Here is a 40,408-nt window from a genome sequence, read left to right on the forward strand (position 1 = left end):
GAACAGGCGGGGGCGCCGGAGGCCGGGGTGCCCGAGGCCGGGGTGCCGGGGGTGGCTCCTTCGGAAAGGGTCATGCGCCCGCCCCCGCCTGTTCCTTGCGGCCGTCCGGCCGCGCGGCACCGGGCTCCGGGCGTCCGGCCCCGCGCTTTGGCAGGAAGAGCGCGACCACGGCCGCGCCGACCAGGGCCGAGGCGCTGGCGCCGAGGACGGTGACATGCATGGCGTGGACGAAGGCGTCGTGCGCGGGGCCGACGAGCGCCTGCCCCTGCGGGCCGAGCTTCGCGGCGGCGGTCAGGGTGGCCTCGACGGACTCTCCCGCCGCGTGCCGTGCCTCGTCCGTCAGGCCGGGCAGGGCGTCGATCCGGTCGGAGATGCCCGCGCGGTAGGTGGCGGACAGGACGGAGCCGAGCACGGCGATGCCGAGGGCGCCGCCGACCTGCCGGAAGGTGTTGTTCACGGCGGAGCCCGAGCCCGCCCGCTCGCGCGGCAGCGACTGCATGATCGAGACGGTGGCGGGCGGCATGATGTGCGCCATGGACGCGCCCTGGAAGAACAGCAGCACCTCCAGCACCCACACCGGGGTGTCCCGGTCCAGCAGCAGAAAACCGGCCATCGTCGCGGCGACCATCACCATGCCGCCCGTGCACACGATGCGCACGCCGAGCTTGTCGACGACACGGCGGACGCGCACGGCGAAGAACATGTGGGCGGCCGCGAGCGGCAGCATCAGCAGCCCGCTCTGCAGCGGGGTGAAGCCGCGCACGCTCTGCGTGTAGAAGACGGTCATGAACGTCACGCCCATCAGCGCGAAGAAGACCAGCGCGATGGAGGAGACGGCGGCGGAGAAGGCCGGCTTGCGGAACCAGCGCACGTCGAGCGAGGGGTGGTCCGAGCGCCGCTCGTGCAGGACGAAGAGGACGAGGACGAGCAGGCCCGCGCCGGCCGTGCCGTAGACCTCCGGATCACCGAAGTCGGCCAGCTGACCGCCCTTGATGATGCCGTAGACCAGCAGGACCAGGCCCACGACCGAGAGCGCCACGCCGACCGGGTCCAGGCGCCCGGGCCGCGGGTCCTTGGAGTCGGGGACGAGCACGGACATCGCGATCAGGGCGGTGATCACGATGGGGACGTTGACGAGGAAGACCGAGCCCCACCAGAAGTGGTCGAGGAGGACGCCTCCGGTGATCGGCCCTATGGCCACGGCCAGGCCCACGGCGCCCGCCCAGATGCCGATGGCCTTGGGCTGCTCGTCGCGCTCGAAGACGTTCACGATGATCGCGAGGGTCGCGGGCATCACGAACGCGCCGCCGAAGCCCATGACCGCGCGGAAGGCGATGAGCTCGGTGGGCGAGCCGGAGAAGGCGGAGAGCACGGAGCCGGCGCCGAAGACGACCATGCCGAAGAGCAGGACCTTCTTGCGGCCGAGGCGGTCGCCCAGCAGGCCGGCGGTGAACAGGATCCCCGCGAAGACCAGCGTGTAGGAGTTGATGGCCCACTCCAGCTCGCTCTGGGTGGCGCCGAGGCCGACGGGCGCGGGGGTGGCGATCGTCTTCATCGCCACGTTCAGGATCGAGTTGTCCAGCACCACGATGAGCAGGCTGAACAGCAGCACGGCCAGGATCGCCCAGCGTCTGCGGTGGACCGCCTCCGGGACCTTGCGGGGCGGGGCGGCGCCCGGGGCGCCGGAGGGAGCGGGTGTCATGCCCGCAAGCCTAGATCCGTTCCGATACGAACCCGTCTCGTATTGGAAAACCTTTACTCCGCTCCGACGAACAGGTGTGCGTGGGGGTCCCTTCCCCGCCCGGAGCGGGCGTGTCAGCATGGAGGGGATCCGGGGACGCCGTCAGGGCGCCTCGAGACGACATCAACAGGAGCACACCGCCATGACGACGACGCCTGCCTCGAACAGTCCCGACAGCAGCCGCGACCCCAAGGCGCTGTACGGGGGCAAGGGCTCCCGGCGCATCACCGTCCGCGACATCGCCGCCGCCAAGGCGCGCGGCGAGAAGTGGCCCATGCTCACCGCGTACGACGCGATGACCGCCTCCGTCTTCGACGAGGCCGGCATCCCCGTGCTGCTCGTCGGCGACTCGATGGGCAACTGCCACCTCGGCTACGAGTCCACCGTGCCCGTCACCATGGACGAGATCGCCGTCCTCTCCGCCGCCGTCGTGCGCGGCACCAAGCGCGCCCTGATCGTCGCCGACCTGCCCTTCGGCTCCTACCAGGAGGGCCCGGTCCAGGCCCTGCGCAACGCCACGCGGCTGATCAAGGAGACCGGCGCGAGCGCGGTCAAGCTGGAGGGCGGCGAGCGGTCCGCCGAGCAGATCAAGCTGCTGGTCGACGCCGGCATCCCGGTGATGGCCCATGTCGGCCTCACCCCGCAGTCGGTCAACGCCTTCGGCGGCTATCCCGTGCAGGGCCGCGGCGAGGAGGCCGCGGCGCAGCTGATGCGCGACGCCAAGGCCGTGCAGGACGCGGGCGCCTTCTCCGTCGTCCTGGAGCTCGTCCCGGCCGAGCTGGCCGCCGAGGTCACCCGCACCCTGCACATCCCGACCGTCGGCATCGGCGCGGGCGCCGAGTGCGACGCGCAGGTCCTCGTGTGGACGGACATGGCCGGCATGACGCCCGGCCGCCTGCCGCGCTTCGTCAAGCAGTACGCGCAACTGCGGGAGGTCCTCGGCGGGGCGGCGCGCGCCTTCGCGGAGGACGTCGTCGACGGCGCCTACCCGGCCGAGGAGCACGCCTTCCACTAGCCGGCCCCCCTGCCGCCGGCGGCCATCTCCGCCGCAACGGCGCCCAGCCCCGATGCCGCCGCCCGGCGGTGCCAAGCCGCCCCGCAGGCCGGTCCGGCACCGCCGGTCTTCGCCGCGTGGGTCGATCGCCGTTGCGGCGGCGAGAAGTATGGGCGGGCGCCCCGCCTGGTCCGGCGGCCGTGATCGCCCGCGGGCCGGTTCGGTACAGCCGGTCTGGGCCGGCGGCCATCTCCGCCGCAACGGCGCTCAGCCACGATGTTGCCGCTCGGCGGTGCCGAGCCGCCCTGCAGGCCGGTCCGGTACCGCCGGGCTCCGCCGCGTGGGTTGATCGCCGTCGCGGCGGAGGGGAGTGCGCGCGTGCACCCCTCCGCCGCAGCGGTGCTTAGCCCTGACGGTGCCGTCCGGCTCCGCGGCGCGGGGCGATCGCCGTTGCGGCGGGCGTGTGCGCGGTCTGTCGCCGACAAGGGGCCGACAGTACGGACAGGGGCGCCGGGCGCCCCTGTCGGTGCGCTGTCGGTGCCTTGTCAGTGGGCGCTGGCACCGTGGTGGGCATGACGCGAAACGACACCACTCGGGGGGCGGGCAGCGGCGGGAACGCCGTAGAAGTCCGTGGCCTCGTCAAACACTTCGGCGACACCAAGGCGCTCAACGGCGTCGACCTCGACGTGCGCGAGGGCACCGTCCTCGGCGTGCTCGGGCCCAACGGCGCCGGCAAGACCACGCTCGTGCGCTGCCTGTCCACGCTGCTCCGGCCGGACGCGGGCACCGCCCGCGTCGCGGGGTACGACGTCGTGGCCCAGCCCCGGCAGCTGCGCCGGGTGATCGGCCTGACCGGCCAGTACGCCTCGGTGGACGAGAAGCTGTCCGGCTTCGAGAACCTGTACATGATCGGCCGGCTGCTGGACCTCTCCCGCAAGGACGCCCGCCGCCGCGGCGAGGAGATGCTGGAGCGCTTCTCCCTCACCGAGGCCGCCAAGCGCCCCGCCGGGCAGTACTCGGGCGGCATGCGCCGCCGCCTGGACCTCGCCGCCTCCATGATCGGCCGCCCGGCCGTGCTCTACCTGGACGAGCCCACCACCGGCCTCGACCCCCGCACCCGCAACGAGGTGTGGGAGGAGGTCCAGAGGATGGTCGCCGAAGGCACCACCGTCCTCCTCACCACGCAGTACATGGAGGAGGCCGAGCAGCTCGCCCACGAGCTCACCGTCATCGACCGCGGCCAGGTCATCGCGGGCGGCCGGGTGGACGAGCTCAAGGCGAAGGTCGGCGGCCGCACCCTGCAGATCCGCCCGGTGGACCGCGGCGAGCTGCACCGCATGGTCGGCGCGCTGGCCCAGGCCCAGCTCGACGGGATCGCCGGCGCCACCGCCGACGAGGCCGAGGGCGTCGTCAACGTCCCCATCATCAGCGACGAGCAGCTGACGGCCGTCGTCGCGCTGCTGGGCTCGCGCGGCTTCGCGATCTCGGACATCTCCACCCACCTGCCGAGCCTCGACGAGGTCTTCCTCGCCGTCACCGGCCAGAAGGCGTCCGTCCCCCGGCAGGACGGCGCCGACACCGACGCACTCCAGGAGGTCGCCGCATGAGCGCGGCTACGGTCAGCGCGCCCGCGGCGGCGCCCGCCCGCGAGGGCCGCATCGGCCTGCGGGCCAACCTGCGGCACATCGGCGCCCTCGCGCGCCGCAACATGCTGCAGATCAAGGCGGACCCGGAGTCGATGTTCGACGCCGTGATCATGCCGATCATCTTCATCCTGCTCTTCACCTACGTCTTCGGCGGCTCCATGGCCGGCAAGGGCCACGAGCAGGAGTACCTCAACTACCTGGTGCCCGGCCTGATGGCCATGCAGGGCATGAACATCGCCATGGCCGTCGGCGCCGGCGTCAACGACGACTTCAAGAAGGGGGTGATGGACCGCTTCCGCACCATGCCGATAGCCCGGTCCTCCGTCCTCGTCGCGAAGATCGTGGTCGAGGTCGGCCGGATGCTGATCGCCACCACCATCCTGCTCGGCATGGCCTTCGCCCTCGGCATGTCCATCACGACCTCGCCGCTGCACCTGCTGGCCGCGGTCGCCCTGTCCATGGTCTTCGGCGCCTCGCTGATGTGGATCTTCATTCTGCTGGGCCTGACCCTGAAGACCTCGCAGGCCGTCCAGGGCATCGCGATGCTCATTCTGATGCCGCTGCAGTTCGGCAGCTCGATCTTCGCGCCGACCGCGAACATGCCCGGCTGGCTGGAGGGCTTCACCAAGTACAACCCCCTGTCCAACCTCGCCGACGCCGCACGGCACCTGATGCGCGGCGGGCCCGTGGCCCACTCGGTGTGGATGACGCTGGCCTGGGCCGCCGCCATCACCCTCGTGACCGCACCGCTGGCCGTCTCGAAGTTCCGCAAGAAGACCTGAGCCGGGTCCGTGGCGGCTTCGTCGTACGCGTCATACGAGGGCGGCGGCCTCCTCCAGGGTGAGGCCGCCGCCCTCGGCGTACGCGCGCTCGTACGCGGCGTCGCCCAGCGCCTCCCGCGCCCCGGCCGCCGTGCGCTCGTACACCTCGCGCTCCACCGACGCCGCCGGGAAGTCGGGCGGGCGCAGGCCCTCGGCCGCGCCGAGCAGCCGGGCCGCGAGCAGCGCGTGCTTCTCGCCGGACGGCCCGCCGGCCAGCTCGGCGTGGGCGAAGGCGGCGAACATCAGGTGCGTCATCGGAAGCTGCGGCACCGCCAGCGTCGACAGCGGGTCGCCGGCCATCGACAGGGCCTTGCGCAGCCGCGGCAAGGCGTCCGCCGGGCGGCCCTCCAGCGTGTCCAGCCAGGCCATCTGACCGCACATCAGGGCCTCGAACATCACCACCGAGCGGATGCCGAAGTCCCTCACCAGCTCCTCGAAGATCTGCCGGGCCTCGGCCGTGCGCCCGGTGCGGGCGATCCGCACGCCGAGCTGCAGCTTGCCGAAGACCGCGGCGTCCGTATTGCCCTGCTCCGCCTCCGCGATGGCGTCGCGGAGCATCTTCTCGCCCTCCTCGTCGCCGACCGTCCCCGCCTCGACCAGCGCCCCGGCCAGCCGGGCGCGGAGCGCCGGCAGCTGCCCGGTCGAGCCGAGCTCGCGGACCTGCTCGACGGCCTCCCGGTAGTCCTCGGCCGCCAGGCCGAACTGGCCGCGCCGCTCGTGCACCTCGCCCAGGCCCGTCAGCCCCTCCGCCACGCCCCAGGAGTCCCCGAGCCGCCGGAAGATCTCCACGCTCTCCTGCGCGTCCGCGGTGGCCTGGTCCAGCCCGCCGGGGTGGTCGTTGAATATCTTGGAGCGCAGCTGCAGCGCGTGGCCGAGCTCCCACGCGTACCCCAGCTCGCGGCAGCGCGCGACGATCGTGTCCAGGGTCCGGTAGAGCGCCTCGAAATCGCCGGTCATGACGATGGCGAAGAAGACGATGTAGCCCGGCACGCGGCAGGTCTGCGGCGGCCCGTCGGCGTAGGCCGCGGTGATGGCGCGCAGTCTGCTCTGCGTCTCCGGCGACCGGATCAGCGCCATGTCCGTGATGCTGACCAGCCGTGTCAGGTGGACCCCGCGCCGCGCCTCCGCCAGCACCTCGGGCGGCATCGGCGGCGGCTGCTCGGTGCACGAGACGTACAGCGGCGGGGCGGGGGTGACCGGCTCGGCGAACGGGTCGGGGCCCATCGCGCCCACCACCTCCGCCCAGTGCGCGGCGTCCGCGCGGTGCTCCCTGAGCTGCCAGAACCAGCCGAGGGACAGCACCAGGCACAGCGCTTCCTGCTCCTGACGCGCCGCGACGGCGCGCCGCAGGGCCGTGCGCAGGTTGTCGTGCTCCAGCTCCAGCCGCTCCAGCCAGACGCCCTGCGCGGGCCCGCGCAGCAGCGGGTCCGCGGTGCGGGCCAGCTCGCGGTAGGCCACCAGGTGGCGGTGTTCGGTGCCCGCCCGCTCGCCTGCCTCGTCCAGCCGCTCGGCGGCGTACTCCCCGACGGTCTCCAGCAGCCGGTAGCGCATCTCGCCGCCCACCGCGGGCTCGGCGACCACGAGGGACTTGTCGACGAGCGAGCCGAGCAGGGCGGCGACGTCGAGGGCCTCGACGGCCTCGGCGGCCTCGGCGGCATGCGCGGCGGGCGCGTCCGGGCCGTCGGAGCACACCTCTTCGGCCGCCGCCAGGTCACAGCCGCCGGAGAAGACCGACAGGCGGCGCAGCACCGCCCTCTCGGGGGCGTCGAGCAGGTCCCACGACCAGTCGACGACCGCGCGCAGCGTCTGCTGGCGCGGCAGCACGGTGCGGCTGCCGGAGGTCAGCAGCCGGAAGCGGTCGTCCAGGCGGTCGGCGAGCCCGCGCGGGCTGAGCATCCGCAGCCGGGCGGCGGCGAGTTCGATGGCGAGGGGCAGGCCGTCGAGGCGCGTGCAGATCTCGGCACACGCCTCCGGGTCGTCCTCGATGCGGAAGCCGGGGCGGGCCGCGGCGCCCCGGTCGGCGAGCAGCCGCAGGGCGACCGTGTCGGGCAGCGGCTCCACGGGCCGCACCGCCTCGCCCGGCACGCCGAGCGGCTCGCGGCTGGTGGCGAGCACCGTGACGCCCGGGCAGTGGGCGAGGAGCGTCTCGGCGAGGCGGGCCGCGGCGTCGACCACGTGCTCGCAGTTGTCGAGGACGAGCAGCATGCGGCGGGGCGCGCAGTGCTCGGCGAGCCGCACCAGCGGGTCGGTCGCGGAGGCGTCGCTCGCGGCCCGCAGCCCGTCGGCGGTGGTCCGCACCACGGTCTCGCGGCCGCCGAGCGCGGTCAGCACCGCCTCGGGCACGGTGGCCGGATCGTCGACGGGCGCGAGCTCGGCGAACCACACGCCGTCGCTCCAGCCCCCGCCGTCCGCGGCCGCCGCCTCGGCCGCCTCCAGGGACAGCCGCGTCTTCCCGGCGCCCCCGGGCCCGAGCAGCGTCACCAGCCGGTGGGCGCGCAGGTCACCGCCGATGGCGGTGATGTCGTCCTCCCGCCCCACGAAGGAGGTGAGCCGCGCGCGCAGGTTCCCGGGCGTCCGCTCGTGCGGCGCCACCGCGCCGTCCGGCCCGGCGCGGGTTCCCGGCGGGTACGGCGTGTGCTGCGGCCGTGCCGTGGCGGGCGTGCCGGCGGTCGCGGGCCCCTGCGGGTTCAGGAGCTCCGCGTGGAGGGTGCGCAGCTCCGGGCCCGGGTCCGTGCCGAGGCGGGCGGAGAGGTCGTGCGCGATCTCCGCGTACGCGGCGAGGGCCTCCGCCGGGCGCCCCGCCGCCCGCAGGGCGCGCAGCCGCACGGCGTGCAGGGGCTCGTCCAGCGGATGCTCCTCGCACAGCGCGGCGAGCTCCGGAAGGATCTGTTCCGCCCGGCCCAGGGCCACCGCCGCGGCCAGCTGGGTGCGGCGGGCATCCAGGCGGCGCGCCTCGTAGCGGACGGCGAGCGCCGCCCGGTCCGGCAGGTCGGCGAGGACGGGCCCGCGCCACAGGGCGAGACCGGCTTCGAGCAGGTCCGCGGCCTTCGCGGGGTCGCCGTCGGCGAGGGCCCGCGCGCCTTCCTCGGCGAGCCGCTGGAAGCGGTGCAGGTCGACGTCCTCGGGCGTGGCGCAGAGCCGGTAGCCGCCGGCCGCCGAGGCCACGGCGTCGTGGCCGACGGCCCGCCGGAGCCGGCCCACGAGGGCCTGCAGGGCGCCCGCCGCGTCGGCGGGCGGCTCGTCGCCCCAGACGGCGTCGATGAGCGCCTCGGCGGAGCGGACGCGCCCGGGGTGGAGGGCGAGCGCGGTGAGCAGGGCGCGCAGCCGGGCGCCGCCGAGGGCGGCGGGCCGGCCGTCGCCGGAGTGGGCCTGGGTGGTGCCGAGGATGCCGTAACGCACGGCCCCATTCTCCCCCGGCCCCGTACGGGGCACCGGCCGGGTTGCGGGCCGCGGGAGCGGAGGAAGTACCGTCACCCGGTACGTCCGCCGATCCCACAGGAGTAGAAGCCATGCCGACAGCGACCCGCGGCGAACGGCGCGTGAGTCCCGTCTTCCTCGCCCTCGTCGCCATCATGGGCGTCTCCATGTGGGCGGTGTGGACGGACTTCTCGGAGAGCCCCGGCTTCGCCGTCTTCCTCTTCGTCGTCTCCGGCTGGGTCGTCTCGCTGTGCCTGCACGAGTACGCGCACGCCCGCACCGCCCTGTACGGCGGCGACCTCACGGTGGGCGCCAAGGGCTACCTGACGCTGGACCCGCTGAAGTACACGCACGCGATGCTGAGCATCGTCCTCCCCGTCATCTTCGTGATCATGGGCGGGATCGGCCTGCCCGGCGGGGCGGTCTTCATCGAGAACCACCGCATCCGCGGCCGCTGGAAGCACAGCCTGATCTCGGCCGCGGGCCCGCTGACGAACGCCGCCTTCGCCGTGGTGGTCACCGCCCCGTTCTGGCTCGGCACGATGGACGGCGTCCCGGACCACTTCCGCTACGCGCTCGGCTTCATGGCCCAGCTGCAGGTGACCGCCGCGATCCTCAACTTCCTGCCGGTCCCGGGCCTGGACGGCTACGGGGTGATCGAGCCGTGGCTGTCGTACAAGGTGCGGCGCCAGGTGGAGCCCTTCGCTCCGTTCGGGATACTGGCCGTCTTCGGCTTCCTGTGGATCCCCGAGGTCAACCACGCCTTCTTCGACATGATCGACGCGGTGCTGCGGTCCCTGGACGTGACGGCGTGGGACACGTACTGGGGCCAGCAGCTGTTCCGCTTCTGGCAGGGCACCCCGGACATCCCGCCGCTGTCGGGCCTCGTCTTCTGAGCCGCGGCACGCGAAAGCCCCAGGCCCCCCCGTGCGGGCCCGGGGCGGTTTCACGCCGCGGTCGCGCTCACGCCGCGTCCCAGGTGACCGGGAGGCTGTGCACGCCGTAGATGTTCGAGTGGGTGCGCAGCGGCACCTCCTCGGGCGGGACGGCCAGGCGCAGCGCCGGGAACCGGGCGAAGAGCGCCGGCAGGGCCACCCGCATCTCGACGCGCGCCAGCTGCTGCCCCAGGCACTGGTGGATGCCGTGGCCGAAGCCCAGGTGCCCGGTGGCCTTGCGGTGCAGGTCGAGGACGTCGGGGGCGGGGAAGCGGAGCGGGTCGCGGTTGGCGGCCTCGAAGGACAGGGTGACGCTCTCGCCGGCCTTGATCAGCTGCCCGTCCAGCTCGACGTCCTCCAAGGCGCTCTTGATGCCGGTGTGGGCGATGGTCAGGTAGCGCATGAGCTCCTCGACGGCCTGGTCGGCGAGGCCGGGGTCGCCGCGCAGGGCGGCCAGCTGCTCCGGGTTCTGCAGCAGGGCGAAGGTGCCGTGGGCGATCATGTTGGCGGTGGTGTCGAGGCCGGCGCCCAGCAGGAAGGCGCCGATGCCCGCGAGTTCCTCGTCGGTGAGGTCGCTCGTGGTCAGGTCGCCCAGCACGTCGTCGGTGGGCTCGGCCCGCTTGGCCAGGACCAGCGCGTGCAGGTACTCCTGCAGACCGGTCATGGCGGCGTACCGCTCCTCCTCCGAGGAGTTCAGGTCGGTCAGCGTCCGCGCGTGCCGGTGGAAGAGCTCCCGGTCGGCGTAGGGCACGCCGAGGAGCTCGCAGATCATCAGCGCGGGGACGGGCTGGGCGTACGCCTCCACCAGGTCGGCCACCGGCCCGCCGCGCTCCATGGCGTCCAGGCGCTCGGCGGTGATCTCTTCGAGGCGCTCGGTGAGGGCCCGCATCCGGCGGACGGTGAACTTGCCGGCGAGCAGCTTGCGGTAGCGGGTGTGCTCGGGGGCGTCCATGCCCGTCATGTCCCCTACGGGCGCCGGGGGCATGCCGCCCTCGGGGGCGCCGGGGATCGGCAGGTGCATGAGCTCGTAGCGCGAGCTGAAGCGGGGGTCGGCCAGGATCGCGCGGACCGTGGCGTAGCCGGTGGCGAGCCAGCCCAGGTGGCCGTCCGGGTAGCGCATCCGTATCAGCGGCTGCTGCTCGCGCAGTTCGGCCAGCTCGGCGGGCGGGGAGAAGGGACAGCCCGAGGAGCGGGCCGTCGGCAGCGCTGCCAGGGGCCGGGCGGCGGTGGGCAGTTCGCGTTCCATGGGGTCCTCCGGTTGCGGGGTGCGGTGGGTGACGGTGCGTACGGTGTCTGCGGTGCGTGCAGTGCGTGCGGCGTGCGCGGTGGTGTGCGGTGGTGTGCGGTGCGCGTGCCGACGGGCGGGAGTCGTCTATCGCCGGGTCCCGCGGTGGAAGGCCGCCCGGGCCCACGCGTAGCCGACGAGGGTCACGTCTGGATGACGCTGCCGACGACGTGCCCGGTCAGGAACGAGTGCCGGTGCCCAGGGCGCCGCCGAAGACGTAGCCGCAGCATCGTCCGGGCGTCGCCGACGGCGTGGGGCATGGTGCTCATCGGGCGCTCTCCTGCAGGTTCGGGCGCGTGGTCAGGGCCGGGGCGGTGCCGGGGCGGCCGGTGAGGGCGAGGAAGACGTCGTCGAGGCCGGGGGTGTGCACGGTGAGGCCCTCGGCCCGGATCGACGCGGCGTCCAGGACGTCGAGGACCGCGCGCAGGGTGGGGATCGTGCCGTCGCCGGGGATGTCGAGGGTGAGCGCCTCCGGGTCGCACCGGGCGACGAAGCCGAAGAGGGCGGCGGCGGAGCGGAGGTCGGCCGGGGAGGAGAACCGGAGGCGGACGGAGCCGCCGGGGACGCGCCGCTTCAGCTCGTCCGCCGTGCCCTCGGCGACCAGCACCCCGTGGTCCAGGACGGCGATGCGGTCGGCGAGCTCGTCCGCCTCCTCCAGGTACTGCGTGGTCAGGAAGACGGTGACGCCCTGGTCGTCGACCAGGCCGCGGATGATCTCCCACATGGTGCGGCGGCTGCGCGGGTCCAGGCCGGTGGTCGGCTCGTCGAGGAAGATGATGCGCGGGTCGCCGACCAGGGTCATCGCGAGGTCCAGCTTGCGGCGCATGCCGCCGGAGAACGTGGCGGCCGGCTTCCGGGCCGCCTCGGCCAGCTCGAAGCGGCGCAGCAGCTCGGCGGCCCGGCGGCGGCCCTCGCGGCGGCTCAGGTGGTGCAGGTCCGCCATGAGGATCAGGTTCTCCTCGGCGGTGAGCAGGTTGTCCACGGCCGAGAACTGGCCGGTGACGCCGATCGCGGCGCGCACGCCGTCCGGATCGCCGTCCAGGTCGTGCCCCGCGAGCCGCGCCCGGCCGGCGTCGGCGGGGATCAGCGTGGAGAGGATCTGCACGGTGGTGGTCTTGCCCGCGCCGTTCGGCCCGAGCAGGGCGAAGACGGTGCCCTCGGGGATGGACAGGTCGATGCCGTCGAGCACCGTCTTGTCGCCGTAGGACTTGCACAGGCCGACGGCGGAGACCGCCGGTTCCGTGAGGGTCATGATCGGGGGTGCCTCTCGTCGGGGGCGGGCCGGGAGCGGGCCGGGGTGCGGTGCGGTGGCTGTGACATCACTATGGCACCGTCATGGCGCCATGACAAGCGGCTCTGGCGCAATCGATGGTTCCGTGGCGTCACGGCAGTGGTGCGCGCACCCGCATGACAGGAAAAGCCCCAGGCCGGGACGGCCTGGGGCTTCGGGAAGGGGCAGGGTCAGGAGAGCGCGTCCTCGGAGGTGGACACCCAGTACGTGACGCGCAGCGAGTCGTCGATGTACACACCCTTGGCGGGGAGGGCGGCCTTGGCCATCTTGTCGCTGCCCTCGAAGCCGATCTCCAGGGTCCGTGCGGTGTAGCCGTTGCCGCCGCTGCCGTCGCCCGCGGAGAGGATCACGGCCGCGTAGCCCTTCCCGCCCGGCGGCAGGGAGGTGACCGCCTGCGGCTTGCTGTGCTCCATGACCGGCGGGACGGACTGGGCGCCCTCGAACTTCACGAAGGGGTAGCCCTTCAGGTCGCACATCGTGGAGCCCGTGTTGGTGACGGTGAGCAGCATGTGGTTGAGCGGACGGGAGAGCGGTGCGGCGGTGACCTTGACGTTGGCGGCGGTGCAGGGCACGCGGTTCTCCGGGGCGTACGGGTCGTGCTTCGCGCCGGTGCGCTGCGCGCCGTGGGGCGTGGCACCGGCCGAACGGCCCTTCTCCGCGGCGGGCTTGCCCTGGGAGGCCTGCGCCGTCTCCGGGGAACCCGAGGACTGCGAGGGTGCGGCGGCCGGGCCCGGCCGGGAGGACTGGGAGGAGGCGGCGCCCTCCTGGCGCACCCCCTCGCCCTCTCCGCTTCCGCTGCACGCCGCCAGCGAGAGCGTGGCGAGCGCGGCGACCGCCAGGCCCGCGGTCGCGAACGGACGGGGGCGGGGGAGGGCTCGGCGGACGGAGGCGCGCATGGCTGGTCTCTTTCTTCACGGGAAGGAAGCGGAGTGCCGCTCGACCGGATGGCGGGAGCGGCGTGCTTGGATGACGAAAGCTTGTGCGGTATCCCGTCCCGGGCGCCAGTGTTACCGGGCCATCCGGGACGCGGGAACGCTCGCATAGGCTCTGACCTGGGGGAATGTCGGTTCCCTGGAACGGGGACCTGGGATGGGGGAGTGACGTGGAGGCGGGCGATCTCGCGGAGATGCTGCGGGCGCTGAAGGAGCGGTCGGGGCTGAGTTACGGGGTGCTGGCCAAGCGGCTGCACGTCAGCACCTCGACGCTGCACCGGTATTGCAGCGGATCCGCCGTACCGGCGGAGTTCGCTCCGGTGGAGCGGCTGGCGCGGCTGTGCAAGGCGACGCCGGCGGAGCTGATGGAGGTTCACCGGCGGTGGATCGTCGCGGACGCGACGCGCGGACGCAAGGCGTCGGCGACGCCCGCCCCCGCGGCGATACCGGAGGCGATACCGGAGGCGGCCGACCCGGAGCCGGTGCGCGAGCCGGCGGCGACCGCTCCGGAACCGGCGCCGGGCGCTGGCCCCGGCCCCCACCCCGACCCCGGCCCTGAGCGCGAGCCCGCGCCGTCGCGTGAGGCGGCAGCCGCTCCGCCGGAGCGGATGGCGCCATCGTCGGCGCCATCCGGGGGTGACGCGGCGTCACAACGGTGGTGTCGCCGTCCGTCCCGGAAGGTGATGCTCGCCGCCCTGTCCGCCGCGGCCGCGGTCACGGTGCTGGGGTCCGCCGCCCTCGCCGTGAGCCTCGGCGGCATGCCGGGGGAGGACGGCGCGAAGCGGCCCGCGGGAGCGGCCTCCTCGGCGGGACGCGGGGCGTCCGGCAAGGCGGGCGGCGGCACGTCCTCCACGGCGCCCGGGAACGAGCAGCAGGAGCTGGAAAAGCAGCAGGACAAGGACAAGGGCAACGGCAAGGGCAACGACAAGGGGGAGGAGGAAAAGGGAGGAGCGGCGAAGGAGAGCGGAGGGCCCGCGGCCTCGCCCTCGCAGGACGGCCCCGCCTCCCCCGCCCCCGAGGGCAAGGCGCGCGGCGGCGCCGCCGGGACGGCCGTCCCCCTGACCGCCCACGTCCGCCCCTACGCCTACGAGGACCCCTGCACCCAGCGCTACCTGGTCGACCGCGCCCCGGGCGACGTCACACCGCCCCCGCCGGAGCAGGACGCGCCGGCGTGGGTGTCCGCGGTGGGCGGCGTCGCGGCAGGCGAGCAGTTCATCGAGATCACCCTGCAGGGAACCGGCAAGGACACCGTGGTCCTCGAAGGGCTGCACGTGCGGCTGCAGGGCACGAAGGCGCCGCTGCGGTGGAACAGCTACGTCATGGGCGTCGGATGCGGCGGGGACGTGGAGACGAAGGCCTTCGGCGTCGACCTCGACGCCGCCCGGCCCACCGTGACCCCGAAGGCCGGGCAGCGCGACTTCCCGTACAAGGTGAGCGAGAGCGACCCCGAGGTCTTCTACGTCAAGGCGAGCGTCGCGCGGCGCGACGTGTCGTGGCACCTGGAGCTGCAGTGGTCCAGCGGCGACCGGCGCGGCGTCCTCCGGCTGGACGACCGGGGCAGGCCCTTCCGCACCAGCGGAGCCGAAGGCAGGCCCGTCTACCAGCAGCCGCTGGGCTCGACGCGCGGGTGGGAGCCGGCGCCCAAGCCGTGAAGCCCGGGGGCTACGCGTCCCCGCCCTCGGCGGCGGCCTTGTCGTTCTTCGCCTTGCGCACGTAGTACCAGGCGATGTTGGACGAGACGCCGAGCATCAGGATCCAGATGATGCCGAGCCAGCTGCCCCGCGCGAAGGAGACGACGGCCGCCGCGACCGAGAGGACGCAGACGGCGAGGGCGTAGAGGGCGAGGCGGGGCATGGGGGAGGGCTCCTGTCCGGGGGCGCATACGGTCACGATCCCGGCCATTGTCGCTCAGGTGCCGCGCGGGCGCGGCGTCCCCCCGCCCGCACGCGTCAGACGTCGGTGACGCGCAGCCCGGCGTGGGCCTTGTAGCGGCGGTTCACCGAGATCAGGTTGGCGACGAGCGACTCCACCTGGTGGGCGTTGCGCAGCCGGCCGGCGAAGACGCCGCGCATGCCGGGGATGCGGCCCGCCAGGGCCTGCACGAGGTCGGTGTCGGCGCGCGACTCGCCGAGGACCATCACGTCGGTGTCGATCGCGTCGATCTCCGGGTCCTGCAGCAGCACCGCGGAGAGGTGGTGGAAGGCGGCGGTGACGCGCGCGTCCGGCAGCAGGGCGGCGGCCTGCTCGGCGGCGCTGCCCTCCTCCGGCTTGAGGGCGTAGGCGCCCTTCTTGTCGAAGCCGAGCGGATTGACGCAGTCGATCACGAGCTTGCCGGCGAGCTCCTCGCGCAGCGCTTCGAGGGTCTTGGCGTGGCCGTCCCACGGCACGGCGACGATCACGATGTCGCTGCGCCGGGCGCACTCGGCGTTGTCGGTGCCCTCGATGCCGAGGCCCAGCTCGGCGGCGGCCGCCTGCGCCCGCTCGGCTGCCCGGGAACCGATGATCACCTGCTGGCCGGCCTTGGCCAGCCGGTAGGCGAGGCCACGGCCCTGGTCACCGGTGCCGCCGAGCACGCCGACGACGAGGCCGGAGACGTCGGGGAGCTCCCAAGGGTCCTTCGCGGGGGCCTTCTTCGCGTCCTGGGCAACATCAGAAGTAGTCATGACAGCGATACTGTCACGCTGCGGCACACTGGACTCATGTGCCGCAGCATCAAGACCCTGCGCCCGCCGATGACGCCCTCCGTGGAGGACGAGGACATCCGCGCCGCCGCCCTGCAGTACGTACGGAAGGTGTCGGGGTTCCACCGCCCCGCCGCGCACAACGAGGCCGTGTTCGAGGAGGCCGTGACCGCCGTGGCGGCGGCCACGAAGCGGCTGCTCGACGGCCTGGAGGTGCGGGGCGCGGCGAAGGGGTAGCGGCCCGGCGGGCTCAGACCGCGCAAGCGCCGTCGGTGCAGGCGTCGCCTGCCCCTGCCCCTGTCCCCGCTGCGTCCTCGGCCTGCGTCGCCTCCGCGACCTGCTGCAGGATCTTCAGGAAGGTGGCCGGGTCCTGCCCGCCCTGGACGGCCCACTGCCCCTCGAACACGAACGTCGGCACCGCGGTGACGCCGCGCTGCCGCGCCTCCTCGATCTCGTCGAGGACCTCGTCGTGCAGGTCGTCGCCGTCGAGGAAGACGGAGACGGGGTCGCGGTCGAGGCCCACGGTGACGGCGGCGTCCGCGAGGTGCTCACGGTCGCCGATGTCGAGCCCCTCGCCGAAGTGGGCCTCCAGCAGCCGGCCCTTGAGCCGGGCCTGGGCGTCGGGCCCGTACTCCTCCAGAACGAAGCGGAGGAGCCGGTGGGCGAGGAGGGAGTTGTTCTCCACGACGGTGTCGAAGTCGAAGACGAGCCCCTCGTCCTCCCCCAGCCGCGTGATGTGATCGTCCATGGCGACGGACCGCGGCCCGTACTTGGCGGCCAGCACCTCGCGGTGGGGGAGCGGCTCCTCCGGGGCGTGCGGGTCGAGCTGGAAGGGCCGGTAGACGACCTCGACATCGCCCGCACCGGGGAACGCGGCCAGCGCCTGCTCGAAGCGGCGCTTGCCGACGTGGCACCACGGGCAGGCGATGTCGCTGTAGATCTCGACCTTCACTGCGAACTCACTCCGTTAGCATTGCTTGAACGATCAAGCAATGCTAACGCGGGAGCGCGGGGAGGCGTGGGCGTCAGCCGACGAGCTGGACCTCGCCGTGGGTGCCGGCGGCGTCGACCTCCGGGTAGTAGCTCAGGTTGCCGTCGGCCCAGCGGGCGAGGAGATCCTCCTTCTCGCCGCTCCCGAAGGAACCGGCGACCAGCGGCTGGGCATGCTTCCAGGCCGAGCCGTCGGCGCGCAGGGAGATGCTGTCGCGGAAGCCGCGGGCGTCCAGACCGGGGAAGAGGTCGGTCTTGCCGTTCTTCAGGCGGACGACCAGGTCGTCGGAGTCCTTGCCGGTGAACCGGCCGGAGGTGATCTGCGCGTCGACACGGGTCTTATCGGCCCGGGTGAGCTGGGTCTCCTTGGAGATGCCGTTGACGGCGGTGTTGGCGTACATGGACGTGGATCCGTCCGCCCACAGGACGACCAGGTCGTCACGCCGGTACTTGTCCGTGTGGCTGCCCGCCGCGATGGAGCGGGCGTTCTTCCAGCTGGCGCGGTTGACGAGGGTGCGCTCGTAGCCGACACCGGTCTCGCTGACGGTGTCGTACGTCGAGAGCTTGCCGCTGCTCCAGCGGACGGCCAGTCCGTCGGTGTCGTTGGTGTTGAGGTTGATGCCGGTCACGGCCTCGGCGTTCTTCCAGTAGCTGCCCTTGGGAGCGATCTTGTACTCGTGCAGGTACGGGAGCTTCGGGTCGGCCTGGCCGGAGCCCTGGAAGAGGCTGGCGGAACCGTCGGCCCAGACGACGAACAGGTCCGAGCGCTTGTCGTTGCCGGACGCGAAGAAGCGGCCCGGAACCACATGGACGGCGTCCTTCCAGTTCACCCGGGACAGGACGTTGCGGGAGGCGACGGCGTTGATCCACCCCGCGATGTCGTCCACGCGGGTCTCGGACGCGGTCCGGCGCTTCTCCGACTCGTCCGCGCCGAAGCAGCCGGCCTGGCCGGAGGCGCTGTGGACGCCGTACAGGACGCGGTAGGTGCTGACGCGGTCGAAGGCGGGCCCGCCCGTGTCGCCCTGGCACACGGCGGCGTCCGGGGACTCGAGGCGCAGCGTGGTGGCGTCGGCCGATTCGACCGTGAAGGGCGCGGCGTGCAGGCGGTCGGGAACCCACTCGTCCTTGGTCCGGCCGTAGCCGGCCGCCCACAGGGTGTCGCCCTTGCGCGGGGGAACGGTCGATACGCCGTTGATGGGCTTGACGTTGGTGACCGGCTGCGCCAGCCGCGCCATGACCAGGTCGCGGTCCTCGCGCGGGACGAGCTCGACGACGTCCACGACGGCGCCGCCGTTCTCACGGCCGAGGTCCGTGCGGCCGATGGTGGCGGTCGTCTTCCACTTCGGTGCGCCCGGGGCGATCTTGTAGTCCTTCGCCGGGTCGTCGGCGAAGCAGCTGGCGGCCGTGATCAGCCACTCCTGCTGGACGAGGGTGGCGGAGCAGGCGCGCCGCCCGTCGATGTCCAGCTTCGCCGTGAAGGCGTACTCGCCGTCGGAGACGGGCTCGCCGGTGACGGCGTGCGCCGGGGCGCCGGTCAGGAGCGTCGCCGCGGCGGCGGACGCGAGGATGCCCGTCATCCACGCGGCGCGCGGACGTGCGGAAGCCATGGTGATGTCCCCCCTGGAACGGAAACTGTGCGATTGGGAAACGGACGGAGAAGGGCGGCGTCAGACCTGAAGTGCCACGAGCGTGGCCGGCTTGCCCCAGGCCGGCTCGCCCACGGCCTTGATGTCGTTGGCGGGCACGTTGACCATGCCGGTGGGGCCGCCGACGGACGCCCACGTGCCGTACTTGCCGGCCGCGATGCCGATGACGTCGGGGATCTCCAGGGCGAGGTAGCCCTTCTTGCCGTTTCCGGTGACCTTGAAGCAGATCCGGCCCTGGTTGATCTCGTCGCGCTGCTTCGTGTAGACGCTGATGTCGGCTTCGCCGGCCTTGCAGTCGGTGAGGAGGATGTGCCCGTCACCGCTTTCGAGCCGGATGCCGCGCTCCTTGAGGATCTTCGCCGCGCCCGGGTACTCGAAGGTCTCCACGGCCGTGGGCAGCGGAGTGCCGGTGCCGGTGCCGGCGGCGAGGCCCGGTGCGGCGGCGCCCAGGACGACGGCCGCGGCGCCGACGCCGCCGATCAGAATGGTGCGTGCGCGGGAAAGCATGCGAAATCCCCCCGGTTTCGGAAAAGTCAGGCCTGCAAATTATCACGCAGAACGATCTTTCCTGTCCGAATATCGGACGACTGTCCGATCGGGGAGCGGAGGGGGGCAAGCGCTGCTCGCTGCCCTGAGTCGCCCCGGCGTCAGCCGGTCTCGCGCCACCGATTAGTAATAGGCAACCGCCGGTCCTTCCCGAACCCCTTGGCCGAGATCTTCGTGCCCGGCGGGTACTGCCGCCGCTTGTACTCCGCGGTGTCCACCATCCGCAGGACCCGCGTGACGAGCTCCGCGTCGAAGCCCTCGGCGACGATTTCGGCGTGGCCGCGGTCGCGGTCGACGTAGAGCTCCAGGATGCGGTCGAGGACCTCGTAGTCCGGGAGGGAGTCCGTGTCGACCTGGCCCGGGCGCAGTTCGGCGCTCGGGGGCTTGGTGATGGAGTTCTCCGGGATGGGCGGGGTCTCGCCGCGGGCCTTTGCGTCGGCGTTGCGCCACGTGGCGAGGCGGAAGATCCAGGTCTTGTAGACGTCCTTGATCGGGCCGTACGCGCCGACCGAGTCCCCGTAGAGCGTGGAGTAGCCGCACGCCAGCTCGGACTTGTTGCCGGGGGCGAGGACGATGTGGCCCTCCTGGTTGCTGATGGCCATCAGCATCGTGCCGCGCAGCCGCGACTGCAGGTTCTCCTCGGCGAGGCCGGTCAGGCCGAGCGCGCCCATGTACGCGTCGAACATCGGCGCGATCGGCACGGTGCGGAGGTTCAGGCCGGTGCGGCGGGCGAGCTCTTCGGCGTCGGCGAGGGAGTGCACGGAGGAGTACCGCGACGGCATGGCCACGCCGTACACGTTCTCCGCTCCGATCGCGTCGCAGGCGAGCGCCGCGACGAGCGCGGAGTCGATGCCGCCCGACAGGCCGATGAGGACGCTGCGGAAGCCGTTCTTCGTGACGTACGCGCGCAGGCCCGTGACCAGGGCCCGGTAGACCTCGGCGTCGTCGCTCAGGTGCGGCGCCGCGCCGCCGGGCGTCTGCGGCTCGTAGGCCGGGAGGGGGTCCGCGGAGAGGGTGACGTGGTCGATGCGCAGGCCGTCGTCCACGGTTCCGGACGGCGGCTCGGGCGCGGCGGCCGGCAGGTCGAGGTCGAGGAGCACGCAGCCCTCCTCGAACTGGGGGGCGCGCGCGACGACCTCGCCCTGGCGGTCGACGACGATCGTGTCGCCGTCGAAGACCAGCTCGTCCTGACCGCCCGTCATGGCCAGGTACGCGGTGGTGCAGCCGGCCTCCTGGGCGCGCTTGCGCACCAGCTCCAGGCGGGTGTCGTCCTTCTCCCGCTCGTACGGGGAGGCGTTGACCGACAGCAGCAGCCCGGCGCCCGCCGAGCGCGCCGCGGGCACCCGGCCGCCCTCCTGCCACAGGTCCTCGCAGATGGCGAGAGCGACGTCCACGCCGTGCACCCGGACCACCGGCATGGTGTCGCCGGGCACGAAGTACCGGAACTCGTCGAAGACGCCGTAGTTGGGCAGGTGGTGCTTGGCGAAGGACAGGGCGACCGCGCCGCGGTGCAGCACGGCCGCGGCGTTGCGCGGGGCGCCCGCGGGGCGGCCCAGGCGCGGGCGCGCCGCCTCGCTGCGGTCCAGATACCCGACGACGACGGGGAGTTCGCCGAGGCCCTCGTCGGCGAGGCGCGCGGCGAGGGCGTGCAGCGCGGCGCGCGAGGCCTCGACGAAGGAGGGCCGCAGGGCGAGGTCCTCGACGGGGTAGCCGGTCAGCGCCATCTCGGGGAACGCCACCAGGTGGGCGCCCTGCCCGGCGGAGTGCCGGGTCCAGTGGACGATCGACTCGGCGTTCCGGGCGAGGTCCCCGACGCAGGAGTCGATCTGGTTCAGAGCGAGGCGAAGTTGAGGCACGCCGCCCAGAGTACTCGTCTAACTGACGCGATCTCTGAGCGGCGAGTTGCGCCCGCTGCGGGTCGCCCTCCGATTACTTCCGGTAGCCGAGCAGCGTCATCATCCCCGACTCCGAGTGGTAGACGTTGTGGCAGTGGAGCATCCACAGGCCCGGGTTGTCGGCGTCGAAGTCCACGTCCAGCCGCTTGCCCGGCAGCACGATCGCCGTGTCCTTGCGCGGCCCGCCGCCCGGCAGGGCGAACGTGTGGCCGTGCAGGTGCATCGGGTGCCACATCGTGGTCGCGTTGACGAAGGACAGCCGCACCCGCTCGCCCTGCGCCACGGGCAGCCGCCGCGAGGGCGCGTACTTCTCCCCGTTGATCGCCCAGTCGTACTTCGCCATCGAACCCGTCAGCCGGAGCGTGAGCGTGCGGTCCGGCCCGCGGTCCCGCAGCCGTACGGCCTTGTCGGCCTTGAGCCGGTCGGCGGTGAGCACCTTCCCGTCCAGCTCGCGCGGGCGCGCCGACGCGTCGGGGGCCGTGCCGCCGCCCGTCCGCAGCAGCGCCAGCGCGGCCTCCTTCTTGCCCTCGGCGAGCGCGGTCAGCGGGAAGACGCCGTCCTTCGCCTCGACCAGCACGTCGTAGCGCTCGCCCATGCCCAGCAGCAGCGCGTCCGTCTCCGCGTGCTCGACGGGGAAGCCGTCCGTGTGGGTGACCGTCATCCTGTGGTCGCCGAGGGCCACGCGGAAGGCGGTGTCCCCGCCCGCGTTGACGAAGCGGATGCGGATCCGGTCGCCGGGCTTGGCCGCGAACGTCTCGGGGTCGGCCGGCGCGCGCCCGTTGACCAGGTAGTACGGGTAGGCGACGTCGCCCGCGTCGCCGCCGAGGAGGGGGCTGGTGGCGCCCATCAGCATGCGGGACGGGGACTTCCCGGGCGCCGGCGTGGCCGATGCTGCGGACGTCATCGACATGTGGTGCATGCCGCCGCCCCCACCGCCGTGGTCCATGCCGCCCCCGCCGTGGTCCATCCCGCCCATGTCGTGGTCCATGCCCTTGGCCAGCTCCGCCAGGACCGCGTCCGGGGTGCTGCCGTCCACCCCGTCCACCCAGTCGTCGAGGACGACGACCCACTCCTTGTCGTACTGCAGCGGCTCCTTCGGGTCCTCCACGATCAGCGGCGCGTACAGCCCGCGGTCCTGCTGGACGCCCGAGTGCGGGTGGAACCAGTACGTGCCCGGGTGGGTGACCGCGAAGCGGTAGGCGAACGACGCGCCCGCCTTGACCGGCTGCTGCGTGACGCCCGGCACGCCGTCCATGTCGTTGCGGAGCGCGAGCCCGTGCCAGTGCATGGACGTGGGCTCGGGCAGGTGGTTGGCGAGGGTGAGGGCGAGCGTGTCGCCCGCGGTGACCCGGACCTCCTTGCCGGGCAGCCGGTCGCCGTAGGCCCAGGTGGTGACCGTACGGCCGCCCAGGTCGAGCTGCGCCCGGGTCGCGGTGAGCCGGACCTCGCGGACGGGGCCGCTCCCGCGCTTCGCCTCGGCCGCGGCGACCTCCTGACCGTCGGGCGTGACGAAGGAGGCGGGCGGGGCGGAGGGGGAGGAGGAGCCGCCGGCGCCGTCGGAGCAGGCGGCGAGCAGGCCGCCCCCGGCGGCGGCGAGACCGGCGCCGAGCACGGCGCGGCGCGTAGGGGCAGGGGTGTGCGTACGCATGGGTGAGTGCACCTCTGAGGGGTCGCTGAAGCAGGGTGGGAACGCGCGCGGACGCGTGCTCCTACACCCGCAGCACCGACAGCCGGGCGAGGGACTTGTGCCGTGGAGGCGGCGGGATCGGCCACAGGGCCCGCAGCAGCCGCGCCCGGAGGGCGGCCGGGGCGGCGGCGGGACGGCGGAGGGCGGCGGTGACCAGCAGCAGGACGAGCGCCGGCAGGGCGCCGCCGCCGAGGACCCCCTGACCGCCCCCGGCATGGATCCCATGTCCGTCTGCCTGGCCGTCCTCGGCGGTGGGCCCGGGGGAAGGGGCGTGCGCCTGCTGCGCATGCATCCCGGCCGCCGCATGCGCACCGGCCTCCTGCCTTGTACGCGCATGCCCCGTACGCGCATGCTCCGTAGCCGCCGCATGCGCCTTGCCCGCGTGCCCCGTCGGATGGCCCAGCGTGTGCATCGTGACGATGCCCAGCAGCAGGGCGGAGAGCAGCAACAGGCGCCCGCACCACGCGGCGGCCGCCGTCCCCTGCTGTCCGTTCCGGATCACCCTCGCACCCTACCCCCGCGGGGTATGTGCCGGTTCCACGGCCCCGAAATGGGATTATGGGGTGAAACGTTCAACGCTCCCCGCACGGCCCTGAAGGACGCTCCCCCTCCCATGACCATCACGGAACAGGTGAGGGACGACCGTCCCGTCGCCGCCGTCCCCGCACCGCCGCAGGGCTCGCAGCCCCCGTTCATCTCGTGGGTGACCCTCGCGATGATGACCACCGCCTCCGTCGCCAACCTGCGGCCCGCGCCGTCCATGGCGCTCTACGGGCTCGCCGCCGTCTTCCTCTACCTCCTCCCGGCCGTGGTCTTCCTGCTGCCGACCGCCCTGGTCTCCGCCGAGCTGGCCTCGGGCTGGACCGGCGGCATCTACCGCTGGGTCAGCGAAGGGCTCTCCAAGCCGCTGGGCTTCCTGGCCGTGTGGTGCCAGTTCGCGATGACGATCGCCTACTACCCGAGCCTGCTGGCCTACGTGGCGAGCACGTTCGCGTACGTCGTCGACCCGCGGCTGGCCGACAACGGCGTGTACGTCGCGATCGTCATCGTGGTCGTCTACTGGGCCGGCGTGCTGATCTCCACCCGCGGCACCAAGGCCGTGGCCGGGCTCTCCAGCATGGGCCTCGTCATCGGCACCCTGGTCCCGGGCGTCGTCCTCGTCGTCCTCGGCCTGGTCTTCCTCGGCCAGGGCAACGCTTCCGCCGCGCCCATGGACGGCGGGCACCTGCTGCCGCCGTGGACCGGCCTGGCCAGCCTCGTGCTGATCGTCGGCAACTTCCTGTCGTACGCGGGCATGGAGATGAACGGCGTCCACGTCTCCTCGCTGCGCGAGCCCGGCAAGCAGTTCCCGCGCTCGGTGTTCGCGGCCACCGGCCTCGTCCTGCTGATCTTCATCCTGCCCGCCCTGGCCATCAGCTGGGTCATGCCCGGCGAGGACCTCAGCCTCACCGCGGGCGTCATGCAGGCCTTCCAGGGCTTCTTCGACCACTTCCACGTGGGCTGGCTGACCAAGGTCGTCGGCGTGCTGCTCGTCGCGGCGGCGCTCGGCGGCATGCTCGCGTGGCTGGCCGGACCCTCCAAGGGCCTGCTGATGGTCGCCCGGCAGGAGGGCTACCTGCCGCCCGCGCTGCAGAAGCTCAACAAGAACGGCGTCCAGCGCAACATCTTGGTCGCCCAGGGCGGGCTGACCACCGTCATCGCGCTGCTGTACGCCTTCATCCCGGACGTCTCCAGCGCGTACTGGATCTTCTCCGTGATCACCACGCAGATCTACCTCGTCGTCTACCTGCTGATGTTCGCCGCCGCCGTGCGCCTGCGACGCACACAGCCGGACCGGCCGCGCGGCTTCCGGGTGCCCGCGCTGCGCCTCGTCGCGGGCACCGGCTTCGTGGCCTCGCTCGCCGCCATGGGCATCGGCTTCGTGCCGCCCGAGCAGTTCGGCGGCGGGCCGCTGTGGCGCTACCTGCTCACCGTCGGCGGCGGGCTGCTCGTGCTCGGCTTCCTCGCACCACTGGCGTTCCTGAAGTTCCGCAAACCCCACTGGGTGGCACCGGAGCACCGGGAGAGCGCCGTCCGTTAGCTTGTCGGAGAGCGACGAGGGGGAGCCCATGAACAGCGCGAACGGCGGCCGGGGCGTCAACGGCACGGTGCGGCCGCGGTCGCCGGAGTGCGAGGCGGCGCGGCCGCCCGGGCGCATGCTGCGGGTCGGCGGGGTGCCGCTGCACGTGGTGCGCGAAGGGGCGGGCCCGGTGTGCGTGCTCAGCGCCGGGCTCGGCATGGGCTGGTTCGACTGGGAGCCCGTCGTGCCGCTCCTGACGCCGCACCGCACCGTCGTCCGCTTCGACCGGCCCGGCCTCGGGTTCAGCGCGCCGCCCGTCGAGCCGCCCACCGCCTGCGGCGAGGCCGACCGGATAGCCGGTGTGCTCGACGCGCTGGGGCTGCGCGAGCCCGTCACGGTCGTCGGCCACTCCCTGGCCGGCTTCCACGCCGAGGCGTTCGCCCGGCTGCACCCGCAGCGCACCGCCGGCATCGTGCTCGTCGACGGCAGCGTGGAGGAGGACGCCCGGCCCGTCCCCGCCCGCCGGCTGCGCACCACCGCCGCGCACGCCCGCGGCGCGGTCGTCGCCGCGTCGGGGCTGCCGCGCGCGCTCGGCCCCTCGCTGCGGCGGCTCACCGTCCGCGCCTCCTCCGTCAACCGCCAGGACCCGGCCCCGGCCGACCTGGTGCGGCGCACGTACGGCACGGGGCGGGTGGTGCGGGCCCTGCTCATGGAGAACGCCCGCTACCGCGACGTGGCCGCCGAGCTGGACGCCCTGCGCGAGAGCCACCCCCTGCCGCCGGTGCCGGTGAGCGTCCTCGCGGCCTCTCCCGGCACCGGCTCCTGGCTGGAGCGGCGCTGGCTGGAACGGCAGCGGGGGCTCGCGGAGCGGCTCGACGGGCGCTTCGAGGCGGTGGCCCCCGCGGGCCACCTCCTGATGTACGACCGCCCCCAGGCGGTGGCCACGGCGGTCCTGACCACCCCACCCACCCACTTCCGCAGCCCCGACCACCCCTGACCGCCCTGCCGCGACCTTCGACGGGGGAAAGGGGGCGGCCCCGGCCCGTTCCACCCATGATGGTGGCCCGCTGCGAGGCGACAGGGCGGAATCAGCCCCTCCATGAGTCGGTCACCCGGCCGGCCCCCGGCGTTCAGGTGCCGTCAAACCGGAGAAACCCGGGGTTTTGAGGGGTGGTGCGGCGGAAAACCTCGTGGCGCGTTCTGCGCACCGCCGATTGAGGGACCGCCATGCCCGCCACGTACGTGTCCGGAACCGCCCCCGGGGCCCTGCCGCTCGTCGGTCACGCCTGGCCGCTGATGCGCAGGCCCCTGGAATTCCTCCGTTCCCTGCCCGCCCACGGCGACCTGGTGGAGATCCGCCTGGGCTCCGTCCCGGCCTACGTCCCGTGCCACCCCGAGCTCCTGCGGCAGGTGCTCTTCGACGACCGGACCTTCGACAAGGGAGGGGCGTTCTTCACCCGGTTCAGGGACGTCGTCGGCAACGGCCTGGGCAGTTGCGCGCACCGGGACCACCGCCGGCAGCGGCGGCTGGTCCAGCCGTCCTTCCACCCCGCCCGCCTGGCGGGCTACGCCGGGGTGATGGCGCAGGAAGCGGCCCGGCTCGGCGCGTCCTGGCGCGCCGGCCTGGTCGTCGACGTCTTCCCCGCCATGTTCGGGCTCGCCCTGCGCACGGTCACCCGCACCCTCTTCTCGGCCCTGCCGGCGGAGGAGGACGTGGACCGCCTCCAGGAGTCCTTCCGCATCGCGCTCGGCGGCCTGTTCCGGCGGATGTTCGTCCCCGGGCCCGTGCAGCGCCTGCCGCTGCCCGCGAACCGCCGCTACGAGCGGGCCCTGGCCGACCTGCACGGCACGGTGGACCGCCTCGTCACCGCGTACCGCAGCGGCGGGCGGGACCACGGCGACCTGCTGTCCACCCTGATCGCCGCCCGGGAGGGGGACGGCGGCGCGGGCCTGTCCGACGCCGAGATCCACGACCAGGTCACGACGATGGTCTTCGGCGGCTCGGAGACCGTGGCCGCGGCCCTGACGTGGTCGCTGTACGCGCTGGCCCGCCACCCGCAGGCGGCCCGCGAGCTGCACGCCGAGCTCGACGCGGTCCTCGGCGGCCGCGCGCCGACGCCCGCCGACCTCCCGCACCTGCCGCGCACCACGCAGATCGTCACCGAGTCGCTGCGCCTCTACCCGCCCGCATGGCTGTTCACCCGCGTCACCACGGCCCCGGTCGAGCTGGCCGGCCGCCGGCTGCCGCCCGGCACCACGATGGTCGTCAGCCCTCCGGTCGTCCACCACAGCCCGGCCGTGCACGCGCGCCCGGCGGAGTTCTGCCCCGCCCGCTGGCCCGCCGACCAGCCCGGCCGGCCGCCCCGCGACGGCTTCGCGATCTTCGGCGTGGGCGCCCGCAAGTGCATCGGCGACGTCTACGCCATGACCGAGGCCACGCTCGCCCTGGCCACCCTCTGCCACCGCTGGCGGATGGAGTTCGCACCCGGCACGGACCCCCGCCCGCGGCCCCTGGCCACCGTCCAGTACCCCCGCCGGCTGCTGCTGCGGCTCTCGGAGCGCGGGCCCGCGGCGGCCTGACGGGCGGCCCGGCCGTGCGGCGTCGGCGGGTGAGCAGGCAAGATGGGGTGGAGGGGCACCCGGGGCTCGGCGTTCGGACTCACGCACGCAACGCGCTCGACATCATGTGGTGGGATGCTCTATGCCCCCCGACGTGCCCCGCGGCTTGGGAAGGGGCGGCCTGACCAGCGAGGATGGGTAGCTATGGATAAGCAGCAGGAGTTCGTGCTCCGCACTCTGGAAGAGCGCGACATCCGCTTCGTGCGGCTGTGGTTCACCGACGTGCTCGGCTATCTGAAGTCCGTGGCCGTCGCCCCCGCCGAGCTGGAGCAGGCCTTCGACGAGGGCATCGGCTTCGACGGCTCCGCGATCGAGGGCTTCGCGCGGGTCTACGAGTCCGACATGATCGCCAAGCCGGATCCGGGCACCTTCCAGATCCTGCCCTGGCGCGCGGAGGCCCCGGGCACCGCCCGGATGTTCTGCGACATCCTCATGCCGGACGGCTCGCCCTCCTACGCGGACCCGCGCTACGTCCTCAAGCGCATCCTCGCCAAGACCTCCGACCTCGGCTTCACCTTCTACACCCACCCCGAGATCGAGTTCTTCCTGCTGAAGGACAAGCCGGTGGACGGCACCCGCCCGGTGCCCGCCGACTCCTCCGGCTACTTCGACCACACCCCGCAGAACGTGGGCATGGACTTCCGCCGCCAGGCCATCACCATGCTCGAATCCATGGGCATCTCGGTCGAGTTCAGCCACCACGAGGGCGCCCCGGGCCAGCAGGAGATCGACCTGCGCTACGCCGACGCGCTCTCCACGGCCGACAACATCATGACCTTCCGGCTCGTGATGAAGCAGGTGGCCCTGGAGCAGGGCGTGCAGGCCACGTTCATGCCCAAGCCGTTCTCCGAGTACCCCGGCTCGGGCATGCACACCCACCTGTCGCTCTTCGAGGGCGACCGCAACGCCTTCTACGAGTCCGGCGCCGAGTACCAGCTCTCCAAGGTCGGCCGGTCCTTCATCGCCGGTCTGCTGCGGCACGCCGCGGAGACCTCCGCCGTCACCAACCAGTGGGTCAACTCGTACAAGCGCATCTGGGGCGGCTCGAAGCGCACCGCGGGCGCGGGCGGCGAGGCCCCCTCGTACATCTGCTGGGGCCACAACAACCGCTCCGCGCTCATCCGCGTGCCCATGTACAAGCCCGGCAAGACCGGTTCGACGCGCGTCGAGGTCCGCTCCATCGACTCCGGCGCCAACCCGTACCTGACCTACGCGGTCCTGCTGGCCGCGGGCCTGAAGGGCATCGAGGAGGGCTACGAGCTCCCGGCCGGCGCCGACGACGACGTGTGGGCGCTGTCCGACTCCGAGCGCCGCGCCATGGGCATCGAGCCGCTGCCGCAGAACCTCGGCGAGGCCATCGAGCTGATGGAGCGCAGCGAACTGGTGGCCGAGACCCTCGGCGAGCACGTCTTCGACTTCTTCCTGCGCAACAAGAAGCAGGAGTGGGAGGAGTACCGCTCGGAGGTCACCGCCTTCGAGCTGCGCAAGATGCTGCCGGTGCTCTAGGCGGGAGACGGGGCCGCGGGGCCGTGCGGCCCCGTGGCTATCATGGCGGCAGCGCGCGAGCGAGAGGTGCCGATGACACTGCCTGAAGGGCGTCGCAGCAGCTCGTACACCCGGCTGCTGAAGTACGGCTTCACCGATCCGGCAGCCGCCGAGCGGCGGCTGGAGGCTCCGGCGCTCGCGGCCGGACGCACCGACCCCGTCCTGCTGGACGCCCTCGGCGCCACCGCCGATCCCGATCTCGCGCTGCACGGCCTGCTGCGGCTCGCCGAGGCGCTGGACGCCCGCGACGGCGGCGACCGCCAGGCCCTGATGGACACGCTGGTCACCGCCAAGCCGCTGCGCGACCGGCTGCTCGGGGTGCTCGGCGCCTCCGAGGCGCTGGGCGACCACCTGGCCCGCCACCCCGGCGACTGGCACGCGCTCGTCACCTACGAGGCGGCCGATCTCAACCCGGGCGTTGCGGAGTTCGAGAAGGCGCTGGCCGACGGCGCGCGCGGCGGCCGGGAGGCCGGGCTGGACGCGGCCGACGCCCTGCGCGCCGCCTACCGCCGCTGCCTGCTGACGATCGCCGCGCGGGACGTGTGCGGCACGACCGACGTGGCCCAGACCGCCGCCGAGCTCGCGGACCTGGCCACCGTCACCCTGCGCGCCGCCCTCGCCATCGCCGCCGAGGAGCAGCCCGGGGACGCGGCGGCCTGCAGGCTCGCGGTCATCGGCATGGGCAAGTGCGGCGGCGGCGAGCTCAATTACGTCTCGGACGTGGACGTCGTCTTCGTGGCGGAGGCGAAGGAGGGGACGGCCGAGGGGCCGGCCCTGCAGGCCGCCACGCGCCTGGCCTCGCGGATGATGCGCGTGTGCTCGGACGTCACGCCCGAGGGCACCATCTGGCCCGTGGACGCCAACCTGCGGCCCGAGGGCCGCAACGGCCCCCTGGTGCGCACCCTCTCCAGCCACCTCGCCTACTACCAACGCTGGGCCAAGACCTGGGAGTTCCAGGCCCTGCTCAAGGCCCGCCCGGTCGCCGGAGACCTCACCCTGGGGCAGGCCTACGCGGACGCCGTCGCCCCCCTGGTGTGGCAGGCCGCCGAGCGCGACAACTTCGTGCCCGACGTGCAGCAGATGCGCCGCCGCGTCATCGCCTCCATCCCCGCCGGCCAGGTCGACCGCGAGCTCAAGCTGGGCCCGGGCGGCCTGCGCGACGTCGAGTTCGCCGTGCAGCTGCTGCAGCTCGTCCACGGCCGCGGGGACGCCACGGTGCGCGCCTCCGGCACCCTCGACGCCCTGACCGCCCTGGCCGCGGGCGGCTACGTGGGCCGCACCGACGCCGCCGCGCTCGACGCCGCCTACCGCTTCCTGCGCGCCATGGAGCACCACATCCAGCTCCACCGCCTGCGCCGCACCCACCTGATGCCGGAGGCCGAGGCCGACCAGCGCCGCCTCGGCCGCTCCCTGGCCCGCGTCCTGTCGTGGCCGCCGGGCACGGAGCCGGTGGACGGGCTCGCCCGCGAGTGGAAGCGGCACGCCCGCGAGGTGCGCCGGCTGCACGAGAAGCTCTTCTACCGGCCGCTGCTGGACGCCGTCGCCCAGCTGGAGCCGGGGGCGATCCGGCTCAGCGCCAAGGAGGCGGGCAACCGCCTGCAGGCCCTCGGCTACGCCGACCCCGCCGCCGCCCTGCGCCACCTGGAGGCGCTCGCCTCGGGCGTGTCCCGCAAGGCCGCCATCCAGCGCACCCTGCTGCCCGTCCTGCTCGGCTGGTTCGCCGACTCCGCCGACCCCGACGCCGGCCTGCGGGGCTTCCGCATGGTCTCCGACGCCCTCGGCCGCACCCCCTGGTACCTGCGCCTGCTGCGCGACGAGGGCGCCGCCGCCGAGAACCTCGCCCGCGTGCTCTCCGCCGGCCGCCTCGCCCCCGACCTGCTGCTGCGCGCCCCCGAGGCCGTGGCCCTGCTCGGCGACCCCGAGGGCCTGCGCCCGCGCGGCCGGGAGGCCCTCGAACAGGAGACGCTGGCCGCCGTCAACCGCTCGGAGGGCGCCGAGGCCGCGATCGTCGCCGTCCGCGGGGTCCGCCGCCGCGAGCTGTTCCGCACCGCCGCCGCGGACATCATCGGGGCGTACGGGCGGGGCGGCGCCCCCGGCGCGGCCGCGGCCAACGGCGAGCGCGACCCCCACGTCCGCGTCGACACCGTCGGCGACGCCGTCTCCGACCTCAATGCCGCCGCCGTCGCGGGGGCCCTGCGCGCCGCCGTGCGCGCCGAGTGGGGCGACACCCTGCCCACGCGCTTCGCCGTCATCGGCATGGGCCGCTTCGGCGGCCACGAGCAGGGCTACGGCTCGGACGCCGACGTGCTCTTCGTGCACGAGCCCCGCGAGGGCGTCTCCGACGAGGAGGCGGCCAAGGCGGCCTCCGCCGTCGCGGGGGAGATGCGGCGCCTCCTCCAACTTCCCACGACCGATCCGCCCCTGCACATCGACACGGACCTCAGGCCCGAGGGCAAGTCGGGCCCCATCGTGCGCAGCCTCGCCTCGTACGCCGCCTACTACCGGCGCTGGTCGCTGGTGTGGGAGAGCCAGGCGCTGCTGCGCGCCAAGCCGGTGGCGGGCGACGCCGAGCTGGGGCAGCGGTTCATCGACCTGATCGATCCGCTGCGCTATCCCGCCGAGGGCCTCGGCGAGGACGCGGTGCGCGAGATCCGGCGGCTCAAGGCCCGCATGGAGAGCGAGCGCCTGCCGCGCGGCGCGGACCCGACGACCCACACCAAGCTCGGGCGCGGCGGCCTGTCGGACGTGGAGTGGACCGTGCAGCTGCTGCAGCTGCGGCACGCCTGGGCGGAGCCCGGGCTGCGCACGACCCGCACCCGCAAGGCGCTGGCGGCCGCGTGCGCCGCCGAGCTGCTGAGCGCGGAGGCTGCTGCCATCCTGGACGATGCGTGGGTTCTCGCGACGAGCGTGCGCAATGCGGTCATGCTCGTGCGCGGCCGGTCCGGGGACACCTTCCCCACGGAGCCGCGGGAGCTGGCGGCCGTGGGCCGCTACCTGGGCTACGAACCGGGTCACGTGGGGGACATGCTCGACGACTACCGGCGCACCACGCGGCGCGCCCGGGCCGTCGTCGACGAGCTGTTCTACGGGGCGTGAGCCGCGGCCCCCGGGCCGCGGGTCCCTACGCCACGCGCCGCGCGAGCCGGCCCGGCGTCGCCCCGAACCACACGAAGGAGACGGCGAAGCCGAACGCGAGGCAGAGCAGGCCCCCCACGGCGTCGAGCCAGAAGTGGTTGGCCGTCGCCACGATGACCACCAGCGTGGCGACGGGATAGAGCAGGCCCAGCACCTTCGCCCACAGCGGGCGCGCCACCATCGCGACGACGACGCCGCACCAGGTGGACCAGCCGATGTGCATCGAGGGCATCGCCGCGTACTGGTTGGACATGTCGGCCAGGTTGCCCGAGGCCATGGAGCCCCAGGTGTGGTGGACCACCACGGTGTCGACGAAGTGCTCGCCGGACATCAGGCGGGGCGGGGCGAGGGGGAAGAGGTAATAGCCGAGCAGGGCGACGGCGGTGGTGGCGAAGAGGGCGAGACGGGCGGCGGAATAGCGGCCGGGATGCCATCGGTAGAGCCAGACCAGCACGCCGATCGTCAGGACGAAGTGCAAGGTGGCGTAGTAGTAGTTCATGCCCACGATCAGCCACGTCACCGAATTCACGGCGTGGTTGATCGTGCTCTCCACGGCGATGTGCAGCGTGTGCTCGGCCCGCCATATCCAGTCCGCATTGCGGAGCGCCGCCGTCCGCTGCTCGGGAACGGCGTTCCGCACCAGGGAGTAGGTCCAGTAACTCACCGCGATCAGCAGCACCTCGAACCACAGGCGCGGCCTGCGTGGAGCCCGAAGCCTCCGCAGGCCGGCCCGCTGTCCGGTGACACGATCCGCCGGCGGCCGGTCCGCTCGCTCCTCGGTGGGTGGCGGGGCGGCCGTACGGCCTTCCAGTGTCCTTGCCGTCGCTTCACCCATAGGGAAACAGTCTGCCAGAAACCGGCCTGCGGCAGATCATCCCCAAGTCTGGTCTTCGCCCGCTTTCGGCCGGGATTCCGGGACCGATGCGGTTGAACCCCGAACCACCAGTTCGGGCAGGAAGACGAACTCGCTGTGCGGCGCCGGAGTGCCGCCGACCTCCTCCAGCAGCGCGCGCACCGCGGCCTGGCCCATCGACTGCACCGGCTGCCGGATCGTGGTCAGCGGCGGGTCCGTGAAGGCGATGAGCGGCGAGTCGTCGAAGCCGACGACCGAGATGTCCCGCGGGACCTCCAGGCCGTGCTGACGCGCCGCCCGGATCACGCCCAGCGCCATCATGTCGCTCGCGCACACCACGGCCGTGCAGCCGCGCTCGATGAGCGCCGCTGCCGCCGCCTGACCGCCCTCCAGCGAGAACAGCGAGTGCTGCACCAGCTGCCCCGCCTCGTCCTCCGGCAGGCCCAGCTCCTCGCGCATGCTGCGCAGGAACCCCTCGATCTTGCGCTGCACCGGCACGTAACGGTGCGGACCCAGCGCCAGGCCGATCCGCCGGTGCCCCAGTGCCGCCAAATGGGTGACGGCCAGCCGGACCGCCGCCCGGTCGTCCGGGGACACGAACGGGGCCCGTACCTTCGGCGAAAAACCGTTGATCAGGACGAAGGGAACGCCCTGCGCGCGCAGCCGCTCGTAACGCCCCATGTCCGCCGAGGTGTCGGCGTGCAGCCCGGAGACGAAAATGATGCCGGAGACCCCGCGGTCGACGAGCATCTCCGTGAGCTCGTCCTCCGTGGAGCCGCCGGGCGTCTGCGTGGCCAGCACCGGGGTGTAGCCCTGGCGCGTCAGGGCCTGGCCTATCACCTGAGCGAAGGCCGGGAATATGGGGTTCTCCAGCTCGGGCGTGATCAGCCCGACCAGGCCCGCGCTGCGCTGCCGCAGCCGCACGGGGCGCTCGTAGCCCAGGACGTCGAGCGCGGCCAGCACGGACTCGCGGGTGGAGGCGGCGACCCCCGGCTTCCCGTTGAGTACCCGGCTGACGGTTGCTTCGCTGACACCCGCTTGGGCTGCGATATCGGCCAGCCGTGCGGTCACAGGACTGGACCTTACCGGTCGCATTTCAGACTGCCCACCAAACACATGAATCGACGGGGATACGGACCGTACCACCGGTGAATTCCAGGGCGGCCGTGGCCAGCACCGGGCGGCCCGGCACCGGCATCCCCACCTCGTCCTCGCCCGTGTTCAGCGTGCACACCAGGCCCGGGCGGGCGAAGGCCAGCACGCCCTCGGGCGCCTCCAGCCACGTCATCTCCCCGTCGCCCAGGCCCGGCAGCTCGTGGCGCAGGGCCAGCGCCGAGCGGTAGAGCTCCAGCGTCGAGCGCGGGTCCCCGGACTGCGCCGCCACCGACAGCTCCGCCCACTGCTCCGGCTGCGGCAGCCAGCTGCCGCCCGGCCCGAAGCCGTAGGGGGCGTCCTCGCCCGACCACGGGATCGGCACCCGGCAGCCGTCGCGCGTGCCGTCCTGCCCGTCGCCGCGGAAGAACGCCGGGTCCTGGCGCACCTCGTCCGGCAGGTCCACGACCTCCGGCAGGCCCAGCTCCTCGCCCTGGTAGACGTACGCCGAGCCCGGCAGCGCCAGCATCAGCAGCGCCGCGGCCCGCGCCCGCGCCAGGCCCCGCTCGCCGCCGCCGTAGCGCGTGGTGTGCCGCACCACGTCGTGGTTGGAGAGCACCCACGTCGTGGGCGCGCCCACCGACAGGGTCGCCGCCAGCGACTCCTCGATCACCGTGCGCATCGCGCCGGCGCCCCAGTCGCAGGTCAGGAACTGGAAGTTGAACGCCTGGTGCAGCTCGTCCGGACGCACGTACAGCGCGAGCCGCTCCGAGGTCGGCGCCCACGCCTCCGCCACGCCGATCCGCTCGCCCGGGTAGGAGTCCAGCAGCCGCCGCCAGGCGCGGTGGATCTCGTGCACCCCGTCCTGGTCGAAGAAGGGCAGCACCTGCGCGCCGATGAGCTTGGCCTGCTCGCTCAGCCCGATGTCCGGCAGCCCCGGCGCCTTGACCATGCCGTGCGCGACGTCGATGCGGAAGCCGTCCACGCCCAGGTCCAGCCAGAAGCGGAGCACGGACTCGAACTCCTCGCGGACCTCCTCGTTCTCCCAGTTGAGGTCGGGCTGCTCCGGAGCGAACAGGTGTAGGTACCACTCGCCGGGAGTGCCGTCCGGGCGGGCCGTGCGCGTCCACGCCGGGCCGCCGAAGACCGACTCCCAGTCGTTCGGCGGCAGTTCCCCGGCCGCGCCGCGGCCCGGCCGGAAGTGGTAGCGCTCCCGCGCCGGACCGCCCTCTCTGTCGGCGAGGGCCGCCCGGAACCAGGCGTGCTGGTCCGAGGTGTGGTTGGGCACGATGTCGACGATCACCCGCAGGCCCAGCCGGTGCGCCTCCCGCACCAGGTCGTCCGCGTCGGACAGGTCCCCGAACAGCGGGTCCACGGCCCGGTAGTCCGCGACGTCGTAGCCGCCGTCCGCCTGCGGGGAGGCGTAGAACGGCGTGAGCCACACCGCGTCCACGCCCAGCTCGGCCAGGTACGGCAGGCGGTCGCGGATCCCGCGCAGGTCGCCGATGCCGTCGCCGTCGCTGTCGGCGAACGAGCGCACGTACACCTGGTAGATGACGGCGCTGCGCCACCATCCCCCGGTCTCGGATGCGCCCTCGCTCGCGGAGGCGGCGGCCGGGCGGACGGAGGGCGCGAGGTCCTGGGTCATGTACGTCCTATCGATTCGGTTGCGGAGGCGGAAGCGGGGGATCCAGCAGATCCCCACGGGTCAACGACGGCGGGCGGACAAGGTCAGCGGGTGCCGGTGGCGGTCAGCCCTTGGTGCCGCCCGCGGTGAGGCCGGCCACCAGGTGCCGCTGGGCGACGAAGAACACCACGGCCGCCGGAACGGTGATCAGCACGGCCGCCGCCGTCATCAGGCCCCACTCGGCCTTCTGCTGGCCCACGAACGTCTGCAGGCCCACGGCGAGGGTGTAGTGCTCCTCGCTGCTCATGAACTGGGTGGCGAAGGCGACCTCGCCCCAGGCGGTGATGAAGGAGTAGAAGCCGGTCACGGCCAGGCCCGGGCGGGCGAGCGGCACGATGAGCCGCCAGAACGTCCCGAAGGGGGTCAGCCCGTCCACCCGCCCCGCCTCGTCGATCTCGACGGGGACGGTGTCGAAGTACCCCTTGAGCATCCACGCGCAGAACGGCACGGAGATCGAGCAGTACGTCACGATCAGCCCGGTGTAGGAGTCCAGGAGTTCCAGCTCACCGAGAATGTTGTACAGCGGCACGATCAGCACCGCCATCGGGAACATCTGAACGACCAGGAAGGTCCACATCAGCGGCCGGTGGCCGGGGAAGCGCATCCGCGAGACGGCGTAGCCCGCCGTCGCCGCGATGAGCACCCCGAGGACGGTCGCCCCCAGCGCCACGATCACCGAATTGCCGAACCAGGTCAGGAACTTGGTCTCGCCGAGGATGTGGCTGTAGTTCGAGACGTCGAAGCCGACGAACCGCGTGGGCTCCTGCCAGCCGTCGCGCCCCCGCAGCGACACGAAGACGATGAAGGCGATGGGGAAGAGCGACACCAGGCTCGCGGCGACCAGCGCCGTGTGCAGCGCGGCCGAGGCCGTGCGCGAACGCTGCTCGCGCGAGCGGTGCCCGGAGGGCCGTACGGGCTGGACGGCGCTCATCGCACGGTCTCCTGTCGGTTGAGCATCCTGCGGTAGAAGACGGCGAAGACCAGCAACAGCGAGAGGATGAGGATGCCGTACGTGGCCGAGCCCGCGTAGTCGCGCACGCCCTGGAAGGCGAGCCGGTAGGCGTACGTCACCAGGATCTCGCTCTCGGAGCTCGCGCCCTGGCCGATCAGCAGGTAGATCACCTGGAACATGTTGAACGTCCAGATCACCCCGAGCAGGATCACCGTCCCGCTCACCGACTTCAGCCCCGGCAGCGTCACGTGCCGGAAGCGCTGCCAGGGGGTGGCGCCGTCCATCTCCGCGGCCTCGTGCAGCTCCCGCGGGATGGACTGCAGCCCGCCGAGGATCGCGACCATCATGAACGGCACGCCCAGCCAGACGTTGACCGCCACCGCCGACACCTTCTGCAGCGTCGCGTCGCCCAGCCAGTCCACCGGGTCCAGGCCCAGCTTCGTCAGGAAGGCGTTGAGCACGCCGTACTTCTCGTTGAACATCAGCCGCCAGGAGAAGGTGGCGACGAAGGCCGGCACCGCCCACGGCAGGATCAGCAGCACCCGGTACAGCGCCCTGAAGCGCATCGGCCGGTTGAGCAGGAGGGCGAGCCCCAGGCCGAGCGTGTAGTGCAGGAACACGCACGAGGCGGTCCACACGACCGTCCAGCCGAGGCGGGAGTAGAAGTGGCCCTCCTGCCCGGAGAGCACCTTCCAGTAGTTGTCCAGGCCCACCGACTTGTAGGTCGCCTCGATGTGGTTGACCCCGATGGTGCGCCCGACGTTCGCCTCGTTGGCGTCGGTGAACGACAGGTAGACGCCCTTGCCCAGTGGGTAGCCGACGAGGACCGCCAGGACGATGACGACGGGCAGCACCATCGCCCACGCGTACCAGTGGGTGCTGAAGGAGCGCCTGACCGTGGTGACGACTGTGGCCATCAGGCCCTACTCCTCGACGCCGTAGTCCTTGAGGAGCGCGGACTGCCAGGCCTTGGCCGTGGCGTCGAGCCCTTCCTTGGGCTCCTCCTTGAGCGTGAGGATCTTCGTGTAGTGCTGCAGCCAGTCCGTGAACAGGTCGCCGCCCTGCGGGATCGCCGGCCGCGGGTGGGCCTTGTCGAGGGCCTTGTAGTACGCGCTGCGCACCGGGTCGGCCAGGACCTCCTTGGTGTAGGCGGACTTGCGCGTCGGCAGCACGCCCACGCCGGTGGAGACCTGCTCCTGCTGCGCGGCGTCGGTCATGAAGCGCGTGAAGAGGTAGGAGGCGTCGAAGTTCTTCGAGCCGGCGTAGACCACCAGGTTGTGGCCGCCGACCGGGGCGCCCGCGGTGCCCGTGGAACCGGCCGGGATGGCCGAGATGCCCAGGTTGTCCTTGGACTTGTACGCGTCGCCGCCGAAGATCTCCTTGGTCGCCCAGGGACCGTCGATCAGCATCGCCAGCTTGCCGTTCTTGAAGTCCGTCTTGAGGGCGTTGTAGCCGTCGGTGCCGGCCGGCTTGGGCGCGGCGCCGGACTTCACGAGGTCGACGGCCGTCTCGATGCCCTTGCGGGACGCGGCCGAGGAGATGGTGATCTTCTTCTTGGCGACGTCGACCATGTCGCTCTTCTCGCCGTAGAGGAAGGGCAGCGAGTAGTAGCTGTCGGGGCTGAGGCCGATGCCCTCGGCGCCCGTCTTGTCCTTGATCTTCAGGGCGGCGTCCTTGACCTCCTGCCAGGTGGCCGGGGGCTTGTCGACGCCCGCCTTGGCGAACAGCTCCTTGTTGTAGAGCAGTCCGAGGGTGTCGGTGACCTGCGGGACGCCGTAGGTCTTGCCCTGGTAGGCCGCGTTCTTCAGCGGGCCCTCCAGGAAGTCCTCGGGCGCCTCGAGCGCCGGCGTGCCGGTGAGGTCCTTGAGGTAGCCGAGCTGGGCGAAGCCGGGCGTCCAGCCGACGTCGGAGCGCAGCACGTCCGGGGCGCCCTTGCCGGTGGCGGCGGCGGTCTTGAACTTCTGCTGGGCCTGGTCGAACGGCACGTTGACGTACTCGACCTTGATCTTCGGGTACTTCTGCTCGAAGGCCGAGACCAGCTTCTTGAACGCGGGCGCCTCGTTGGTGGCGTCCGAGGTGTCCCACCAGGTCACCGTGCCGCTGACGCTGCCCGGGTCGCTCGCCGCCTTGGCGCCGTCGTTCCCGCTGCCGCCGTCACCGCCGCACGCGGTCGCGGTGAGTGCCAGCACACCGACGACGGCAGCGACCGATATGCCTCTTCGCATATGGATCTCCTCGTGAAGGAGGCCGACCGTCGCGGGCGGCCCCGAGCTGTGGAGGAAGGTAACAGGCTGCAATCTCTTGCGAAAGGGTTTGCAAGAACGAAACGGCGAGATTTCTCGGTGGTAACCGTCTCGTGTCCTAGGGGTTGACCGGCCGTTACCCGGCTCGTACGGTCTCGTGCGCGGCAGGTTCCGGTTGGCTTGCGAACGGCTTGCGCAAGAACCTTCATTGCTGCACATCCCCCACCCCAGGAGCTCCGCATGCCTGCGACAGCCCGAAGAATCCTTTCTGTGGCCTTTGCTCTGGCGGCCTCCGTCACGGTCTGTGTCCCCCGCGCGGAAGCGGCCGCGCCCGGCGGGAAGGACGTCACGGCCGTCCTCTTCGAGTGGAAGTACGACGCGGTCGCGAAGGAGTGCGGGGAGGCCCTCGGACCGGCCGGCTACGGCTACGTCCAGGTCTCCCCGCCGCAGGAGCACGTGCAGGGCCCGCAGTGGTGGACCTCGTACCAGCCGGTGGGCTATGCGATAGCGGGCCGGCTGGGCGACCGGGCGGCCTTCGCGAACATGGTCGATTCCTGCCACAGCGCGGGCGTCAAGGTCGTCGTCGACGCCGTCGTCAACCACATGGCCGCCGGATCCGGCACCGGAACCGGCGGCTCCGCGTATACGAAGTACGACTACCCCGGCACGTACCGGCCCCAGGACATGGACGACTGCACCACCGTGGTCACCGACTACCGCGACCGCCGCAACGTCCAGGACTGCGAACTCGTCGGCCTCGCCGACCTCGACACGGGCGAGGAGCCCGTGCGCGAGCGCATCGCCCGCTACCTGAACGACCTGCTCTCGCTCGGCGTCGACGGCTTCCGCATCGACGCCGCCAAGCACGTCCCCGCGGCCGACCTCGCCGACATCAAGTCCCGGCTGAGCCGCAGCGGCGTCTACTGGAAGCAGGAAACGATCCACGGCGCGGGCGAGGCCGTCCAGCCGGAGGAGTACCTCGGCACCGGTGACGTCCAGGAGTTCCGCTACGCGCGCGACCTCAAGCGGGTGTTCCAGCACGAACGGCTCGCCTACCTCAAGAACTACGGCGAGGGCTGGGGCTACCTCCCCGGCGGACAGGCCTCCGTCTTCGTCGACAACCACGACACCGAGCGCGGCGGCGACACCCTCAGCTACAAGGACGGCGCCGCCTACACCCTGGCAGGCGTCTTCATGCTCGCCTGGCCCTACGGCTCGCCCGACGTGCACTCCGGCTACGAGTTCACCGACCGCGACGCGGGGCCGCCGAACGGAGGTGCAGTGGGGGCTTGTTGGCAGGACGGTTGGAAGTGCCAGCACAAGTGGCCTGAGATTCGGAGCATGGTCGGCTTCCGCAACGCGGTGCGGGGCGCGGCGGTCGGTGACTGGTGGGACAACGGCTACCAAGCCATCGCCTTCGGACGGGGCGACAAGGGCTACGTCGTCGTCAACCACGAGGCCTTCGCGCTCGGCCGCACCTTCCAGACGTCCCTGCCGGGCGGCGAGTACTGCGACGTGCAGAGCGGGCGACGGGTGACGGTGGACGCCAACGGCCGCTTCACGGCCACGGTGGCGCCGAACACGGCGCTGGCGCTGCATGCGGGTGCGCGTACGTGCGGTTGATTTTTCCCCTGCCGGTCCCTTCCCGGCAGCCGTATCTCAGCCCGTCCGGCGCTTGAGGACGAGCGCGTTCAGAGCGATACGGGGGTCCGGGGG

31 protein-coding genes and 1 pseudogene are annotated in these 40,408 nt (G+C 72.8%); 12 read left to right on the plus strand and 20 right to left on the minus strand.

Translation table 11 applies throughout. The annotated features are described in order from the left end of the window. Positions 1 to 70: 70 nt before the first annotated feature. On the minus strand, positions 71 to 1,702 hold the full coding sequence (locus ACSNOG_RS14045; RefSeq protein WP_436752963.1) for an MFS transporter: 1,632 nt from the start codon (positions 1,700 to 1,702) through the stop codon (positions 71 to 73). Between the two features lie 181 nt (positions 1,703 to 1,883). Here ACSNOG_RS14045 and panB point away from each other — a divergent pair, with 181 nt between their 5' ends. The 3 genes from panB to ACSNOG_RS14060 all read left to right on the plus strand — a co-directional run bounded on the left by panB (position 1,884) and on the right by ACSNOG_RS14060 (position 5,163). Further along, positions 1,884 to 2,756: a 3-methyl-2-oxobutanoate hydroxymethyltransferase gene (gene panB / locus ACSNOG_RS14050; RefSeq protein ID WP_436752964.1), complete on the plus strand. Its 873-nt coding sequence runs from the start codon at positions 1,884 to 1,886 to the stop codon at positions 2,754 to 2,756. 551 nt (positions 2,757 to 3,307) lie between these two features. Next, complete coding sequence (locus tag ACSNOG_RS14055; protein WP_436752965.1) at positions 3,308 to 4,342, plus strand: ATP-binding cassette domain-containing protein; 1,035 nt, start codon at positions 3,308 to 3,310, stop codon at positions 4,340 to 4,342. Then, complete coding sequence (locus ACSNOG_RS14060; protein WP_436752966.1) at positions 4,339 to 5,163, plus strand: ABC transporter permease; 825 nt, start codon at positions 4,339 to 4,341, stop codon at positions 5,161 to 5,163. The genes ACSNOG_RS14055 and ACSNOG_RS14060 overlap by 4 nt, the downstream gene beginning before the upstream one ends. Before the next feature lie 30 nt (positions 5,164 to 5,193). On the opposite strand, the gene ACSNOG_RS14065 is transcribed toward ACSNOG_RS14060, so the two are convergent. Continuing rightward, positions 5,194 to 8,601, minus strand: a complete 3,408-nt coding sequence (locus ACSNOG_RS14065; protein ID WP_436752967.1) for an AfsR/SARP family transcriptional regulator — start codon at positions 8,599 to 8,601, stop codon at positions 5,194 to 5,196. A 110-nt stretch (positions 8,602 to 8,711) separates the two neighbouring features. Between ACSNOG_RS14065 and ACSNOG_RS14070 the strand changes: the two genes are divergently transcribed. Then, positions 8,712 to 9,515, plus strand: a complete 804-nt coding sequence (locus ACSNOG_RS14070) for a site-2 protease family protein (RefSeq protein ID WP_436752968.1) — start codon at positions 8,712 to 8,714, stop codon at positions 9,513 to 9,515. Between the two features lie 67 nt (positions 9,516 to 9,582). On the opposite strand, the gene ACSNOG_RS14075 is transcribed toward ACSNOG_RS14070, so the two are convergent. The 4 genes from ACSNOG_RS14075 to ACSNOG_RS14090 form a co-directional block, all read right to left on the minus strand. Beyond that, positions 9,583 to 10,800 carry a cytochrome P450 gene (locus ACSNOG_RS14075; protein ID WP_436752969.1) on the minus strand — a complete coding sequence of 406 codons (1,218 nt, stop codon included), beginning with the start codon at positions 10,798 to 10,800 and terminating at the stop codon, positions 9,583 to 9,585. Between the two features lie 182 nt (positions 10,801 to 10,982). Beyond that, positions 10,983 to 11,108, minus strand: a complete 126-nt coding sequence (locus tag ACSNOG_RS14080; protein WP_436752970.1) for a hypothetical protein — start codon at positions 11,106 to 11,108, stop codon at positions 10,983 to 10,985. Then, on the minus strand, positions 11,105 to 12,091 hold the full coding sequence (locus tag ACSNOG_RS14085; protein WP_436752971.1) for an ATP-binding cassette domain-containing protein: 987 nt from the start codon (positions 12,089 to 12,091) through the stop codon (positions 11,105 to 11,107). Before ACSNOG_RS14085 ends, ACSNOG_RS14080 begins: the two co-directional genes overlap by 4 nt. A 209-nt stretch (positions 12,092 to 12,300) precedes the next feature. Beyond that, on the minus strand, positions 12,301 to 13,026 hold the full coding sequence (locus ACSNOG_RS14090; RefSeq protein WP_436752972.1) for a DUF4232 domain-containing protein: 726 nt from the start codon (positions 13,024 to 13,026) through the stop codon (positions 12,301 to 12,303). Positions 13,027 to 13,190: 164 nt separating this feature from the next. On the opposite strand from ACSNOG_RS14090, the gene ACSNOG_RS14095 reads away from it, so the two are divergent. Next, positions 13,191 to 14,714: a helix-turn-helix domain-containing protein gene (locus tag ACSNOG_RS14095; RefSeq protein WP_436752973.1), complete on the plus strand. Its 1,524-nt coding sequence runs from the start codon at positions 13,191 to 13,193 to the stop codon at positions 14,712 to 14,714. A 10-nt stretch (positions 14,715 to 14,724) separates the two neighbouring features. On the opposite strand, the gene ACSNOG_RS14100 is transcribed toward ACSNOG_RS14095, so the two are convergent. Both ACSNOG_RS14100 and npdG read right to left on the minus strand, forming a co-directional pair. Beyond that, complete coding sequence (locus tag ACSNOG_RS14100; RefSeq protein WP_436752974.1) at positions 14,725 to 14,916, minus strand: hypothetical protein; 192 nt, start codon at positions 14,914 to 14,916, stop codon at positions 14,725 to 14,727. Between the two features lie 95 nt (positions 14,917 to 15,011). Next, complete coding sequence (gene npdG / locus ACSNOG_RS14105) at positions 15,012 to 15,725, minus strand: NADPH-dependent F420 reductase (protein WP_436752975.1); 714 nt, start codon at positions 15,723 to 15,725, stop codon at positions 15,012 to 15,014. A gap of 36 nt (positions 15,726 to 15,761) precedes the next feature. Here npdG and ACSNOG_RS14110 point away from each other — a divergent pair, with 36 nt between their 5' ends. Further along, positions 15,762 to 15,980: a DUF2277 domain-containing protein gene (locus ACSNOG_RS14110; RefSeq protein ID WP_436752976.1), complete on the plus strand. Its 219-nt coding sequence runs from the start codon at positions 15,762 to 15,764 to the stop codon at positions 15,978 to 15,980. A gap of 13 nt (positions 15,981 to 15,993) precedes the next feature. On the opposite strand, the gene ACSNOG_RS14115 is transcribed toward ACSNOG_RS14110, so the two are convergent. The 6 genes from ACSNOG_RS14115 to ACSNOG_RS14140 all read right to left on the minus strand — a co-directional run bounded on the left by ACSNOG_RS14115 (position 15,994) and on the right by ACSNOG_RS14140 (position 23,009). Beyond that, positions 15,994 to 16,695 (minus strand): DsbA family oxidoreductase, encoded by a 702-nt coding sequence (locus ACSNOG_RS14115; RefSeq protein WP_436752977.1) that lies wholly within the window; start codon positions 16,693 to 16,695, stop codon positions 15,994 to 15,996. 73 nt (positions 16,696 to 16,768) lie between these two features. Next, entirely contained in the window at positions 16,769 to 18,340 is a 1,572-nt protein-coding gene (locus ACSNOG_RS14120) for a S1 family peptidase (RefSeq protein WP_436752978.1), read from the minus strand. A gap of 60 nt (positions 18,341 to 18,400) precedes the next feature. Continuing rightward, positions 18,401 to 18,886, minus strand: coding sequence for a hypothetical protein (locus tag ACSNOG_RS14125; RefSeq protein WP_436752979.1), 486 nt, complete (start codon positions 18,884 to 18,886; stop codon positions 18,401 to 18,403). Between the two features lie 140 nt (positions 18,887 to 19,026). Continuing rightward, on the minus strand, positions 19,027 to 20,781 hold the full coding sequence (locus ACSNOG_RS14130; protein WP_436752980.1) for an NAD+ synthase: 1,755 nt from the start codon (positions 20,779 to 20,781) through the stop codon (positions 19,027 to 19,029). A gap of 73 nt (positions 20,782 to 20,854) precedes the next feature. Then, positions 20,855 to 22,468 (minus strand): multicopper oxidase family protein, encoded by a 1,614-nt coding sequence (locus ACSNOG_RS14135; RefSeq protein WP_436752981.1) that lies wholly within the window; start codon positions 22,466 to 22,468, stop codon positions 20,855 to 20,857. A 61-nt stretch (positions 22,469 to 22,529) separates the two neighbouring features. After that, positions 22,530 to 23,009, minus strand: a complete 480-nt coding sequence (locus ACSNOG_RS14140; protein ID WP_436752982.1) for a hypothetical protein — start codon at positions 23,007 to 23,009, stop codon at positions 22,530 to 22,532. Positions 23,010 to 23,120: 111 nt separating this feature from the next. On the opposite strand from ACSNOG_RS14140, the gene ACSNOG_RS14145 reads away from it, so the two are divergent. The 5 genes from ACSNOG_RS14145 (at position 23,121) to ACSNOG_RS14165 (ending at position 31,826) form a co-directional block, all read left to right on the plus strand. Beyond that, complete coding sequence (locus tag ACSNOG_RS14145) at positions 23,121 to 24,587, plus strand: APC family permease (RefSeq protein ID WP_436752983.1); 1,467 nt, start codon at positions 23,121 to 23,123, stop codon at positions 24,585 to 24,587. A 115-nt stretch (positions 24,588 to 24,702) separates the two neighbouring features. Next, entirely contained in the window at positions 24,703 to 25,563 is an 861-nt protein-coding gene (locus ACSNOG_RS14150; protein WP_436752992.1) for an alpha/beta fold hydrolase, read from the plus strand. A gap of 230 nt (positions 25,564 to 25,793) precedes the next feature. Beyond that, positions 25,794 to 27,146 (plus strand): cytochrome P450, encoded by a 1,353-nt coding sequence (locus ACSNOG_RS14155; protein WP_436752984.1) that lies wholly within the window; start codon positions 25,794 to 25,796, stop codon positions 27,144 to 27,146. Between the two features lie 183 nt (positions 27,147 to 27,329). Continuing rightward, on the plus strand, positions 27,330 to 28,691 hold the full coding sequence (gene glnA, locus ACSNOG_RS14160; protein ID WP_168092976.1) for a type I glutamate--ammonia ligase: 1,362 nt from the start codon (positions 27,330 to 27,332) through the stop codon (positions 28,689 to 28,691). A 72-nt stretch (positions 28,692 to 28,763) separates the two neighbouring features. Beyond that, the gene (locus ACSNOG_RS14165; protein WP_436752985.1) at positions 28,764 to 31,826 is read left to right on the plus strand and encodes a bifunctional [glutamine synthetase] adenylyltransferase/[glutamine synthetase]-adenylyl-L-tyrosine phosphorylase; all 3,063 of its coding nucleotides are present in this window, start codon (positions 28,764 to 28,766) and stop codon (positions 31,824 to 31,826) included. A gap of 25 nt (positions 31,827 to 31,851) precedes the next feature. Here ACSNOG_RS14165 and ACSNOG_RS14170 read toward each other — a convergent pair whose 3' ends face one another. The 6 genes from ACSNOG_RS14170 to ACSNOG_RS14195 form a co-directional block, all read right to left on the minus strand. Continuing rightward, entirely contained in the window at positions 31,852 to 32,700 is an 849-nt protein-coding gene (locus ACSNOG_RS14170; RefSeq protein ID WP_436752986.1) for a phosphatase PAP2 family protein, read from the minus strand. A gap of 36 nt (positions 32,701 to 32,736) precedes the next feature. Further along, positions 32,737 to 33,789 (minus strand): LacI family DNA-binding transcriptional regulator, encoded by a 1,053-nt coding sequence (locus ACSNOG_RS14175; RefSeq protein WP_436752987.1) that lies wholly within the window; start codon positions 33,787 to 33,789, stop codon positions 32,737 to 32,739. Between the two features lie 25 nt (positions 33,790 to 33,814). Continuing rightward, on the minus strand, positions 33,815 to 35,458 hold the full coding sequence (locus ACSNOG_RS14180; protein ID WP_436752988.1) for a glycoside hydrolase family 13 protein: 1,644 nt from the start codon (positions 35,456 to 35,458) through the stop codon (positions 33,815 to 33,817). A gap of 103 nt (positions 35,459 to 35,561) precedes the next feature. After that, the gene (locus tag ACSNOG_RS14185; RefSeq protein ID WP_436752989.1) at positions 35,562 to 36,428 is read right to left on the minus strand and encodes a sugar ABC transporter permease; all 867 of its coding nucleotides are present in this window, start codon (positions 36,426 to 36,428) and stop codon (positions 35,562 to 35,564) included. Further along, positions 36,425 to 37,366: a carbohydrate ABC transporter permease gene (locus tag ACSNOG_RS14190; protein WP_436752990.1), complete on the minus strand. Its 942-nt coding sequence runs from the start codon at positions 37,364 to 37,366 to the stop codon at positions 36,425 to 36,427. The genes ACSNOG_RS14185 and ACSNOG_RS14190 overlap by 4 nt, the downstream gene beginning before the upstream one ends. 6 nt (positions 37,367 to 37,372) lie before the next feature. Then, positions 37,373 to 38,674, minus strand: coding sequence for an extracellular solute-binding protein (locus tag ACSNOG_RS14195; RefSeq protein ID WP_436752991.1), 1,302 nt, complete (start codon positions 38,672 to 38,674; stop codon positions 37,373 to 37,375). A gap of 258 nt (positions 38,675 to 38,932) precedes the next feature. Between ACSNOG_RS14195 and ACSNOG_RS14200 the strand changes: the two are divergent. Next, positions 38,933 to 40,309: pseudogene (locus tag ACSNOG_RS14200) on the plus strand (alpha-amylase); the annotation flags it as partial. Positions 40,310 to 40,408: the final 99 nt, after the last annotated feature.

This window comes from Streptomyces sp. URMC 124 (assembly GCF_051386455.1).
GTDB lineage: Bacteria > Actinomycetota > Actinomycetes > Streptomycetales > Streptomycetaceae > Streptomyces.

What these genes read in the sequence shown, in the direction of transcription:
- ACSNOG_RS14165 (WP_436752985.1), top strand. Translation starts at nt 28,764, where the DNA reads ATGACACTGCCTGAAGGGCGTCGCAGCAGCTCGTACACCCGGCTGCTG.
- ACSNOG_RS14185 (WP_436752989.1), bottom strand. Translation starts at nt 36,428, where the DNA reads ATGAGCGCCGTCCAGCCCGTACGGCCCTCCGGGCACCGCTCGCGCGAG.
- glnA (WP_168092976.1), top strand. Translation starts at nt 27,330, where the DNA reads ATGGATAAGCAGCAGGAGTTCGTGCTCCGCACTCTGGAAGAGCGCGAC.
- ACSNOG_RS14125 (WP_436752979.1), bottom strand. Translation starts at nt 18,886, where the DNA reads ATGCTTTCCCGCGCACGCACCATTCTGATCGGCGGCGTCGGCGCCGCG.
- ACSNOG_RS14145 (WP_436752983.1), top strand. Translation starts at nt 23,121, where the DNA reads ATGACCATCACGGAACAGGTGAGGGACGACCGTCCCGTCGCCGCCGTC.
- ACSNOG_RS14190 (WP_436752990.1), bottom strand. Translation starts at nt 37,366, where the DNA reads ATGGCCACAGTCGTCACCACGGTCAGGCGCTCCTTCAGCACCCACTGG.
- ACSNOG_RS14150 (WP_436752992.1), top strand. Translation starts at nt 24,703, where the DNA reads ATGCTGCGGGTCGGCGGGGTGCCGCTGCACGTGGTGCGCGAAGGGGCG.
- ACSNOG_RS14090 (WP_436752972.1), bottom strand. Translation starts at nt 13,026, where the DNA reads ATGCGCGCCTCCGTCCGCCGAGCCCTCCCCCGCCCCCGTCCGTTCGCG.
- npdG (WP_436752975.1), bottom strand. Translation starts at nt 15,725, where the DNA reads ATGACTACTTCTGATGTTGCCCAGGACGCGAAGAAGGCCCCCGCGAAG.
- ACSNOG_RS14095 (WP_436752973.1), top strand. Translation starts at nt 13,191, where the DNA reads ATGTCGGTTCCCTGGAACGGGGACCTGGGATGGGGGAGTGACGTGGAG.
- ACSNOG_RS14170 (WP_436752986.1), bottom strand. Translation starts at nt 32,700, where the DNA reads ATGGGTGAAGCGACGGCAAGGACACTGGAAGGCCGTACGGCCGCCCCG.
- ACSNOG_RS14120 (WP_436752978.1), bottom strand. Translation starts at nt 18,340, where the DNA reads ATGGCTTCCGCACGTCCGCGCGCCGCGTGGATGACGGGCATCCTCGCG.
- ACSNOG_RS14085 (WP_436752971.1), bottom strand. Translation starts at nt 12,091, where the DNA reads ATGACCCTCACGGAACCGGCGGTCTCCGCCGTCGGCCTGTGCAAGTCC.
- ACSNOG_RS14180 (WP_436752988.1), bottom strand. Translation starts at nt 35,458, where the DNA reads ATGACCCAGGACCTCGCGCCCTCCGTCCGCCCGGCCGCCGCCTCCGCG.
- ACSNOG_RS14055 (WP_436752965.1), top strand. Translation starts at nt 3,308, where the DNA reads ATGACGCGAAACGACACCACTCGGGGGGCGGGCAGCGGCGGGAACGCC.
- ACSNOG_RS14155 (WP_436752984.1), top strand. Translation starts at nt 25,794, where the DNA reads ATGCCCGCCACGTACGTGTCCGGAACCGCCCCCGGGGCCCTGCCGCTC.
- ACSNOG_RS14075 (WP_436752969.1), bottom strand. Translation starts at nt 10,800, where the DNA reads ATGGAACGCGAACTGCCCACCGCCGCCCGGCCCCTGGCAGCGCTGCCG.
- ACSNOG_RS14045 (WP_436752963.1), bottom strand. Translation starts at nt 1,702, where the DNA reads ATGACACCCGCTCCCTCCGGCGCCCCGGGCGCCGCCCCGCCCCGCAAG.
- ACSNOG_RS14135 (WP_436752981.1), bottom strand. Translation starts at nt 22,468, where the DNA reads ATGCGTACGCACACCCCTGCCCCTACGCGCCGCGCCGTGCTCGGCGCC.
- ACSNOG_RS14110 (WP_436752976.1), top strand. Translation starts at nt 15,762, where the DNA reads ATGTGCCGCAGCATCAAGACCCTGCGCCCGCCGATGACGCCCTCCGTG.
- ACSNOG_RS14060 (WP_436752966.1), top strand. Translation starts at nt 4,339, where the DNA reads ATGAGCGCGGCTACGGTCAGCGCGCCCGCGGCGGCGCCCGCCCGCGAG.
- ACSNOG_RS14070 (WP_436752968.1), top strand. Translation starts at nt 8,712, where the DNA reads ATGCCGACAGCGACCCGCGGCGAACGGCGCGTGAGTCCCGTCTTCCTC.
- panB (WP_436752964.1), top strand. Translation starts at nt 1,884, where the DNA reads ATGACGACGACGCCTGCCTCGAACAGTCCCGACAGCAGCCGCGACCCC.
- ACSNOG_RS14195 (WP_436752991.1), bottom strand. Translation starts at nt 38,674, where the DNA reads ATGCGAAGAGGCATATCGGTCGCTGCCGTCGTCGGTGTGCTGGCACTC.
- ACSNOG_RS14080 (WP_436752970.1), bottom strand. Translation starts at nt 11,108, where the DNA reads ATGAGCACCATGCCCCACGCCGTCGGCGACGCCCGGACGATGCTGCGG.
- ACSNOG_RS14100 (WP_436752974.1), bottom strand. Translation starts at nt 14,916, where the DNA reads ATGCCCCGCCTCGCCCTCTACGCCCTCGCCGTCTGCGTCCTCTCGGTC.